The organism is Ruegeria sp. YKSD179, assembly GCF_059612885.1.
This window is the reverse complement of sequence record NZ_JBXWRL010000005.1, coordinates 1-57,181: the sequence shown is the minus strand read 5'-3', so window position 1 is coordinate 57,181 and position 57,181 is coordinate 1. Positions and strand designations below refer to the sequence as shown.

General features: G+C 51.6%; 53 protein-coding genes (1 of these 53 cut by a window edge). 27 read left to right on the top strand and 26 right to left on the bottom strand.

Annotated elements, in window-relative coordinates:
- The 3 genes from AC2FNE_RS04445 to AC2FNE_RS04435 all read left to right on the top strand — a co-directional run.
- On the top strand, positions 1-299 hold the 3' end of the coding sequence (locus AC2FNE_RS04445) for a GT-B fold glycosyltransferase domain-containing protein (RefSeq protein ID WP_496804856.1). It extends 697 nt beyond the left edge of the window; the window shows 299 of its 996 coding nt (coding positions 698-996); its start codon lies off the left edge, out of view; the stop codon is at positions 297-299.
- 72 nt (positions 300-371) lie between these two features.
- Positions 372-1,664: an O-acetylhomoserine aminocarboxypropyltransferase/cysteine synthase family protein gene (locus AC2FNE_RS04440; RefSeq protein WP_170475582.1), complete on the top strand. Its 1,293-nt coding sequence runs from the start codon at positions 372-374 to the stop codon at positions 1,662-1,664.
- A 4-nt stretch (positions 1,665-1,668) separates the two neighbouring features.
- Positions 1,669-2,373, top strand: a complete 705-nt coding sequence (locus tag AC2FNE_RS04435) for a GNAT family N-acetyltransferase (RefSeq protein WP_170475584.1) — start codon at positions 1,669-1,671, stop codon at positions 2,371-2,373.
- A 7-nt stretch (positions 2,374-2,380) separates the two neighbouring features.
- Here the strand turns inward: AC2FNE_RS04435 and AC2FNE_RS04430 are convergent, their stop codons facing one another.
- Positions 2,381-3,076, bottom strand: coding sequence for an SIMPL domain-containing protein (locus AC2FNE_RS04430; RefSeq protein WP_170475586.1), 696 nt, complete (start codon positions 3,074-3,076; stop codon positions 2,381-2,383).
- Positions 3,077-3,240: 164 nt separating this feature from the next.
- On the opposite strand from AC2FNE_RS04430, the gene AC2FNE_RS04425 reads away from it, so the two are divergent.
- Complete coding sequence (locus tag AC2FNE_RS04425; RefSeq protein WP_496804855.1) at positions 3,241-5,808, top strand: hypothetical protein; 2,568 nt, start codon at positions 3,241-3,243, stop codon at positions 5,806-5,808.
- Positions 5,809-6,207: 399 nt separating this feature from the next.
- On the opposite strand, the gene hppD is transcribed toward AC2FNE_RS04425, so the two are convergent.
- Positions 6,208-7,305: a 4-hydroxyphenylpyruvate dioxygenase gene (hppD, locus tag AC2FNE_RS04420; RefSeq protein ID WP_496804854.1), complete on the bottom strand. Its 1,098-nt coding sequence runs from the start codon at positions 7,303-7,305 to the stop codon at positions 6,208-6,210.
- A gap of 146 nt (positions 7,306-7,451) precedes the next feature.
- On the opposite strand from hppD, the gene AC2FNE_RS04415 reads away from it, so the two are divergent.
- Together AC2FNE_RS04415 and AC2FNE_RS04410 are read left to right on the top strand one after the other, a co-directional pair.
- On the top strand, positions 7,452-7,907 hold the full coding sequence (locus AC2FNE_RS04415) for an Lrp/AsnC family transcriptional regulator (RefSeq protein WP_170608285.1): 456 nt from the start codon (positions 7,452-7,454) through the stop codon (positions 7,905-7,907).
- 19 nt (positions 7,908-7,926) lie between these two features.
- Positions 7,927-9,810: a cation:proton antiporter domain-containing protein gene (locus AC2FNE_RS04410; protein ID WP_170475594.1), complete on the top strand. Its 1,884-nt coding sequence runs from the start codon at positions 7,927-7,929 to the stop codon at positions 9,808-9,810.
- Positions 9,811-9,843: 33 nt separating this feature from the next.
- Here the strand turns inward: AC2FNE_RS04410 and cobT are convergent, their stop codons facing one another.
- Positions 9,844-10,857 (bottom strand): nicotinate-nucleotide--dimethylbenzimidazole phosphoribosyltransferase, encoded by a 1,014-nt coding sequence (cobT, locus tag AC2FNE_RS04405; RefSeq protein ID WP_496804853.1) that lies wholly within the window; start codon positions 10,855-10,857, stop codon positions 9,844-9,846.
- 79 nt (positions 10,858-10,936) lie between these two features.
- Here cobT and cobS point away from each other — a divergent pair, with 79 nt between their 5' ends.
- Entirely contained in the window at positions 10,937-11,701 is a 765-nt protein-coding gene (gene cobS, locus AC2FNE_RS04400; protein WP_170608289.1) for an adenosylcobinamide-GDP ribazoletransferase, read from the top strand.
- On the opposite strand, the gene AC2FNE_RS04395 is transcribed toward cobS, so the two are convergent.
- From AC2FNE_RS04395 to AC2FNE_RS04370, 6 genes are all read right to left on the bottom strand, one after another.
- Complete coding sequence (locus AC2FNE_RS04395; RefSeq protein WP_170608291.1) at positions 11,698-12,459, bottom strand: potassium channel family protein; 762 nt, start codon at positions 12,457-12,459, stop codon at positions 11,698-11,700. The two genes, cobS and AC2FNE_RS04395, sit on opposite strands and share 4 nt — an antisense overlap.
- A gap of 118 nt (positions 12,460-12,577) precedes the next feature.
- Positions 12,578-13,087 (bottom strand): CarD family transcriptional regulator, encoded by a 510-nt coding sequence (locus AC2FNE_RS04390; RefSeq protein WP_170475602.1) that lies wholly within the window; start codon positions 13,085-13,087, stop codon positions 12,578-12,580.
- Positions 13,088-13,367: 280 nt separating this feature from the next.
- Positions 13,368-13,706, bottom strand: coding sequence for a ferredoxin FdxA (gene fdxA, locus AC2FNE_RS04385; protein WP_170608293.1), 339 nt, complete (start codon positions 13,704-13,706; stop codon positions 13,368-13,370).
- A gap of 73 nt (positions 13,707-13,779) precedes the next feature.
- Positions 13,780-14,145 carry an RNA-binding S4 domain-containing protein gene (locus tag AC2FNE_RS04380; RefSeq protein ID WP_496804852.1) on the bottom strand — a complete coding sequence of 122 codons (366 nt, stop codon included), beginning with the start codon at positions 14,143-14,145 and terminating at the stop codon, positions 13,780-13,782.
- Between the two features lie 6 nt (positions 14,146-14,151).
- Positions 14,152-16,986, bottom strand: a complete 2,835-nt coding sequence (locus tag AC2FNE_RS04375) for a helicase-related protein (protein ID WP_496804851.1) — start codon at positions 16,984-16,986, stop codon at positions 14,152-14,154.
- 21 nt (positions 16,987-17,007) lie between these two features.
- On the bottom strand, positions 17,008-17,616 hold the full coding sequence (locus AC2FNE_RS04370; RefSeq protein WP_496804850.1) for a tetratricopeptide repeat protein: 609 nt from the start codon (positions 17,614-17,616) through the stop codon (positions 17,008-17,010).
- Between the two features lie 30 nt (positions 17,617-17,646).
- Here AC2FNE_RS04370 and AC2FNE_RS04365 point away from each other — a divergent pair, with 30 nt between their 5' ends.
- From AC2FNE_RS04365 to AC2FNE_RS04355, 3 genes are all read left to right on the top strand, one after another.
- Positions 17,647-17,937 (top strand): SCP2 sterol-binding domain-containing protein, encoded by a 291-nt coding sequence (locus AC2FNE_RS04365; RefSeq protein WP_170475611.1) that lies wholly within the window; start codon positions 17,647-17,649, stop codon positions 17,935-17,937.
- Complete coding sequence (locus AC2FNE_RS04360; RefSeq protein ID WP_496804849.1) at positions 17,937-18,911, top strand: alpha/beta hydrolase; 975 nt, start codon at positions 17,937-17,939, stop codon at positions 18,909-18,911. The genes AC2FNE_RS04365 and AC2FNE_RS04360 overlap by 1 nt, the downstream gene beginning before the upstream one ends.
- Before the next feature lie 82 nt (positions 18,912-18,993).
- Positions 18,994-20,814, top strand: a complete 1,821-nt coding sequence (locus AC2FNE_RS04355) for a M3 family oligoendopeptidase (RefSeq protein WP_170608303.1) — start codon at positions 18,994-18,996, stop codon at positions 20,812-20,814.
- Between the two features lie 35 nt (positions 20,815-20,849).
- Here AC2FNE_RS04355 and AC2FNE_RS04350 read toward each other — a convergent pair whose 3' ends face one another.
- From AC2FNE_RS04350 to AC2FNE_RS04330, 5 genes are all read right to left on the bottom strand, one after another.
- Complete coding sequence (locus AC2FNE_RS04350; protein WP_496804848.1) at positions 20,850-21,746, bottom strand: DMT family transporter; 897 nt, start codon at positions 21,744-21,746, stop codon at positions 20,850-20,852.
- 11 nt (positions 21,747-21,757) lie between these two features.
- Positions 21,758-22,027 (bottom strand): DksA/TraR family C4-type zinc finger protein, encoded by a 270-nt coding sequence (locus AC2FNE_RS04345; protein WP_170475619.1) that lies wholly within the window; start codon positions 22,025-22,027, stop codon positions 21,758-21,760.
- A 65-nt stretch (positions 22,028-22,092) separates the two neighbouring features.
- Entirely contained in the window at positions 22,093-23,067 is a 975-nt protein-coding gene (locus AC2FNE_RS04340) for a Gfo/Idh/MocA family protein (protein ID WP_496804847.1), read from the bottom strand.
- Between the two features lie 163 nt (positions 23,068-23,230).
- The gene (rpoH, locus tag AC2FNE_RS04335) at positions 23,231-24,127 is read right to left on the bottom strand and encodes an RNA polymerase sigma factor RpoH (protein WP_170475623.1); all 897 of its coding nucleotides are present in this window, start codon (positions 24,125-24,127) and stop codon (positions 23,231-23,233) included.
- 147 nt (positions 24,128-24,274) lie between these two features.
- The gene (locus AC2FNE_RS04330; RefSeq protein WP_496804846.1) at positions 24,275-25,309 is read right to left on the bottom strand and encodes an RluA family pseudouridine synthase; all 1,035 of its coding nucleotides are present in this window, start codon (positions 25,307-25,309) and stop codon (positions 24,275-24,277) included.
- On the opposite strand from AC2FNE_RS04330, the gene AC2FNE_RS04325 reads away from it, so the two are divergent.
- A complete protein-coding gene (locus AC2FNE_RS04325) occupies positions 25,308-25,610 on the top strand; it encodes a DUF6476 family protein (RefSeq protein WP_170608311.1) in 303 nt (100 codons plus the stop codon). The two genes, AC2FNE_RS04330 and AC2FNE_RS04325, sit on opposite strands and share 2 nt — an antisense overlap.
- Before the next feature lie 21 nt (positions 25,611-25,631).
- On the opposite strand, the gene nagA is transcribed toward AC2FNE_RS04325, so the two are convergent.
- The 4 genes from nagA to AC2FNE_RS04305 are packed head-to-tail and all read right to left on the bottom strand — an operon-like array spanning position 25,632 to position 29,438.
- Positions 25,632-26,771, bottom strand: a complete 1,140-nt coding sequence (gene nagA, locus AC2FNE_RS04320) for an N-acetylglucosamine-6-phosphate deacetylase (RefSeq protein WP_170608312.1) — start codon at positions 26,769-26,771, stop codon at positions 25,632-25,634.
- Positions 26,768-27,796: an SIS domain-containing protein gene (locus tag AC2FNE_RS04315; protein ID WP_170608314.1), complete on the bottom strand. Its 1,029-nt coding sequence runs from the start codon at positions 27,794-27,796 to the stop codon at positions 26,768-26,770. The genes nagA and AC2FNE_RS04315 overlap by 4 nt, the downstream gene beginning before the upstream one ends.
- 12 nt (positions 27,797-27,808) lie before the next feature.
- Complete coding sequence (locus AC2FNE_RS04310) at positions 27,809-28,564, bottom strand: GntR family transcriptional regulator (RefSeq protein WP_170475633.1); 756 nt, start codon at positions 28,562-28,564, stop codon at positions 27,809-27,811.
- Positions 28,551-29,438, bottom strand: coding sequence for a glucosamine kinase nucleotide-binding domain-containing protein (locus AC2FNE_RS04305; RefSeq protein ID WP_496804845.1), 888 nt, complete (start codon positions 29,436-29,438; stop codon positions 28,551-28,553). Before AC2FNE_RS04305 ends, AC2FNE_RS04310 begins: the two co-directional genes overlap by 14 nt.
- A 157-nt stretch (positions 29,439-29,595) precedes the next feature.
- On the opposite strand from AC2FNE_RS04305, the gene AC2FNE_RS04300 reads away from it, so the two are divergent.
- The 7 genes from AC2FNE_RS04300 (at position 29,596) to AC2FNE_RS04270 (ending at position 38,045) form a co-directional block, all read left to right on the top strand.
- Positions 29,596-30,519 carry an N-acetylmuramic acid 6-phosphate etherase gene (locus AC2FNE_RS04300; protein ID WP_170608318.1) on the top strand — a complete coding sequence of 308 codons (924 nt, stop codon included), beginning with the start codon at positions 29,596-29,598 and terminating at the stop codon, positions 30,517-30,519.
- The gene (locus AC2FNE_RS04295; RefSeq protein ID WP_496804844.1) at positions 30,516-31,769 is read left to right on the top strand and encodes an ABC transporter substrate-binding protein; all 1,254 of its coding nucleotides are present in this window, start codon (positions 30,516-30,518) and stop codon (positions 31,767-31,769) included. Before AC2FNE_RS04300 ends, AC2FNE_RS04295 begins: the two co-directional genes overlap by 4 nt.
- A gap of 69 nt (positions 31,770-31,838) precedes the next feature.
- Complete coding sequence (locus AC2FNE_RS04290) at positions 31,839-32,753, top strand: carbohydrate ABC transporter permease (RefSeq protein ID WP_170475640.1); 915 nt, start codon at positions 31,839-31,841, stop codon at positions 32,751-32,753.
- An 11-nt stretch (positions 32,754-32,764) separates the two neighbouring features.
- Complete coding sequence (locus tag AC2FNE_RS04285; protein ID WP_170608321.1) at positions 32,765-33,604, top strand: carbohydrate ABC transporter permease; 840 nt, start codon at positions 32,765-32,767, stop codon at positions 33,602-33,604.
- Entirely contained in the window at positions 33,601-34,632 is a 1,032-nt protein-coding gene (locus AC2FNE_RS04280; RefSeq protein WP_496804843.1) for a Gfo/Idh/MocA family protein, read from the top strand. Before AC2FNE_RS04285 ends, AC2FNE_RS04280 begins: the two co-directional genes overlap by 4 nt.
- Positions 34,629-35,624, top strand: a complete 996-nt coding sequence (locus tag AC2FNE_RS04275) for an ABC transporter ATP-binding protein (protein ID WP_496804842.1) — start codon at positions 34,629-34,631, stop codon at positions 35,622-35,624. Before AC2FNE_RS04280 ends, AC2FNE_RS04275 begins: the two co-directional genes overlap by 4 nt.
- Positions 35,625-36,887: 1,263 nt before the next feature.
- On the top strand, positions 36,888-38,045 hold the full coding sequence (locus AC2FNE_RS04270) for a cation:proton antiporter (RefSeq protein WP_496804841.1): 1,158 nt from the start codon (positions 36,888-36,890) through the stop codon (positions 38,043-38,045).
- Positions 38,046-38,060: 15 nt separating this feature from the next.
- Here AC2FNE_RS04270 and AC2FNE_RS04265 read toward each other — a convergent pair whose 3' ends face one another.
- The gene (locus AC2FNE_RS04265; protein WP_170608327.1) at positions 38,061-38,468 is read right to left on the bottom strand and encodes a c-type cytochrome; all 408 of its coding nucleotides are present in this window, start codon (positions 38,466-38,468) and stop codon (positions 38,061-38,063) included.
- A gap of 135 nt (positions 38,469-38,603) precedes the next feature.
- Positions 38,604-40,229: a Na/Pi cotransporter family protein gene (locus tag AC2FNE_RS04260; RefSeq protein ID WP_170608329.1), complete on the bottom strand. Its 1,626-nt coding sequence runs from the start codon at positions 40,227-40,229 to the stop codon at positions 38,604-38,606.
- A gap of 470 nt (positions 40,230-40,699) precedes the next feature.
- Between AC2FNE_RS04260 and AC2FNE_RS04255 the strand changes: the two genes are divergently transcribed.
- Both AC2FNE_RS04255 and AC2FNE_RS04250 read left to right on the top strand, forming a co-directional pair.
- On the top strand, positions 40,700-41,920 hold the full coding sequence (locus AC2FNE_RS04255) for an APC family permease (protein ID WP_496804840.1): 1,221 nt from the start codon (positions 40,700-40,702) through the stop codon (positions 41,918-41,920).
- A gap of 44 nt (positions 41,921-41,964) precedes the next feature.
- Positions 41,965-43,581: an MFS transporter gene (locus AC2FNE_RS04250; protein ID WP_170608332.1), complete on the top strand. Its 1,617-nt coding sequence runs from the start codon at positions 41,965-41,967 to the stop codon at positions 43,579-43,581.
- On the opposite strand, the gene AC2FNE_RS04245 is transcribed toward AC2FNE_RS04250, so the two are convergent.
- A complete protein-coding gene (locus AC2FNE_RS04245) occupies positions 43,582-45,174 on the bottom strand; it encodes a trypsin-like peptidase domain-containing protein (RefSeq protein WP_496804839.1) in 1,593 nt (530 codons plus the stop codon).
- A 224-nt stretch (positions 45,175-45,398) separates the two neighbouring features.
- Complete coding sequence (locus AC2FNE_RS04240; protein ID WP_496804838.1) at positions 45,399-45,902, bottom strand: Hsp20/alpha crystallin family protein; 504 nt, start codon at positions 45,900-45,902, stop codon at positions 45,399-45,401.
- Positions 45,903-46,162: 260 nt separating this feature from the next.
- Between AC2FNE_RS04240 and AC2FNE_RS04235 the strand changes: the two genes are divergently transcribed.
- Positions 46,163-48,010 (top strand): adenylate/guanylate cyclase domain-containing protein, encoded by a 1,848-nt coding sequence (locus AC2FNE_RS04235; protein ID WP_496804837.1) that lies wholly within the window; start codon positions 46,163-46,165, stop codon positions 48,008-48,010.
- A 249-nt stretch (positions 48,011-48,259) separates the two neighbouring features.
- On the opposite strand, the gene AC2FNE_RS04230 is transcribed toward AC2FNE_RS04235, so the two are convergent.
- Complete coding sequence (locus AC2FNE_RS04230; RefSeq protein WP_496804836.1) at positions 48,260-48,967, bottom strand: metallophosphoesterase; 708 nt, start codon at positions 48,965-48,967, stop codon at positions 48,260-48,262.
- 133 nt (positions 48,968-49,100) lie between these two features.
- On the opposite strand from AC2FNE_RS04230, the gene AC2FNE_RS04225 reads away from it, so the two are divergent.
- The 5 genes from AC2FNE_RS04225 to AC2FNE_RS04205 all read left to right on the top strand — a co-directional run bounded on the left by AC2FNE_RS04225 (position 49,101) and on the right by AC2FNE_RS04205 (position 54,128).
- Complete coding sequence (locus AC2FNE_RS04225) at positions 49,101-50,396, top strand: extracellular solute-binding protein (RefSeq protein WP_170475666.1); 1,296 nt, start codon at positions 49,101-49,103, stop codon at positions 50,394-50,396.
- Positions 50,397-50,459: 63 nt separating this feature from the next.
- Entirely contained in the window at positions 50,460-51,341 is an 882-nt protein-coding gene (locus AC2FNE_RS04220) for a carbohydrate ABC transporter permease (RefSeq protein ID WP_170475668.1), read from the top strand.
- Positions 51,342-51,349: 8 nt separating this feature from the next.
- The gene (gene ugpE, locus AC2FNE_RS04215; RefSeq protein ID WP_170608342.1) at positions 51,350-52,261 is read left to right on the top strand and encodes a sn-glycerol-3-phosphate ABC transporter permease UgpE; all 912 of its coding nucleotides are present in this window, start codon (positions 51,350-51,352) and stop codon (positions 52,259-52,261) included.
- Entirely contained in the window at positions 52,258-53,307 is a 1,050-nt protein-coding gene (ugpC, locus tag AC2FNE_RS04210) for a sn-glycerol-3-phosphate ABC transporter ATP-binding protein UgpC (RefSeq protein WP_170475671.1), read from the top strand. Before ugpE ends, ugpC begins: the two co-directional genes overlap by 4 nt.
- Before the next feature lie 23 nt (positions 53,308-53,330).
- On the top strand, positions 53,331-54,128 hold the full coding sequence (locus tag AC2FNE_RS04205; RefSeq protein ID WP_170608344.1) for a glycerophosphodiester phosphodiesterase family protein: 798 nt from the start codon (positions 53,331-53,333) through the stop codon (positions 54,126-54,128).
- On the opposite strand, the gene AC2FNE_RS04200 is transcribed toward AC2FNE_RS04205, so the two are convergent.
- The gene (locus AC2FNE_RS04200) at positions 54,125-54,946 is read right to left on the bottom strand and encodes a carbohydrate ABC transporter permease (RefSeq protein ID WP_170608346.1); all 822 of its coding nucleotides are present in this window, start codon (positions 54,944-54,946) and stop codon (positions 54,125-54,127) included. The two genes, AC2FNE_RS04205 and AC2FNE_RS04200, sit on opposite strands and share 4 nt — an antisense overlap.
- Positions 54,947-55,162: 216 nt before the next feature.
- Between AC2FNE_RS04200 and AC2FNE_RS04195 the strand changes: the two genes are divergently transcribed.
- On the top strand, positions 55,163-55,420 hold the full coding sequence (locus AC2FNE_RS04195) for a hypothetical protein (protein WP_496804835.1): 258 nt from the start codon (positions 55,163-55,165) through the stop codon (positions 55,418-55,420).
- Between the two features lie 15 nt (positions 55,421-55,435).
- On the opposite strand, the gene AC2FNE_RS04190 is transcribed toward AC2FNE_RS04195, so the two are convergent.
- Positions 55,436-55,852: a VOC family protein gene (locus AC2FNE_RS04190; RefSeq protein WP_170608350.1), complete on the bottom strand. Its 417-nt coding sequence runs from the start codon at positions 55,850-55,852 to the stop codon at positions 55,436-55,438.
- Positions 55,853-56,110: 258 nt separating this feature from the next.
- Positions 56,111-56,797 carry a fumarylacetoacetate hydrolase family protein gene (locus AC2FNE_RS04185; protein ID WP_170608352.1) on the bottom strand — a complete coding sequence of 229 codons (687 nt, stop codon included), beginning with the start codon at positions 56,795-56,797 and terminating at the stop codon, positions 56,111-56,113.
- Positions 56,798-57,181: the final 384 nt, after the last annotated feature.

Sequence of the window (57,181 nt, the reverse complement as noted above, 5' to 3'; positions counted from 1 at the left end):
CCCTTGGTGGCAGCCGGGACAGTCTTCCCGATGGCCACCTGGATGGACCCGTCAGTTGCCACTACCGTTTATTCCCACTGCTGTACGCGCGTGAGAGCGATAATGTTATAGAAGTGCTCGAGAAAGCCAGCGCGCCGAACAAGGTCAAAAAAGTGCTCAAAACCTATGATCCAATTAAAAAACTGGTTTATCAGGGCAAGGGTAGAAAAATTCGCGAGATGTTTGATCGCGATAATCTGCCCCACCGCGAGCAAGTCATTCGCAAGACAATTAAGTCCAAGGGCTTATGGCAACGTTGAAGACAACGTTGTGTGCAAGTAGGCAATGTCCTAGAGATTTCAGCAACAAAGTTCCTAACAGGAGAATTCGATATGTCTGACGGCCCTCAATACGGTTTTGACACGCTGCAGATTCACGCAGGAGCCCGCCCCGACCCTGCAACCGGAGCGCGCCAGACGCCCATCTATCAGACAACAGCCTATGTTTTTCGCGATGCAGAACACGCGGCGGCACTGTTCAATCTTCAAGAAGTTGGCTTTATCTATTCTCGGCTGACTAACCCCACTGTCGCAGTTCTTCAGGAACGTATCGCCACGCTTGAAGGCGGCGTTGGCGCGGTTTGCTGTTCCTCTGGTCACGCAGCGCAGATCATGGCGTTGTTCCCTCTGATGGGACCAGGTTGCAACGTTGTCGCTTCGACGCGCCTGTACGGCGGCACGGTCACCCAATTCAGCCAGACGATCAAACGTTTTGGCTGGACCGCCAAATTCGTTGATACCGACGATTTGGATGCTGTTAAAGCTGCCATAGACGAAAACACCCGCGCGGTATTCTGCGAATCCATCGCCAACCCTGGTGGCTATGTCACTGATATCCGCGCAATGGCCGATATCGCGGACGAGGCAGGCATTCCACTGATTGTGGACAACACCTCTGCCACACCATTCCTTTGTCGCCCAATCGAGCACGGTGCAACGCTGGTCGTTCATTCAACAACGAAATACCTTACCGGAAACGGGACCGTAACGGGTGGCTGCATTGTGGATTCCGGGAAATTCGATTGGTCTGCGAATGACAAGTTCCCGTCGCTCAGCGAACCCGAGCAAGCTTATCATGGGTTGAAGTTTCACGAGACCTTTGGGCCTTTAGCATTCACATTTCACGGCATCGCAATCGGTCTGCGGGATTTGGGCATGACGATGAACCCTCAGGCTGCGCACTACACGCTGATGGGGATCGAAACCCTAAGCCTACGGATGGAACGGCACGTCGAAAACGCTCAGAAAATCGCGACCTGGTTGGAATCAGATGACCGGGTTGAATACGTCACCTATGCCGGACTGCCGTCATCTCCTTACTATGACCGAGTCAAAAAACATTATCGTCGCGGCGCGGGTGCGCTGTTCACCTTTGCGGTCAAAGGCGGTTATGACTCCTGTGTTAAATTGGTGAACGCGCTGGAAATATTTAGCCACGTGGCGAACTTGGGCGATGCGCGCTCGCTGATCATACACTCAGCTTCGACCACGCACCGCCAGCTCACTGCGGAACAGCAAGAAGCCGCCGGCGCTGGCCCAGGTGTGGTGCGTGTATCCATTGGAATCGAGGACGCGGACGATTTGATTGCCGATCTAGACCAAGCGCTGTCAAAAGCGTGCGCCTAAGGTGATGACCGAGCACGACAAAAACGAACTGGGCCAACCAGTTGGCAAACCGGTTACGGGTATTTTTCCGCGACCAACGCCGCCATATTCGCCAATGAAAGGTCGTTCATGTTCCGTCGTGCCGTTAGACATAAATCTTCATGCGCCCGGTCTCTATCGGGCGTTTGCACACGACACAAATGGGCGAAACTGGACCTACCTGCCATATGGCCCCTTCACGACGGAGATTGAGTTCACCGACTGGGCCAGTGCGAATTGCATGGATACGGATCCGATGTTTCACACGATTCTTGACGAAGGTGAAAACCCGGTTGGGATGGCATCCTACCTCAGAGTCCAACCATCGGCGGGAGTTATTGAAGTGGGCCACATACATTTTTCGCCATTGCTGCAACGCAAGCCCCAATCGACCGAAACAATGTACCTGATGATGCGACGGGTATTCGACGAGCTTGGCTATCGCAGGTACGAATGGAAATGCGATGCCCTCAATGCACCGTCACGGCGCGCAGCGGAGCGTCTGGGCTTCACTTTCGAGGGAATCTTTCGCCAGGCAACGCATTATAAAGGGCGCAATCGTGATACAGCTTGGTATTCGATTCTGGACATTGAATGGCCTCGAGTTCGGGCGGCCTTTGAGAATTGGCTGGCGCCCGACAATTTTGACAACTCGGGCCAGCAGTTGAAACCACTGATGGCCCGCGCCTGAAGCTGATCTATTCAGCGATCTCAAATTCCATTGTCACGTTCACCGAAACAGAGACTTCGCCACCCGCCACTGGAACGGTTGCTGCATCCATCATGCTCATCTCTCGCATTTGTGCAACGGGACGCAAACCCATGGCGTGATCGCTGATCGATACAACCGAGCCTAGCGTGACCCCGGCCGCCTGCGCTAGCTGATTGGCCTTGGCAGTTGCGTCTGACACGGCTTTGGCCCGCGCATCTGCCTCCATCGGTTTTGGTTCCTGGATGCTGAAGCTAAGCCCACCAAAGTCGTTTGCGCCATCTTTTATGACTGCGTCCATGATCTCGCCCAGGCCATCAAGATCGCGCACACGGATCACAACACGATTCGAGGCTGTAAAACCAGTTATCTCTGGGCGCTCCCCGCTTTGGCCGTTCCGTCCGCTCCAGACCGGGTTCAGGGACAAATCACGGGTCTGTATGTCGCGGGCCTCGAGCCCCATTTCTTCCAGCCGATTTAAAATCTGCGTTACTGCCGCAGAGGTCGCCGCCATAGCATTCGCGGCCTGTTCATCTTGGTTTGTCACGCCCAAAGTAATCGTGGCCATATCTGGTGCAGCAAGCACCGTTCCAGTGCCGTTGACAATAATGCGACGTTCTTCGGCGTAAGCTGGCATTGCCGCCACCGCAGCGGTCAATGCAGTTAGAAAAGCAAGCGTCTTCAAGGTTATCCCTCCTGTTGACTTGGATAACAAATGGGAATTCGCGGCAGCACACGGCAAGGGGGAATAACGGCTTTTTCTTTCCCTCGGCAGGTTCCTGCTCTAATCTCATGCGGTGGACGCCAAAGCGTTTGCATTGAAACAGTCACTTATGGTTCATCCGGATTATGAAACCTGCCTTTGCGCTGTCTTTTTCGGAACACGGAATTTCATTGCATCACCAATCGGATGACGAATGGTATTGCATTGGAACAGTGCCGTTGGATTCGCCTGACTTAAGCCAAAGGATACAGGCGCTACGGGAACAAGGATTCGCGCTGGCCAATCATTTGGGGTGCACTTTGGTGCTCCCGACTGATCAAGTTCGCTTTCTTTCTGTGGAAACGGACGGATTGGGTTCCAAAGCTGCAGAGCAAAAGATACAAACGATCCTTGCCGATGCGACGCCATATGACTTGTCCGAGTTGTCCTATGCCACGATCGAAAATGGCGAAGTAACTCAGGTCGCCGCAGTCGCGCGTCAGACACTGAACGAAGCCTATGAATTCGCAGTATCCCGTGGCTTTGTCCCTGAGTCGTTTTGCGTGGGTACGGCTAGTGAAGATGCATTCACGGGTCAGGCCTTCAAATGGGGCCTCGAAATGCGCGGCTCGTCTGACTCTTCGTCCGTAGAAGACTCTTGGGAAACCGTCGACGGTGTAGGAACAGATGCGCCAATCTTGCAGGATGAGCAAACAGTCGATACTGAGATCTCGGACCCAAAATCAGAATTGCCAGTTGATGATGAAATTCAAAATCTAACGACGGACTTCACTCGGCAAGCCACGGAAATTTTGGTTGAGGAAGATTTTCAGTCGACTGTCGAAGACACCGCAGATTCTGAGTTGGAAACACCAGCCGAGGACGACAATGTAGCGGCTACCGCAGAGCAAGTTGACCCGTTTGCGGGAACCGCTCTTTGGGACGAGACTCAATCTGCAATCGAGGAAACCAACGAACCGGAACCAGAGTTGACGGGTGAAATAACCGCGTCGAAACCAACTCCAACGGCGACCGAATCGGCGATGGAATCTTCGCCGAAGGAAATTGCCCCACCATCATTCGATACCGCTGCGGAAACGGAATCGGATGTTCAGGTCGAAGACAATTCTGAAACGGTAAACTCTGGCATCGTTCACCAAGTTCAGGAGACTTCTTTTGAAGACAATGAACGAGAACCATTTGCGGGCCATGACGAAAAGTCATTCGACGCATTAGCTGAAGACGGCAAAGAAACCGCCAACTCTGACGTTCTTGAAACACTGCCGGACCAACCGGATGCGAAGGTCGAAAAAACACCAATTCATGCGATTGCCGAGCCGGCAAGTCCGGCGGCCTTTCGATCTGCGCCACAGCCTGTTGGCAAATCAACCTCGGGAAGTTGGAGTTTAAGACAGTTAGCGATTCCTGCAATTGCCGCGTTAGTTTGCGTCGGAATGGCCGTTGGCGCTTGGTCAATCCTTGGCCCGGACCCCTCACCCAAGGAAACAGACACAGCGCAACAGCAGCTTGATGTTCAAGAATTAGATCAGACGCCTGAAGCGACACCCGAAGTTGCCGCAATCGTTCCAGAAAAGAGCCAACCAAATATTGAAGCGGAACCTCTGGCCGTTGCGCCTGATCCAGCGCCAGAGTCGAATGGCGAAGGCGAACTGTCCGCGACGGATGCAGCAATTCTTGAAGCATTGAAAATCGAACCTGAAATTGTCGAAGATATTGCCACAGGATCGGAACCCCGAAAGCTGTTCAAGGACTTCACCGGTTCAACACCTGCGATGCCTTCACAGTTGGCGCGACCTGTTCTGGACGAATTGGGCGACGTCTATCTGTCATCCATTGATCGTTCGGACCTTTCTCAGGATGCCATTGCTCTGCCCTCAGTCAACGGCCTTGATACCGACAAAGTGGTTCCATCAATAGCGCAGCCCCCAGATGCCGAAGAATCTTACGAACTAGACGAACGGGGATTAGTCACCGCCAGTCCCGAGGGTACACTTAATCCCGACGGGATAATGATCTATTTGGGTCAACCTTCGTCTGTTCCACCGGAGACACCAGCCCGCCCCGAAGGTGAACCGGCGGTCGACGAGATCGATGAACGTCTGGCCGGCTTTAAGCCTAAACTTCGGCCCGACAACTTGGTGGATCAGTTTGAACGGTCGCAATTGGGGGGAAGGTCGCGTGAAGAACTAGCGGTAGTGCGCCCCAAGTTGCGCCCCGAGTCTTTGGAAGTCGAACCGGAAATAGACTATACTCCGACTGCCTTGGCTGTGGTGCGTGTGCCGCGACCCAAATTGCGACCTACAAGAACCGCGCCCCAGGTGGCCAGCTCCCCTAACGCAGGAACTGCAACTTTAGGCTCCACCGCTAATGTCGCTGCCACGGACGCGGTTTCTGCAGATGATGAAGCTGGCTCGTTCCAACCAAGAACAGTTTCCCCTAAAATTCCAACCACAGCCTCTGTCGCACGACAGGCAACGATTGATAATGCGATTAACTTACGCAAACTAAACTTGATCGGCGTATACGGCACACCTGCAAACCGTCGCGCGCTCGTCCGGCTACCCAGTGGTCGATACAAAAAACTAAAGGTTGGTGATCGGATAGATGGCGGCAAGGTTGTCGCCATCGGCGACAGCGAATTGCGCTATCAAAAGCGCGGTCAGAATGTGACTTTGAAGATGCCTCGAGGGTGATGAAACCGGGCACAACAATACCTTTGCGCCGGCCATGAAGCAAATCGGACACGACATGATCTTCGCGCACATCCTAAACAACGTCCAAGAAATCTCAGCACGCGTGTTCACCTGTCTTGCCTGAGAGATACAATCAGCGCTTGATTTTCACCAGGATCGAGCCGCATCGCGTCTTAGCTAAGTCAATTGGATTTCGGTATTATGTGCGTCGAGTTGATCTTGTCATTGCGGCTAGCTTCCAAACCTAACCAAATAACCAGGCTTTGACGTAAACCCGCGCGAGTGATCGAAGTCGCGCGGGATAAAGGTCACAGAGCCGTTTTCAGCCAGCAGGGCAACGCGACCCTGAACACATAAAGGTTTACCAGTGGCGAATAGGCTATAGCAGAAGTGACAGTTTTAAGCCGCTGAAATCTCGCCTGATTCTATTTGCTCGCGTTCTATGGACTCGAACAGAGCTTTGAAATTTCCCTCGCCAAATCCGTCATCGCCCTTGCGTTGAATGAACTCGAAAAAGATCGGGCCGATCACCGTTTTTGAGAAAATCTGCAACAGAATCTTTGTCTCGCCACCGTCCAAAACACCTTCTCCGTCAATTAGGATTCCGTGCTTCTTCATGCGGTCTTTGGGCTCATCGTGGCCCGCCACCCTGTCGAATGACATGTCGTAGTACGCCTCGTTCGGCCCGGGCATGAATTTCAGACCCTTTTCGGCAATCGCATCAGTCGAGCTGTAAATGTCGTCACTACCCACAGCGATGTGCTGAATACCTTCGCCATTGTACTTTTTTAGGTATGAAACGATCTGCCCGGTTTCGCCGCGATCCTCGTTGATCGGAATACGGATTCGCCCACAAGGAGACGTCAGCGCACGGCTATACAGGCCAGTAAACTTTCCCTGAATGTCAAAAAACCGGATCTCACGGAAATTGAACAAATCACCGTAGAACTTAAACCACTTGTCCATATTTCCTTTGAATACGTTGTGGGTCAAATGATCGAGATAATAGAACCCATCACCACGCGGTTTAGACGGCTTCAACCACTCAAATTCTTTATTGTAAGGCGATGTTTCGTAATATTGATCGATGAAATAAATCAACGACCCTCCAATTCCCTTAATCGCCGGAACATCCATGGTTTTGTCGGCTTCATCATAGGGTTCGGCCCCCTTGGAGATGGCGTGCTCATACGCTTTTTTCGCATCAACAACGCGCCAGCCCATCGCCGGCGCACATGGGCCATGCTCTGAAACGAACTTGGCGGCAAGGCTTTCGGAGTCCGCATTCAGAATATAAGTCACGTCGCCCTGTTGCCATAACTCAACTTTGGGCCTTTCACGGTGATAACCTACGTATTCAAATCCCATCTTCGCAAACAAATCCCTCAGCTCTTGAGGGTTTGGGTGAGCGAATTCCACAAACTCAAAACCATCGGTTCCGGCAGGGTTTTCTTTACTGATGACAGATTTCGGGGCGTTGTGTGGGAAAGGGCCCATGGAGCGACTCCGTTTAAACAGGAAATTCTTTGCTGATTCAAAAATACTCCTTAATCGATGCTGTTTCTGCGCATAGTTTTCGTGTAAACTAAGATCACGCGCGTAAAACCCGCACCAATTGGTCGAATAACGGAGAATGTGCGCACATGCTGGATGCAACGGACACGCGCCTATTGTCGGCTTTGCAAAAGGATGCTCATCTGACAGCCCATCAACTCGGTGAGATGTTGAATCTGTCTGCCAGCCAAGCCGGTCGCCGTCGTCAAAGGCTTGAAGCAGAAGGTTTCATCACAGGATATTCCGCTAGGCTGGACCCGGTTAAGCTGGGCCTTCAAGTCCAAGGTTTTATTCAAGTTCATCTGGGAACGCATGGACCCGAGCAATCAGCTAGTTTTGCCCGCATGGTCAATTCTCGTCCTGAGATCAGCAGCGCCTGGACGATGACTGGCGAAGCGGATTACCTACTGCATGTGTATTGCGACGACCTGTCCGCTCTCAACAGCTTGCTTCACGAGGTGATACTGCCGCATCCTGCTGTTGCAAGGGTTCAAAGCCAGATTGTTATGGACCAACTCAAACGCGACGCGCCACTACCGACATGACGGATCGGAAAGGAAATAGATGAACGAATTCCTCTACCAGGCTTCGATCTATCTTGCAGCGGCCGTGATTGCGGTGCCCCTTTCAGCTCGGCTGGGGTTGGGATCGGTGTTGGGCTATTTGGCAGCCGGAATTGCGATTGGACCCATTCTCGGTTTAGTTGGGGCCGAAACGGAGAACCTGCAGCATGTCGCCGAGTTCGGCGTCGTTATGATGCTTTTCCTCATTGGTTTGGAGCTGGAACCTCGCGCTCTTTGGGACATGCGCGACAAATTGCTTGGGCTTGGTGGGCTTCAAGTCGGTCTTTCGACGATCGCAATCGCTGCGGTTGCGTTTTACGCGGGTCACCCATGGTCGGTTTCGCTGGCAGTTGGACTGACTCTGTCACTATCATCTACGGCTATCGTGTTACAAACCCTGTCAGAAAAGGGATTAATGCAAACGAATGGCGGGCGCGCGACATTCTCTGTACTGCTGACGCAAGACATCGCGGTGATCCCTATTCTTGCGTTTCTCCCGCTATTAGCGTTACCGGCAATTGCGCACATAAATAATGACGGATCAATTGACCGGGGTGGCGATGCGGCCCATGGGGCGGATGCGCACCACGCACTTTCGCTGGTAGACGGCCTGCCGGGTTGGGCAGTCACTTTGGTCACGATCGCGGCAATCGCCTTTGTCGTGCTCGCCGGAGTTTACTTAACTCGTCCGCTTTTCCGCTTTATCCACACTACCCGTTTGCGCGAAATGTATACAGCGCTTGCCCTTATGATTGTTGTCGGAATTTCTTTCCTGATGACTCTGGTCGGGCTATCCCCTGCGCTTGGAGCATTTCTGGCTGGTGTTGTTCTTGCTAGCTCCGAATTTCGGCACGAGATGGAGAGCGACCTTGAACCATTCAAGGGTCTTTTTCTTGGTTTATTTTTTATCACGGTCGGCGCGGGAATCGATTTGGGTTATTTCTTTAACGATCCGTTCGACCTGATTGGACTGGCGTTGTTGGTAATCCTTGCAAAAGGGATAATCTTGTTTGTCGTGGGCAAGGCCTTCAAACTGCGCGGACGGGACCACTGGCTGTTCACGCTGGGTCTTGCTCAGGCAGGCGAATTTGGTTTTGTCCTGCTCGCATTTTCGACTCAGCAGAATGTGATCCCGCCAAATTTGTCGCAAAAGCTGCTTATGATCATCGCGCTAACAATGCTGATTACACCGCTTTTGTTCATTCTTTATGACCAGATTACACGCTATACGACCGACGGCAGCCCCAAGGTGGAGCCTGACGAAATCGACGAAAAAGGTCCGGTGATTATTGCAGGCATCGGCCGTTTTGGCCAAATCGTTAACCGGCTTGTGCAAGCTAGCGGGTTCAAGACCGTTGTATTGGATCACGATATCGAAACTATTCAGCTCATGCGACGCTTTGGCGTTAAAGGCTTTTTAGGTGACCCCACTCGCCCCGAGCTATTGCGGGCTGCCGGAATCGAAAAGGCATCCGTACTGGTTGCCGCAATGGATGACCGCAAGCAAGTCACACGTCTCGTCGGGTATGCGCGGCGCCAGCGCCCCGATCTGCACATAATAGCCCGGGCTCGCGACCGCACACATGTCTATGAATTGTACCAGGCCGGCGCGAATGACATCGTTCGTGAGATGTTTGATGGTTCACTCCGCGCGGGTCGCTACGTGTTGGAAAATGTAGGCCTCAGCGAATACGAGGCGGCCCAAGCAGAACAGACGTTTTACCACCACGACCGCACTTCGGTACGCGAACTGGCTGAACTTTGGATACCCGGGATGCCGACAGCTGATAACAAAAAATATATTGACCGGGCCCAAGAGCTTGAAAAAGACCTTGAAACCGCGCTGTTGGAATTAGCTGAAGAGCACACGAGAGAGTCTGCCTGACCCAAGCGACGAGGCGTGGGTCAAACCAGAATATCAGCCGTCTGATACGCCTGCCTCGGCAAAAGTTGCCATTCCCGAGTGACAGGCAACGGCACATTTCAGAATATTGATTGCCAGCGCACCGCCGGAACCCTCACCTAGCCTCAGACCAAGGCTCAATAACGGGTCCTTTCCAAGTCTTTCAAGTAACTTTTTATGCGCACCTTCTGCACTCTGATGACCGGCGACAGTATGATCCAAAGCCGAAGGAGAAATCTGAGCAAGACAGGCCGCGGCCGCGGTACAGATAAACCCATCTAGGGCCACCGGAATTCGCAAAACACGCGCCGCAGCTATCGCCCCTGCCATAGCAGCGATCTCTCGCCCTCCGAGACACCGAAGGATATCCAGCCCATCTACAGCCATGTTGTGCAGAGCCACGCCCTCAGCTACGACCCGGGTTTTGTTAGCAAGTCCCGCATCGTCGACCCCAGTACCTCGCCCAGTCCAGTCCGCTGCTTCACCGCCATAAAGCGCGTGCGCGATGGCAGCTGCTGGCGTCGTATTTCCAATCCCCATTTCGCCAACGACCAGTAGGTCGGACTGCGGATCGACTGCTTCCCAACCTGTGCGCAATGCCGCTAACAATTCGTCCTCGCTCATTGCCGGACCCTGTGTGAAATCTTTGGTCGGTCGATCCAGTTCCAGTGCGTGAACGTCCATCTTGGCACCTGCTGCTTTGGCCAACTGATTGATTGCGGCGCCACCGTGCTCGAAGTTCATGACCATCTGAACGGTCACTTCTGGTGGAAATGCCGAAACACCCTGTGCCGTTACCCCGTGATTACCGGCAAAGACGATAACCTGAGGCGAAGAAATTTGTGGCGCGGCATCACCTCGCCAACTGGCGTACCAGATTGCTAAATCCTCTAGCCGCCCCAATGCTCCGGGTGGTTTGGTCAATTGTCCGTTTCGGTCTTGTGCGGCTTTGCTCGCGTCAGTATCCGCTCCGGGTGCACGGATCAGAGTATCGCGCAAGCTGTTCAGGTTGTTGAGTTCAGGCAGCATTCAAAGCCTCGTTGCATCAGAGTCGTCATGCGTGTTTAACCAATGCTGGCAAAGCAACAAGACCCGGAAAGGCCCGGCAGTGCACAAAAACGACACCTCTGCAATTTCTGCGTGGGATATTGCTCTGACTTTGGTCCTATTGACGCGCTTGCCTGTCCCAAAATTGCAGGATCAACTTTTTGCTAGGCAAGCCAAGGCTGTATGGGCGTTTCCGCTGGCGGGGCTGATAGTGGGAGCGTTGGCCTGCGCAGTGGGATGGGTCGCTTTGCAGATTGGCCTGTCACCGTTGATAAGTGCCACGCTCTGTGTAGCGGCAATGATCACCGTCACCGGCGCGATGCATGAAGATGGGTTAGCCGATACGATCGACGGGCTTTGGGGTGGCTACACGGTCGATCGGCGTCTCGAAATCATGAAGGACAGTCACATTGGCACCTACGGGGTCCTAGGTCTGATTTTTTCGCAGCTTTTGAGGGTTCTCGCGATTGGGATTTTGCTAGAAGCGGATTGGTTGAGTGGTGTGCTGGTCGCAAGCCTGTTCTCTAGGGCTATGATGCCTTGTGTGATGAGAATTCTGCCAAATGCCCGTAAAACGGGCCTCAGCCGATCTGTCGGCAGCCCTCCATCTTCCAGCGTTTTGATTGGTCTCGGGATTGCCCTGACGTTTTCCCTACTCACTTTGGGAAGCAGTGCAACTATTCCAATGCTTTGTGCGGTTGGAACGTCAGCAGTCGTGGCCGCTACTGCCAAGGCACGTATCAAAGGTCAAACTGGGGACATTTTGGGCGCGGTTCAATCTGTGTCCGAAATCGCCATATTGTTAGCGCTGGCCGCGATGATCTAGGCCGCGCCACCCGTTTTAATCCGAACGGTTTCACCGCAGTGCTTGCAGTGAACGGCGTCTGGGTCATGCCGGTACAGGCCGCAGCTGGGGCACTTATGCCGCACCTTCTGCGGCATGAAAATTGCTTGCGCCAGCCTCACGAACAAGGCCACACCGACCACCATTATGAAAACGGAAAACAGCTTACCTGCGGGGGTCGATAGCGTGACGTCTCCAAACCCCGTGGTCGTCAGGGTCGCCATCGTAAAATACAGCGCATCGATATACGGCGTTTGACTTGTATCAGGGATAAAAAACACGAGCACAGCGGTTGAGGTCGCAAAGACAAAGACCATAAGGTTGACAGCCGCAATAACTGCATCCTCGTGCGTGCGGAAAAAAGTGCTATCCCGACGCAAGTCTCGCAAAAGCTGGTAAGAGTGAATCAAGCGAAGGGCGCGAAGAATACGCAAAAATGCGAGGTTTCCGGTTAGGAACGGATCCAGCATCAGCGAAACAATTACAATCAAATCCGCCAACGTGTAGATTTTTGTCATGAGCTTCCAGCGGTCTTTGGCTATCCAAAGACGGGCAAGGAAATCCAGAAGAATGACGATACCAATAATCCGGCTTGCAGTGGTCAGACCAAGGCCATGTGGAACATCTGCAGTCGATACAAAAAAGACGATCGAGGCTAAATCAAAAACGATCAGGAAATAACGAAACCAGACGGAAACCGGTCCTCTTCCGATATACAGCGCTTTGATCGTCTTTTTCATTCGGTCCAAAATCCCGTCTCTTTGACGAAAAGCTAACCATAAAGCGTTGACAGACCAAGCGACTGAAAACAAAAAAGCCGCCCTGAAACAGGACGGCTATTTTTTTAAGTGGTTTGAATCAGGCCGCGCGGGACATAAGAACTTCGTCTACTTGCTTGGCCGCAGACATCTCATCCGCGCCAGATACCGCCGCGACTTCACGCGTTAGCCGCTCTAATGCAGCTTCATATAGCTGACGTTCAGAGTAACTTTGCTCACGCTGATCATCGGTGCGATGTAGGTCACGAACCACCTCGGCAATCGAGATCAGGTCGCCCGAATTGATCTTTTGTTCGTATTCCTGAGCCCGGCGTGACCACATGGCCCTTTTAACTTTGGCTTTGCCTTTCAAAGTTTTCATTGCCTGACTAATCACATCCGGCGAGCTGAGCGAACGAAGACCCGACTCTGTCACTTTGTTTGTCGGCACACGAAGCGTCATCTTATCTTTCTCAAAAGAGATAACAAACAACTCGAGCGTAAAGCCGGCGACATCTTGTTCTTCGATCGAAATGATCTGACCCACGCCATGGGCGGGGTAGACAACATAGTCATTCGGACGGAACTCAAGTTTTTTTGACTTAGACATGCGCGTTTTTCCTTGTTTGCGATCGGGACACAAACCAAAAAATAGCCACAGTCGGGGCGCGATTAGGCCCCGGCAAACGGCTATTGTTTCACTGATTCAGAACTCCAAAGCGAGCATACTTTCGGAGCACATCCCAATCTCTGTCATCATTTGATCAGATTATATCACAAAAATGCGACACCCAAAAGACCAATAGCCAGCGGCGCCGATTTTTCGCTTATAAAGCAGATTGGTAACTTGGCTTTAGGTTAAACTTCGCTGCCGCATACTGGCGAATCAGTCAGCCGCCTTCACCCGGTGCTTCGGAGAAATATTTCTCCATCTTACCCTCTTCGCCGTCGCGCTCTTCCGCATCGGGCAACGGGTCTTTCTTTGTAACGATGACCGGCCATTGTTCCGAAAATTTCCGATTGAACTCGACCCACTGCTCCATCCCCGGCTCAGTGTCAGGGCGGATCGCGTCGGCGGGGCATTCCGGTTCGCAGACGCCACAATCGATGCACTCGTCCGGGTGAATAACTAATGCGTTCTCGCCTTCGTAAAAACAGTCCACCGGGCAAACCTCGACACAGTCGGTGTATTTACAGGCTATGCAGTTTTCAGTGACGACGTATGTCATGGCTGGAATTCCCGTTTGCGGTTTGGGCGACTAGCTAATTCAGTCTGCCGTTGTCTTCAAGATATGATCAACCTTACAGACGTCGAGAAAGATCAATCACCCGCCGTTCCTTCTTGGTTGGACGACCTTTTCCTTCAAACCTCGGATTTTTGAGCTTCTTGTCCTGTTTTTCAGTTAGATCGGAGTACAGTGTTTGCGCCTCAGGGGCCGGACCCCGCCTTTCGCCCAGCGCCTCAATACGCACAACACGAACCATACTACTTTGTGAAAATGTCAAAACGTCGCCGGGTGCAACAGCAAAAGCCGGCTTTACAACCTTATTTCCATTGACCCGAACCTGGGCGCCGCTGACCTGTTTGGCAGCCAAGCTACGAGTTTTGAAAAACCGCGCTTGCCACAGCCATTTATCAATCCGCAGTTTGGCCACATGCTCGGCCATCGGTAGCTAGTTACCGTCTTTCAAACCCATCAGCGCTGCTGCAAAGGGGTTATCCGGATCAATAGCCTTTTCCTTTTTTGGTGGTCGGGAGGAGAAAGTTTTAGCGCCTTGGGGCTTACCACCCTTCTTGCCTTGAGGTTTGCCTCGGCCTTCCTGCGGTTTGCCGCGCAATTTTCCTTTGCCCTGCCCCTGCCGCTGATCACGGCGAGGAGCACGGTTGTTCGCTTGGCGTTGACGACCCCAAGTGAACGTAAAGAAAACTTCGACATCGAGTTCGTCCGTTGCGGGTTCCGTTGCCTGCTTGGTATCCGTCATTTCCGTTGAAGCTTCAGTGCTCTCAATGGTTTCGGATGGCGTTTCGTCAGGCTCGATGGGTTCCTGCGAAACTGACTCGGGCGAAGGCACTTCTTCGACACCTAGATCCTCTGGTGTTGCAGACGCAGAAACCTCAACTTCGACTGGCCTGACCTTTTCGCGTTCGCCACGTTCTGCTTTGTAACCAAGGCCCTGCATCAAATCAGCGAACTGTTCCAGAGTCATTCCAGTGATTGACAGCATGTCTGGCTTTGCTTCGAACCCACCACGGCTGTCCTCAGAGCGCAGCATATCCGCCAAACGCTCCAGCATGTCGATGCGGATAGAACGATCCCCTGCATTTCTGTAACCGCACATAGTTGCGTAACCTTCGGGCGCGTCCTTCGCGACCGGAACAGTCACCAGACCTGGTGGAGGTGCTTCTGGGAACTCTTGCAGCCCGCTAGACAGCGCCCAAAGAACCAGACGCAGGCGTGTTGGCGCAGGTTTTAGCAGCAAAGGCATGAAAATTGTGAACTGCCCAAAGCGGATACCGTGCTTGCGTAGCGCCCCCCTCGCGTCTTGATCCAGATCTTTGACTTCTTGTGCGACACCCGCGCGAGGCAAAACGCCCATCGCTTCTACAATGCGAAAGGCGAAACCTTTGGCTAGGCCAGTCAACTCTTCGTCACGTGACAGGTTCAAAAGCGGTTCGAAAAGCGCCGCTACTTTTCGGTCGATAAAGTGCTGCAAACGTCGCTGAACTTTCTGCTGAACATCCGGTCCGGCGGCCTCATCTACAAATACTTCAACGATTGGTTTTAGTGGCTCGGCACCTGCAACCAATTTGCCAACGGCATATTCGCCCCACATCAGGCCGCCCTGATCAGTAAAATCAATCTCGGTATCGGGTGCATTGTAGAAGCGATCAGCACGTAAATGGAATTGCGGCGCCAGAGCTTGCAAAGAGGCTGATTTCAGTGCTTTCGCCTCGGTTCCTTGAGCGCTTTTGTCCGGAATAAACCGGAAGCCTTCCAAACGACCTACGAATTCGCCTTCGACGGTCACTTCACCGTTGTCATTTACTTCGGCCAAAAGGGCCTCCTTCTGCTTGAGCCGGCGCAACAAAACAGAAGTGCGCCGGTCCACAAATCTCTGAGTCAAACGATCATGGAGAGCGTCCGACAGCCTGTCTTCTACAGTGCGCGTTTCCTCGCGCCAATGCGATTCGTCACGCACCCAACCGTTTCGTTGCGCAACATATGTCCAGGTGCGAATATATGCCAACCTTTTGGATAAAGCATCAATGTCACCATCCGGTTGATCAATACGTCGAACCTGCCGGGCCAGAAAGTCATCCGGAATACTGCCGCGTTCGTGCAAATGGCTATAGATAACTTCAAGCAGGCTGGCATGTTCCGCATGGCTGATGCCCCGAAAGTCGGGGATTCGGCACACGTCCCACAACAATTTGACTGATGCTCCATCACTTGCCCGGGCCAACACCTCAGTGACCTGCGACAGCGACTTAAGCACATTCAGATCGTCGGCGGGTCGCGCTTTGGTCAGGTGCTCGCCACTTGGATTGACTTCCAGCGAGTCTATCAGCGAACCGACTGAGCCAAAACGCAAAGCTGCGTTCCGCCAGTTCAACTTTTTCATCGGTGTAAAACGGCTGTCCATGATCGCCTGCGCGACACCGTCTTCCAGCGCAGGTGCCTCTCCTGTCACACCAAACGTTCCATCGGACATTCCACGTCCAGCGCGGCCAGCAATCTGTGCAAGCTCATTCGGGGCCAAAGGTCGCATGCGTTGACCGTCAAATTTGGTCAAAGATGAGAACGCCACATGGTTCACATCCAGATTCAAGCCCATTCCAATAGCGTCGGTCGCTACCAAGTAATCAACTTCGCCGTTCTGATAGAGTTCAACCTGTGCGTTTCGCGTACGGGGGCTGAGCGCACCCATAACAACAGCAGCTCCGCCCTTTTGGCGACGCAACAATTCCGCGATGGCATAGACGTTTTCCACTGAGAACCCGACAATCGCGCTGCGCGGAGGTAACCGACTGATTTTCTTTGACCCGGAATAGACAAGTTGCGACATCCGCTCGCGCCGAACAAATTGCGCCTCTGGCACCAATGACGCTATTGGGCCGCGCATCGTGTCAGACCCTAGGAAAAGCGTCTCGTTCGTACCCCGAGACCTCAGTAGGCGGTCGGTAAAAACATGACCGCGTTCCGGGTCAGCGCAAAGCTGAATTTCGTCGATTGCCACAAAATCCGCACCCATCCCCTCCGGCATAGCTTCAACAGTGCAGACCCAATATTGCGCACGCGGTGGTACAATACGTTCTTCTCCGGTGACTAAAGCCACGACAGAGGGACCGCGAACGGCGACAATCTTATCGTAAATTTCGCGTGCAAGCAGACGCAAAGGCAGACCAATCACACCGGTCCGGTGCCCCAGCATACGTTCGATCGCATAATGAGTTTTGCCTGTGTTCGTCGGGCCAAGAACTGCCACGATTCGGGATGACCCGCTCACCTTTGCCCCCTGCCCCGGACCTTAAAGTGCCTTGCCGTCAATCAGTGGCTTCAGCCGATTCACGGCACTGGTTACTTCTTCGTGATGGGGATGTATAGCCAACGCGCGTAAATATACTTCGTAGGCCTGTTCCGGCTGTTCGAGAACCTCGAATATCAGACCTAGACCATAGATCGCGTCGTAATTATTGGGATTCAGTGTAAGCGCGTATTCCAGATCGGCGGCGGCCATACCGAAGCGTTCAATGCCAAAAAGCGCGGACGCTCTGACATGCCAACCCTCCGCAAATTCGGGTGCGTGATCCGTAAGAGCCGTCAGGTGCTCTAATGCGGCTTCAACGTCACCATCATCCAGTGCCTCGCGGCCGCGCTCCAGCAACAGATCGGCCGAGGCCGACCCGGATTGAGACCAAAGAGCCTGTAATTGTCGATCCAGCCCGACCGCCTGCTCCGGAGTGGCCTGCGCTAACTGCGCAAGCAAGGACGATTCATCGCGCAGATCAACTTGCTGGGCCAAAGACATGGTGGAATACGTGACTATCGCAGCAATTGCCGCAACGATACCTTTGAGATTGGTGATTGCAATGCCCATAACAATGGTCAGTGTAGCGTTGCCGTCGGGGATGTCCATTCACGGCGCACAAACAAAATGAGGAACACCATGAGCGACACTTTGGAAAAAGCCGCAGCAGCATTGAATGAGAAGCTGTCAGGCGGTGAATTTGACGCTTCCGCTAAATTTGCTATCGCCGACTTGGGCGCTATTATTTTGGATGCAGACGGCGCACGGGTCAGCGATGAAGACGCTGATGTGACCCTTAGTGCAGATGCAGATACCTTCGAGCAAATCCTCAGTGGAGAGATGAATCCCACTGGAGCATTTATGTCAGGCAAGCTGAGCGTGGACGGAGACATGGGAATTGCTATGAAACTTGCGTCGGTGTTAGCTTGATGAGCTTGTCGCCGGCCCCTTTTTTTGAAGACGTGGCCGGCGAGCCTGCCGGTGGTAAAGCGCATTGGCTGCAAACTCCAGACGGGATAAGGCTGCGCGTCGGCCACTGGCTTCCCGAAAATTCTCCAAACGGTACGGTGATGATGTTTCCCGGCCGAACAGAATATACTGAAAAGTACAGCAGTACGGCTGGTGATTTCATTGGTCGAGGATTTGCTTTCGCGGCAATAGATTGGCGCGGTCAGGGTCTTTCTGATCGATTGTTGGACGACCCTCGTGTCGGACATGTGGATAACTTTCGTGATTATCAGCAAGATGTTCAGTCAATGCTGGAGCTTGCTTTTGAACTCAAACTGCCAAAACCATGGTTCGTAGTCGGGCATTCTATGGGTGGCGCAATTGCGCTGCGGACCATTCTGGATAACAACAACTTTTCCGCCTGCGCATTTACCGGGCCGATGTGGGGTATCTTTTTTACTCCGCTCATGAAACCCCTTAGCCGATTGACGGCCTATTGGGGACCTAGGGTCGGCCTTGGTGAAAAGACGCCACCGACGACATCGCTTGAAAGCTACGTCATTTCGCAACCTTTCGAAGGCAATGTGCTGACCCGCGATCCGGTGATGTATGAGATGATGCAGGACCAACTAAAGGCGCATCCCGAGCTGGCCTTGGGTGCTCCGTCGACCATCTGGTTGCGTGAAGCTCTGGACGAATGCGTCTGGCTGATGGAACAGTCAGCTCCGGACACCCCGTGCCTGACATTTCTTGGCAGTCACGAGCAGATCGTAGACCGCAAAGCAATCCGAGCGCGCATGGCAAACTGGCCCAACGGGACATTGGTCGAAATACCTGATGGTGAGCATGAGGTATTGATGGAAGCGCCTGATGTCCGAGGCCCCATTCTGGACCAAATTGCGGCGCATTTTGTGGCATCTTGCCAGGGGCTGAAACCAGAGCCTGCGCTATCCTGATGATCACGGAAATATCAGGCCGCTTGTGATCTAAGCAACCTACGCTTAGATGTTGGCAAATCACATTATTTCGAGGTGTTCTATGCGCGACCTTCCCTTTCCCGTACGTGACGCAAATGCCGTCGGCGGCGCTGACAATCTGGGCAATCTGCCGGAATGGGATCTGACTGATCTGTATAGCTCGGAGGAAGCACCGGAGCTGTCGCGTGATTTAACATGGCTCGAAGCCGAGTGCACCGCGTTCGCCCGAGATTATGATGGTAAACTGGCTAATCTGGATGCCGAGGGCCTGCTGACTTGTGTGCAACGCAATGAAAGGATCAGCGCAATTTCCGGTCGAATAATGTCGTTTGCTGGTTTGCGTTACTACCAGCTAACGACGGATGCCGATCGCGCTAAATTCCTTTCGGACATGCAGGAAAAGGTTACTATTTTTACGACTTCACTCGTGTTTTTTACATTGGAAATCAACCGTATAGACGATGAAGTTCTAAAGAAGATGTTCGCGACCAATGCTCAACTTGCACGTTATGAGCCTGTGTTCCGCCGCATCCGCGCAATGAAACCTTACCAATTGTCGGATGAGTTAGAGAAGTTTCTGCACGATCTGGGAGTCGTCGGCGACGCTTGGGAACGGCTGTTTGACGAAACTATCGCTGGGCTTTTGTTTACTGTCGATGGACAAGAGTTAAATATCGAAGGCACACTCAATCTGTTAACCGAACAGGACAGAACAAAAAGAGAAGCGGCTGCGCGCGAACTCGCCCAAGTCTTTCAAAGTAATATCAAGACCTTTGCACGCGTTCATAACACGCAGGCCAAAGAAAAAGAGATCGTTGACCGTTGGCGCAAAATGCCGACTGCGCAGACCGGTCGTCACCTTTCGAACGATGTTGAACCCGAAGTTGTCGAAGCTCTACGTGAAGCAGTCGTCGCCTCGTACCCCAAGCTCAGCCATCGGTATTATGAACTGAAGCGAAAATGGCTCGGGCTGGACGTGATGCAGGTATGGGACCGTAACGCGCCCCTTCCGATGGAAGATACTCGCACCATTGGTTGGGAAGAAGCTGAAAAAACCGTTATGGATGCCTATTCATCGTTCGACCCCCGCATGGCTGAGATAGCTACACCATTTTTTTCGAAAGGTTGGATCGACGCCGCTGTGAAACCAGGTAAGGCTCCGGGGGCATTCGCTCACCCAACAGTCACCGACGTTCATCCTTACGTTATGCTCAACTATCTGGGCAAACCTCGCGATGTGATGACTCTGGCGCACGAACTCGGCCACGGAGTGCATCAGGTTCTCGCCTCCGACCAAGGTGAGATGCTATCGTCCACCCCATTGACGCTGGCCGAAACGGCTTCTGTTTTTGGTGAGATGCTGACCTTCCGCAAAATGTTGGATCAAGCTGAAACGGCAGATCAACGTAAAATACTTTTGGCGGGAAAGGTTGAGGACATGATTAACACCGTTGTCCGCCAGATCGCCTTTTACGACTTTGAATGCAAACTACACGCCGCCCGACGAGAGGGCGAGTTGACCCCTGACGATATCAACGCCCTTTGGATGAGCGTTCAGGCCGAAAGCCTTGGTCCTGCATTCGAATTTATGGATGGATACGAGACGTTTTGGGCATATATCCCGCACTTCGTACATTCTCCTTTCTATGTCTATGCCTACGCGTTCGGCGATGGGTTGGTGAATGCTTTGTATTCGGTCTACGAAAGCGGCGCAGACGGGTTCGAGGACAAGTACTTCGAAATGTTGCGCGCTGGTGGATCGAAACATCACAAAGAACTGCTCGAACCATTTGGTCTGGATGCCACTGACCCTCGGTTCTGGGAGAAAGGCCTTTCTATGATTTCGGGCTTTATCGACGAACTTGAAGCAATGGAATCGTAGATTGGATTGGGGCGGCGCGATAAACGCTGCCTCAGTCACTCGTCCGATTTATCTTTTGTTGTCAGGAAGATCGCAAAGACAATCAATCCAGCGCCTACGACGGCGGGGACAGTAATTGAAGCGCCAAGAAATACTGCAGAATTAATGAATGTAAAAATGACCGAAGCTGCAAACAGCAAACTTGCTGTCAGCGTCGATTGGCGTGCAGCAGCTTCGTACCACAAATAGTAAGCAAGCGCGGTTGGAAAAACACCGAGCAAAACCAGAAATACCAGATCCTTGGCCGTGGGAACCTGCATCGTTACAAAAGAAAGCGGAGTCAAAAGGACGGCAGAACACAAAAAGATGCCAAACAGAAAATTTAACCTTTCCTCGGTGGACTGAGAGGACTGCATTGCGCGACTGCTGGAAATCAAGAAAACTGCCCAACTTATTCCCGCTCCGATCTCCATGAGGTCACCGACCAAAGGTTCGCCACCACCCCGAAAGTCCTGATAAACGGTCAAAGACACGCCAAAAATGGCCAAGACCGTGGCTAAGATTTCAATTCGTCCAACTGTTGTTTTGGCAAAAAAGAATAAGAAAACTAACACAAAGAACGGAGCGGTGTTCTCTAAAACCATCGCATTCGCCGCGCCGGTATGTTCGAGCCCAACGTGAAATAAAATGTAATTTACGACGATTGCAACGACAGCCAATAGGAAATTTCGATCAGAAAACCCTATATTTATTGGCGATCGCATGATCCGTAAAATGAGCAGAATGGCAAAAGCCGCGATGAACAACCGCAAAACGGCAATCTGCATTCCATTCAAATCTGCCGTCAAATAGCGAACAATAACGCTGTGGGTGCCGCAAAGAAAAGCCGCCGCAAAACCCAGAAACAATCCGCTTTGCCGCCACAAGAGGGAGTGATCAGAAGTCTCTTTCAATACCCAGCCCGCTACCTTAGTTGGCTGTCCTTTGATCCTCGACGGTTGATTCCGCCCCGCGATTTGAATACCCCGTCACGTTCCTTTTGACATTCGAGGCAAAGTTTAACGCCCGGCAACGCAAGACGTCGTTTTTCTGGGATCGGCTCATCGCAGTCCGCACAGTGCGACAGGCTTTCCCCAACGGGTCGCTTCTGCGCTTGCATTCTAGCTAACTCATCCGAAATCGAAGCTTCAATTTGTTCGCTTACCGCGCCGTCGCGCGCCCAGCCACCAGCCATTGTTCGCCTCCAGAAAGGGTAAGTAACAACTTAGGCTGCCCACCGCGGAGATGGCAAGAGGTTGCTCAGAGTTGCCTAGCGACCTCAAAAACCTGGTCAATCACAACCTGCGTGCCGCGAGCAAACTCCAGAGAACATGGGTAGCCTACCCCATCCCTTACCGAGCGACCAAACGCTTCGACCTGCAGTTTGTAGTGGTCGTCGCCGGGAAAGCGGAATACCTGCAATTCGAGTCCGTGGCGGTGCAGTTCCACTCGCGCTTCGCCAAAAACACGTGCATTGAAGGGGGCAGTCAGGCGAATAACACCTTTGTCACCATGAAACTCCATGGCCTGATTTGGATGCATGCGCGTTGAAACATATGTGGAGTACGTAAAGCCCGGGAAACGGGCATTAATCTCGGTAAATGTATCGACGCCATTCTCCCAGCGTATGGAAGATCGAATTTCGTCAGGTTCTTGACCGGTTACATAACGGGCGCTGCCGATGACATAAACACCTATGTCACGCAATCCACCGCCACCGGTTTCCGGGCGATTTCTGATGTTGCCTGTGTCAGCGCGATTATCGTATGCGAAAACCCCTGAGATATGGCCAAGTTTTCCAATCTCTCCTTCGGAAACCAGTTTTCGCACCAGTTGCCATTGCGGATGATGGACGATCATGTATGCCTCGGCCGCCAGCAATCCGGTTTGATCTCGCTTGGCAATTAGTTGGTCGAATTCCTGCGTCCGCATTGTCATTGGCTTTTCACACAAGACATGCTTGCCTGCCTCCATGGCCTTAAGGCTCCATTCGACATGCAAGTGATTTGGTAATGGGATATAAACCGCTTCTATTTCGGGGTCCGCAAGTAACGCTTCATAGCTATCATAAACCGTCAAATTCGAGCAAAAATTCTGAAACGGCTTTGCTTTGGCCGGGTCCGATGTGGCCAGCCCCATAAGCTGAGCACCATCGGCAGCATGAATTGCGGGTGCCATAAACTGACGAGCGAATTTTGAGGCTCCGAGCACCCCCCATTTAACAGGCTGTTCCATGAATACCCTCCTTCTGCGGCTATGTCGCTAAATGTTAGCGCTAGCGTTTCTTTATTCGTATGGCAATCACTGAGTAACCGTTAACTAAATTTTCCTGCCGTAAACTCGAAAAAACCGGCCCGATTAATATCGGACCGGCTTTCAATGGATTTCAAGCGAAACCTCAGACTTTGCTGAGCATTCCCTTTTCACGAGCCAGCTCACGCATCTTTTTCTGAAGCTTTTCAAAAGCCCTGACCTCGATCTGACGGATGCGCTCGCGGCTGACATTGTACTGAGTGCTCAACTCTTCAAGTGTAACCGGCTGATCCATCAGGCGACGCTGAGTCAGAATGTCCTTTTCCCGGTCATTCAGAACATCCAGTGCCGCAGTCAGCAATTCACGGCGGGCTTCAAGCTCGTCCCGCGCTTCGTAATCGCCCGCCTGATCGGCATCTTCGTCCTCCAGCCAGTCTTGCCATTGCATGCTGCCCTCGCCCTCGGACCCAACTGTCGCGTTCAGCGAGGCATCACCACCAGACATGCGGCGATTCATGCTTATGACTTCTTCTTCGGTAACTCCTAAATCGTTCGCAATTTGGGTGACGTTCTCGGGACGTAGATCACCCTCTTCCAACGCGCCGATACGCGCTTTGGCTTTGCGAAGGTTAAAGAACAGCTTTTTCTGTGCCGAAGTTGTCCCTAGCTTAACCAGAGACCAGGATCTAAGGATGTACTCTTGGATCGAGGCCCGAATCCACCACATGGCATAGGTCGCCAGGCGGAAACCTTTCTCTGGGTCAAAGCGTTTAACCGCCTGCATCAAGCCAACGTTGGCCTCGGAAATCACCTCAGCCTGCGGAAGGCCATAGCCGCGATAACCCATGGCTATTTTAGCCGCCAAACGCAGGTGCGACGTAACCATTTTGTGCGCCGCTTCCGTGTCTTGTTCTTCAACCCATCGCTTGGCCAGCATGTATTCTTCCTCTGGCTCCAACAAGGGAAATTTGCGGATTTCCTGCATATAGCGGTTCAGACCACCTTCGGGGGTCGGCGCGGGAAGGTTTGAGTAATTTGCCATTTATTTCTGCCCCTTGGACAAATGTTTAAGCCCTTAACATGGGATATGGGCACCAGACCCATGACATTCAAGAGGAACTGGTAACAGTATGCGATTAACCTTTGATAAAGAAAAGCTGAGATCGCCTATATCACGCGTCTTTGCGAATTATGACGATTGCTGACGCAGCGCGTCCAACAATGACTGCATATCCTCAGGTAAATCTGCCTCAAAACGTAAAATTCCTCCGCTAACCGGATGTTCAAATCCCAATACGGCAGCATGAAGGGCTTGGCGCGGAAAGTCGCTGATTGCCTGAGTTGTTGCTTCATCAAAGGCCCGAGTCGCCAGTTTCCGCTTGCCCCCGTAAACCGGATCACCAATCAGGCTGTGGCCTGCGTGAGCCATATGCACCCGAATTTGGTGCGTTCGCCCTGTTTCAAGCCAGCATTCAACAAAAGACAATACACTAGGTGACCCAAACGTCTCGACCACTCTGGCACGTGTCACTGCGTGTTTGCCACCATGAAACAAGACAGCCTGTTTTTGCCGGTCGGTTTTGTGCCGAGCCAATTGAGTAGTTAACCGCATTATGTTGCCGGGTTCAAAACTCACACCTTTTACGCCTCTCAGACGTGGGTCGTTGGCGTCTGGCACGCCATAGCAGACTGCGCGATAATAGCGTTCGACAGTGTGTGCGTGAAACTGTGCCGCCAATCCATGGTGAGCGGCATCTGATTTAGCAACAACCAGCAAGCCGCTGGTATCTTTGTCTATTCTGTGAACGATACCTGGCCTTTTGACTCCACCAACACCTGACAAATCTTCTCCGCAATGGTGCAGCAGCGCGTTAACGAGAGTCCCATTCGAAGATCCGGGGGCCGGGTGCACAACCATCCCAGCCGGTTTGTTGACTACGATCAGATCGTTATCCTCAAACACGACTTCTAATGGTATGTCCTCGGGCTCTATATGGCTCTCCTCAGCCTCAGAAACTGCGACCGAGACAATTGAACCTTCAGCCACTTTAGATTTGGGGTCGTCGATTACCTTTCCGTTAACCGATACAGCACCCTCTTGGATCAACCTTGCTAACCGGGTGCGCGAGAGGTTTTCACCATCTGGTACATCCCGGGAAAGCGCCTTATCAAGGCGGGGCGGCGGCGTGGCCGCGATATGAAACTCTATCAGGCGGGTGCCCATGTCTGTCCCTTCCGACCCTCTTGAACCCCAGGAAACACCTCAGCTGCGAACGCTGCGACGCATGGTCATGTTGTTGACTGCGGTTATGATTGGCGGCGTTTTATTGACATTCGCGTTGATTGTCATCCGCTTGTCGGACAGAACCCCCACCCTGCCCGACCAAATAGAATTACCTGATGGCGCCCGGGCTGAGGCACTTACAATCGGCAGTAACTGGTATGTCATTGTAACGAATGACAACCGTATCCTAATTTTTGACAAAACGACGGGGAATTTGCGTCAGGAAATTCCAATGCAATAGCTATATGCGCTGGAAGACCGGTCACTGGTCAGCCAAAATTGGCCGAGCACCGGATAAATCAGAGGAAATTCTAATTGCACGTGTCAGTGACTTGGTTTGGAATCGATCACTGTCCGCAAGAAACCGTGCAGGAACAGTGGTAGCCGCAGAAAGCGCCTGTACCAGCGGCAAACCTACCTGCTCGGTCAGAACCCTTAACGCAGTTGTCAGATCAAGGTCTGCTCCGGCCAAAGTACCATCTGACAGCGTTAGCCTGCCGCTTTCTCGCTGAATAAGCCGACCTTCCAGCTGGAATTCAGTAAGTTTCGTTCCAGCGACCGCCATTGCGTCACTAACAAGGAATATCTGCCCCGGCCCGCGCTTGGCCAACCATGCGGCGCGCATTGTTTCGGGGTGAACGTGGACGCCATCCGCAATCAAACCCGCAAAGATACCACCGTTTGACAGGACCGCGCCGACCAAACCCGGCTCGCGACTGCCCAGTTGGCTCATGGCGTTGAAAAGATGCGTTGCACATCTCGCGCCAGCGCCCGCAAAACTAATGCAAGTATCAAATGGTGCATCGGTATGCCCCAATGAGACCACAACTCCGGCCTGCGACAAAACTCTGACCTGATCCGGTGTCGTGCTTTCTGGCGCCAAAGTCACCATCAGCGTAGGCAATTGCTCAGCAGCATCAAGGATCAAATCAAGGTCCGCGGGCAACATTGGCCGGATCAGGGCGGCATCGTGGGCCCCTTTTCGGCGTTGGGACAGATGCGGTCCCTCTAGATGAAGCCCCACAACTCCAGGCACGCCCTCTTTACAGGCTTGGATCGCCGCATCAACTGCGGCCCGCGTCTTTTCTGGCGTATCGGTTATTAAGGTTGGCAATATTGACGTCGCACCCAAATCCCGGTGCGCTGAGGCTATGATAGCCAAAGACTCGACCGAAGGATCATCATTGAACATTACCCCACCACCGCCATTGACCTGTAGGTCAACGTATCCTGGACTTAGGATATCACCCGCCAGATCTTCTACGCGGTCCTCCGCGGACAGTTCGGTTTCCGGAAACATCTCATCCCAGATCCCGTTTCGGAATCGAACAGCGTACCCGAATAACAGGGTTTCGCCGTCAAAAATCTGACCTCCGGCAAAAGTTATCGAGTCCGGTCTCATACCGTTTCTGTCACTTTTCGCAGGTGGCGTGGTGCATCAGGGTTTATTCCACGTTCAGTAGCAACCTTTTCGACCATTCCGTAGAAAGAAGCGATTGTTGGTATCGGGTCTGTGATCCAGTGCGACGTTCGCACATGCGGCAAAACTGAAGCCCGCTTTACCTGGCTGGTTGTGGCAAAAACCTGCGCGCCCTTTTCAGCCAACGTATCTGCGACCTCTGCCAGATTGGCCTCCGCCGCATCGCCCGAGGCTAGTGCTAAAACCGGAAAACCCTGATCAACGATAGATACCGGTCCGTGCAGAACCTCCGCGGACGAATAGCTTTCTGCGTGAATTTGGCAGGTTTCCTTAAATTTCAGTGCAGCTTCGTTTGAAATCGCCAACGACGTACCGCGCCCAAGCGTAAACAGAGATCGGTCGCTCACGGCGGTTGCCGCAACGCTCCAGTCACAAGCAATAGCAGCAGACAGGTCTTCCGGCAGCCCACGTATGGCCCGCAACAAATCTTCGTCCCGTTTGACCTGCGCCAGCAACCACAATCCGGCAACCAGCGAAGTAACGAAAGTTTTGGTGGCCGCCACGCTTAATTCGGGTCCTGCAAAGATCGGTAACGTTGCCTTCGAGACTTGTGACAGTGCCGATCCAGTCTCGTTGGTGATTGCCACCGAATAAGCACCGCCTTCTGTCATAGATCGCGTCAGCTTAACGATATCCGGGCTTTGTCCGGATTGTGACACCGCGATACAAACCGCATCCTCGCAGCGCATATCAACACCATAGATCGATTTGACCGAGGGTCCGACTGACGCCATAGGCAACCCAAGCAACAACTCGGCAGCGTATTTGAGGTAGCTGCAGGCATGATCCGAAGATCCGCGCGCCACCGAGATCAGAAAGCGTGGATTTCGGTCTTGGATTTCACTTGCGGTTCGAGAGACAAGTTCCGCACCTTCGGTTAATAGTCTTTCAACGGCGACGGGTATCTCATTGATTTCCCGCCTCATTTGCGTCGTTTCTTTGTACATGGCCCCAGGCTTTCAGTTTGACAGTCGCAGCTCTGCCACGAAGTCGTAGGCATCACCGTGGTAGATTGAACGTGTGAGTTCGGCCACACGCCCGCTTTCCAGATACGAAGTTCTTTGGATACGAAGCCCGGCTGTTCCTTCGGCGACATCCAAAAGTTCAGCCTCCGGAGCTTCTAGGTTGATTGCAGAGATCTTTTGAATTGCCCTGACTGGCCGAAACCCTGTTTTTTCCAGAACTGCATAAAGCGAGCCGGTAACCTCAGTTGGGTTGGGTAAAATGTCCAACGGCAATGCCGCACGTTCCAACGCCATCGGGCGGCCACCCGCTTCGCGCAGGCGATGAATTCGGGCGACCTGCTCATTCGCAGATAGACCCAACGCCATCATCTCTTCCGGGGACGGCAGAAAAATTCCTCTCTCGAGCCAAGTTGACGTCGTCTTTAGGCCCCGTCGTTCCATATCTTCGGTAAACGAAGTCAAATGCGATAACGATTGCTCAACTCTCGCCACGGGTTCACGCACAAATGAACCCGATCCCTGACGTTGTTCAATTGCGCCTTTTCGCACCAATTCTTGAATGGCCTTGCGGACGGTGACTCTGGAAAGATCCGTCAGTTCTGCAATTTCTCTTTCAGGCGGCAACGAGCTGTTGGGCGGTAAAATCCCTTCTTCAATTCCTTTCTCAAGCCTTTGACGCAATTGCACATAACGCGGGCCGGAATTTTGGCCCAGCCACCCCTCCGGGCGCAGGAAATCAGCGATGTTCACTTTCGATCTCCTCCAGAAACTCGCGAGCCAAAGCAATCGCACCCGAAAGTGGATCGCCTTCAGGTTCGACTAGTTCAGATTGCATTATGGTGGGCAGATAAGGTCCAAACCGTGGCCCAATTCCGCCGGTAAGGCAGATCGGCATCCCGGCAACCCAACCCATTTTGGTCAAACGCCCTGCTAAATGATCGGCCCCATCCTGCAGAATTTTTTTGGCCAGCTCATCCCCCTGATCCGAGAATTCTGTAACCACAGGGGCAAGCGATCCAAGTTCATACGGCGTCATTTTTGCCGCAACCTGCACAATCTCCGCAGGCCCGCCAAAACGGGACAAAAGCTGGGTCGCCATACCTGATGATCCATTTAGCCCATCTACGCATTCCAGCGTCTCGGACAAAGCGCGGCGCCCGACCCATTGCGCAGACGCCTGATCGCCGAGAACCGGCCCCCAACCGCCAGAGAACCGCCGACCACCAGACAGCTGCGACGCAAGAAACGAGCCTGTGCCGCAATGCGCAACGAACCCCTCGCCCTCACCCAACGCACCGCGCAATGCCGCAGCGCGATCATCTTCTATCTTAATTCGATCAAATGGAAGCGCCTGTGCAAGCTTCCTTGCAATCGCCTCTCCAGTTATCCCAGCCAAACCCATGTAAGTTGGCGCCCTAGTTAGGGTGCTCACCTCATGGCCGGATTCCGCGGCCAACACTTGCAAACCACCCAACAACTCGGCGCAAGCCGCCTCAAAATTGGTCGATACGTTGGCCGCGCCCACCTCAACCCTGCTGATGACTTCACCTTCAATCGCAGCAAGGCGGCAACGCGTCCCCCCTCCATCGACAGCTAAAATAAGAGTGTTGATAGGCTGTGTCATAACAAGACCTATATAATACCTTTCTCAATAATAGAAGTCCTAATTGCAACCAAATTCGGTATTTTTGGCAAAATAACGCAAACTTCTCCGAAATAAACAAAATGGTAGACTAATGGTATCTAAAAGGTATGATGTACGAAGCCAAAGGGGGAATCACGTGACCAAGCCAGTGACAGAGCAACTGCACCAGCACGCAAAAGGTTTGGACACTCGACCACTGATCGAGGTCGCTGAACTCCTCGCCAATAGCCAAGCAGAAGCCGCGCGATCGCCCCTGGAATCCTTGGGGCCAATTTGCAATGGCGCGAGAGCAATGGCAAAAACTATCCGCTCAGGTGGAATTCTACGGTACCTGGCCGCCGGCTCGTCCGGGCAAATGGCGGCGTCAGACGCGCTGGAACTTGGTGGGACATTTTCCATCCCGTCAAAACAAATTCGGATCCATATGGCCGGCGGTCTGCCGACAAGTCCGGAAATGCCTGGCGACGTCGAGGATGCCGCCGACTCGCTTAGCCAAGAACTGAAGAACCTTTCAAATGCCGACACTGTGATCATGGTTTCGGCCAGCGGCACCACGCCTTATACTATTGAGGCGGCAAAAATTGCTCGTACAGCTGGCGCGACAATAATTGGCATTGCTAACAATCCGGACACGCCATTGCTGCGAATGGCGGATCACGCCATTTTACTTTCCACCCCACCCGAGTTGATCTCGGGTTCGACGCGCATGGGCGCGGGAACCGCGCAGAAGATTGCCTTGAACATGCTGTCCACCCTGATGGCCGTGGAACTTGGTCATATTCAAGACGGCATGATGATCAACCTGCGCGCAGACAATGACAAGCTACGCGATCGAGCAAACGGGATTGTGTGCCAACTGACTGGCGTGACGCCAGACAGCGCCAATTCCGCACTTATGGCGGCTGACGGCAATCTCAAAAACGCTATCCTTTTGGCCGCCGGTGCCGATTCAGTAAAAATCACGCAAAAGTTGTTAGACGAATCCGGCGGCCACCTGCGCCCCGCATTTGAGCGACTGACCAAAGCCAACGAAACAACCAACCTGGGAGTAAACAAATGAAACGCAAAATTCTAAGCCTTGCCATGATGAGCACTGCACTTGTTGCAAGTGCCGCCTATGCTCAGGAAGCTACGCTAACGATTGAAAGCTGGCGAAACGATGACCTTGCCTTGTGGCAAGAAAAGATCATTCCGGCATTCGAGGCTGAAAATCCCGGAATAAAGTTGGTGTTTTCGCCGTTTGCACCCACAGAATACGATGCCGCTCTGAATGCCAAGCTAGAGGCCGGCTCTGCCGGAGACATCATTACTTGCCGCCCATTTGACCGATCGCTCGGCTTGTATGAAGGAGGGCATTTGTCCGATCTGTCAGACCTGTCAGCGATGTCGAATTTTTCAGACGTGGCAAAGGCAGCTTGGCAAACCGATGACGGATCTGCCACATTTTGCGTTCCTATGGCATCGGTGATTCATGGTTTCATTTACAACAAGGATGCCTTCAACGAGTTGGGAATTGAAGAGCCAACAACCGAAGCCGAGTTCTTTGCAGCGCTAGAGAAAATTAAGGAGGACGGCACTTATATCCCGATGGCCATGGGCACAAATGACCAATGGGAGGCGGCAACCATGGGATACAACAATATCGGCCCAAACTATTGGAATGGTGAGGAAGGACGTTTGGCGTTGATCGAAGGAACTCAGAAGCTGACTGATCCACAATGGGTTGAGCCATATGCGACGCTGGCAAAATGGAAGGACTATCTCGGCGATGGTTTCGAGGCACAAACTTATCCTGACAGCCAGAACCTGTTCACTCTCGGCCGTGCTGCCATCTACCCGGCGGGCAGTTGGGAAATATCCGGCTTCAACACGCAGGCTGATTTCGAAATGGGCGCTTTCAAGCCCCCGGTCCAGAACGCTGGCGACACATGCTATATTTCAGACCATACGGATATCGGCATAGGCATGAACGCAGCCGCAGAAAACGCCGAAGCCGCCAGGACGTTTTTGGCTTGGGTCGCTTCTCCTGAATTCGCGAAAATTTTTGGTAACGCTTTGCCAGGTTTCTTCCCTCTGTCCAATGAAACGGTAGAGCTGGAAGATCCGCTTGCAAAGGAATTCGTAAGTTGGCGCGGCGATTGCGAAACAACCATTCGATCCACTTATCAAATTCTATCACGCGGCGAGCCAAATCTCGAGCTTGAGACATGGAACGCATCCGCCAACGTCATAAGAGGCGCAGAGACGCCTACCGACGCTGGTCAACGCCTGCAGGATGGACTGGCTAGCTGGTATGCACCGCATCAGTAAAGCCTGACAACTGAACCTACCGGACGCGGCACTTGGTTTCGCGTCCGGACCCCTCTCCCGGAGTTCCTCATGCAGACGCGCCGCACTAGATGGCATATCGCCGTTTTCCTTGCACCTGCCGTGCTGGTTTACACCGCGGTGATGATCTTTCCTTTGTTCAACACGTTACGCCTTGCGCTGTTTACAGAGGTAGATCAAAGCCGTGTTTACGTCGGCTTTCAGAACTTCCGAACTCTGTTTTTCGATCCGCTTTGGTCCGAACAATTCTGGAACGCACTAGGCAACAATTTCTGGTTCTTCTTGATCCATATGCTCGTTCAGAACCCAATTGGGGTCGCACTTGCAGCGCTGTTGTCTCACCCCAGATTGCGCTTTGCTGCGTTATACAGATCGGCAATTTTCATCCCGACCATTCTAAGTTTTGTGATTGTCGGTTTCGCTTGGAAACTTATCTTGTCGCCCCTTTGGGGCATCGCTCCATCGATGCTGGATGCAATCGGGCTGAAATCACTTTTCGCCCCATGGCTTGGCAAAGAAGAATATGCCCTGACAACGCTTGCACTGGTATCGGTATGGCAATTCGTCGGCATTCCGATGATGCTGATATACGCCGCATTGCTTTCGATCCCTGAAGAAATCTTAGAGGCCGGCGAGATCGACGGTATTACCGGAGCATCCGCATTCTGGAAAATAAAACTACCGCTGATTCTCCCGTCAATAGGTATAATCTCGATTTTAACTTTCGTGGGTAACTTCAATGCGTTCGACTTGATTTACGTCTCACAGGGCGCGCTTGCGGGGCCAGACTTCTCAACCGATATTCTGGGAACTTTCATGTATCGGACATTTTTCGGATTTCAGCTCCAGCTAGGGGATCCTCACATGGGATCGGCCATTGCCGGGGCTATGTTCGCGATCATCCTTGTTGGTGTCTGCATCTACCTGTTCGGCATACAGACCCGGATGCGCCGGTATCAGTTGTAAGGGTCTGAAAAATGAATAAAGCACGCTCAAACCCGCTGAACAACGTTGCCATGCACAGCGCCTTAATTCTGTATACTCTAATCGCGCTGTTCCCTGTTTTTGTGATCATTATCAATAGCTTCAAATCGCGTCGGGCTATCTTTCGAGAGCCGTTGGCCCTGCCGGACGCCGAAAGCTTTTCGATGATTGGTTATCAAACTGTGATGAAGCAGGGTGACTTTTTCCTCTACTTTCAAAACTCGCTGATTGTAACAGTGGTATCGCTTGCGTTCATCCTGCTATTCGGTGCTATGGCCGCATTCGCGCTCAGTGAATATCGGTTCAAAGGCAACACGCTTATGGGTCTTTATCTGGCCCTTGGTATCATGATCCCGATCCGCATCGGCACGGTCGCAATTCTTGAACTGATGGTGGCAACAGGCCTGGTTAACACTCTGTGGGCGTTGATCCTTGTGTATACCGCACAAGGCCTGCCTCTGGCTGTATTCATCCTTTCGGAATTCATGCGGCAAGTCTCGGACGATCTGAAGAATGCAGGCCGCGTAGATGGCCTGTCGGAATACACGATCTTTTTCCGACTGGTTCTGCCGTTGGTTCGTCCTGCAATGGCCACCGTTGCCGTGTTCAACATGATCCCAATTTGGAATGACCTTTGGTTCCCGCTGATCCTTGCGCCGGCGGAAGAGACCAAGACCCTCACCCTCGGCAGCCAAGTCTTTATCGGCCAGTTCGTTACTGATTGGAACGCGGTTCTCTCGGCGCTTAGCATGGCGATCCTACCTGTTTTAGTCCTTTACGTTATCTTCTCACGCCAACTGATCCGCGGAATAACATCAGGAGCAGTCAAATGACCCGAGCCTTAATCGCAGGTCTCGGCAACATGGGACGCAGTCATGCTCTGGCCCTGCACAAACACCCCGACGCCGAAATTGTAGGGCTGGTCAATCGGTCCGACATTGAATTGCCGACAGATCTACTCAAATATCCACGGTTTAAATCTTTCGAAGAAGGGCTTGATACAAAACCAGATTTAGTCATTGTGGCCACCTATTCTGATAGTCATGCTGAGTATGCTTGTGCCGCAATGGAAGCCGGGGCGCACGTTTTCGTAGAAAAACCTCTGGCCACCACTGTTGCCGATGCTCGGCGGGTAGTCGACAAGGCCGTCGAAACGGATCGTAAACTTGTCGTTGGCTATATCTTGCGCCATCACCCGTCATGGATGCGATTGATCGCCGAAGCCCGAAATCTTGGCGGACCTTACGTATTCCGCCTGAACCTGAATCAACAAAGTAGTGGCGACGAGTGGGAAACCCACAAAGCGTTGATGCGGACCACCTCTCCCATCGTTGATTGCGGTGTGCATTACGTCGACGTGATGTGCCAGATTACCGACTCCGATCCGGTGCGCGTACATGGCATGGGATTACGTCTAAGCGATGAAATCGATCCGGAAATGTACAACTACGGCCAGTTTCAAGTCGTTTTTGAGGATGGTTCCGTCGGCTGGTACGAGGCCGGATGGGGGCCGATGATGTCTGAGACGGCATTTTTCGTTAAGGATATCGTTTCACCAAATGGTTCCGTTTCGATCACCGATGGCAACAAAGGGGCGTCATCAGATATCGATGGGCACACAAAAGTCGGTGGGATCTTGATTCATCGTCCAGACGGGGATCGGCAGATCGATATGCCCGACGAACCTGGTCACCAAGAGCTTTGCGACGCTGAACAGGCCTATATGCTTCACGCTATTGCCCAAGACATCGACCTAACCCGCCACATGAACGACGCGGTTCAATCGCTGGCCATTTGTCTGGCCGCCGATGAAAGCATCCGCACTGGCCGACCCATTTCGCTGAAAGAGATAGACCAATGACCGCCCTGACGCTGAAGAATGTGAACAAATCCTTTGGCACCGTTGAAGTTCTTAAGGACATCAATATCGAAGTGGACGAAGGAGAATTCGTGGTATTTGTCGGACCTTCAGGTTGCGGCAAGTCCACCTTGCTGCGCGTGATTGCGGGGCTTGAGGATGTAACCTCGGGTGAAGTTCGCATCGACGGCGAAATTATGAACCTTACGCCACCATCAAAGCGTGGCATAGCAATGGTTTTTCAAAGCTATGCACTCTACCCCCATCTGAATGTGCGCAAGAATATGTCGCTGGCGCTGAAACAGGAGGGTCAAAGCAAAAAGGTCATCGAAGAACGTGTAGCAAAAGCCAGCAAGTTGTTGAATCTTGAGCCCTATTTGGACCGTTATCCATCCGAGCTGTCGGGTGGACAACGTCAGCGCGTTGCCATCGGACGCGCCATCGTCCGCGAGCCTAAGCTGTTTCTGTTTGATGAGCCGTTGTCCAATCTGGACGCTGCGTTGCGAATGAATACCCGGTTGGAAATCGCAAACCTTCATCAACAACTTGATGCATCGATGATCTATGTGACTCATGATCAGACCGAGGCCATGACCTTGGCTGATAAAATCGTCGTGTTGCGAGACGGGCGCGTCGAACAAGTCGGTAACCCGATGGAGCTTTACAACAACCCCGCCAACCAGTTTGTCGCTGGTTTTCTAGGTTCTCCGTCCATGAATTTCTTCCCCGCCGACCTTATCGGCGACAACGCGGAGCTTACTACGGGAATAAGACCTGAGGATTTGTATTTGGCTGACGAAGGTCCAATTTCCGCGCGCGTCACACATGTCGAGCATTTGGGAGGCGACACAAACGTGGTTGCTATGATGCAGGATCACCAGATCACCGCGCGGTTATTCGGTCAGCATAAAGTAGCTGCGGGGCAACCAGTCCGGTTCGGATATAATCCAGACCGAACATATAGCTTTGACCAAAAAGGTGCCCGTGTCGCTTGAGTCCAACTTTGTGGGCGATATGATCGGACTTTGAGATTTGGGATACAAACGAGGCATTCTGAAGCCCTTCTTTCGCATAAATTTCTTCAACTCAAAAAAACACCCATTTGTGACTTTTATTATTTTTTTCAATATTTTAATTGGCCTTTCCTTAATCATAAACTAACAAAAATTAAACGTAAATTCTATACTAATACTGAAAAAGAGATGAATATTTGATCAGGACAAATCGCGAAACTTCCGGTGTAAAATTGCCGTCGAGGTCGACGCAAGACGATGCCGATAGCACCCGCAAAACTCCATTGGTTCCGACTGGGAAATCGGCTTTTGCGAAAACCGTTGCAAGTCAAAACAATCAATCAACAATGAAAGAAAGGAATGTTTAAACGTGCTTTCAGCTTGCTTATCGGCCTTACATTTTGAGCGTTTCCAGTTGAGGCAGAAGACATCCAGCCACATGATGGTCAGCGGTCCATAGAAAGTAATCTGCTCTCTCAGACCGGATGTTCAGATTCGTTACTTTAGATTGCACAAGCAAAAGGAGTTTTGATCCGCATAACACACACCAAGCCCTTTGACGCCAGTGATCGCGAAGGGGTTGCATTCGATTTTGAACGTACTGAAAAAAATACTTGGACAGCGTCCCGAGATCGGGCTGAGCCAAATCACAAAGGGGAAGCCCGAATGGAAACGCAGGTGCACCTACACGTCGATTCGTAAAAGAAAATAACAGAACATGCGCAGATGGTTGTTACTGCAACGGGCTCACGCGGCGAAGACTTGGGAATGACGGCCTCAGGATGTGAGGTATCGTGGGAAATTATTTCGGAATGGGTATCGCACTGAACTTGGCTGGGTTATTGCGTAATCTGACCATTTTGTTGATGATACTGCACCGTTCGCGATCAGTGCTATAAAACAGATCACAAAACTTCTTTCAGAATTTTTAAACAAACCAGGAATGTCCTGTCAGCATACTTAAGGCGGGAGTCTCAGAGCGTCATATTTGTTGAAGGCGTCAACAAAAGTCTGAAGAGGCGTGTATTGGACTTTATCAAAGGGCGAACTTTCACCTCCGCACCCTGAAAAACTGTTGCCTACTAGGTCTTACTGAAATCTTCCGAGGTATTACCTCTACACCCTTTTTGTGCCCTTCAGTCTTGAACAGGACCCTGGATATTTCACCGGTTCCTACCAAGCACCGTTGCATGTAGAATAATTCTCACTAGCACTTTGTATATCGCTTATCGCACTTGGTCCTGGATGAATATTTCCGGTTTTCTGATAACACTAGGTGTTCTTTTTCTTGCCGGATTGGCGGCGGATCAGATCGGCAGGGTCACGCATCTTCCTCGGGTTACAACCTTGCTGTTTATTGGCTTGATCGCGGGGAATGCAGGCTTGGGATTGATCCCGACCGACGTTGCAATGTGGTTTGATGAAGTATCCATTGTAGCGCTAACGATGGTGGCGTTTCTTCTTGGCGGATCGCTGACAAAGAAGAACCTGATACAGCACGGGCGAGCTATTCTGGCGATTTCGATTTCTATCGTGGTAGCGACCCTCTTAGTCGTAACGATCGGTTTGACAGCAATTGGGTTGGCGCCGGGGCTGGCATTGGTTTTGGCCGCGATAGCAACCGCTACCGCGCCCGCTGCTATGACGGACGTGATCAAACAGTCCGGAATTTCGAATGGTTTCACTGAAACACTCAAGGGTATAGTTGCAATTGACGATGCTTGGGGACTGATCGTTTTCAGCGTTGTTCTGGTTCTGGCTGGTCACGCTAATGGCTGGACCGAGGTAACACTTGATGCACTGTGGGATCTAGGAGGCGCATTTATTCTGGGAATCGCATTGGGCGTTCCATCGGCCTATCTTACTGGTCGACTAAAGCCCGGTGAACCGATGCAGGCCGAGGCTGTGGGAATCGTTTTTCTTTCTGCTGGCCTCGCGCTTTGGCTGGAAGTTTCGTTTCTGATAACCGGAATGGTTGCGGGGTCAGTTGTCAGTAATCTGGCGCGTCACCATGACCGCCCTTTTCATGAGATTGAACATATTCAGTGGCCGTTTATGATTCTGTTCTTTCTTTTGGCAGGCGCGACGTTGGACATTGAAGCCCTCGGCCTAATGGGCTGGGCCGGCGCCATGTTCCTGGCCTCAAGAACAATTGCGCGCCTTGTCGGGGGCTATTGCGGAGCGCGCTTGGGCGGTTTGCCACATAGAGAAGCCTTTTGGTATGGCCCTGCCCTGTTGCCACAAGCTGGTGTGGCTGTTGGAATGGCCTTGGTTGCCGGGGAACAATTTCCAAATTGGGCCGCGTCCATCATGGCCTTTACTCTGGCAAGTACGGTCGTATTTGAAGTTTTGGGTCCTCCGCTGACTTTGATGTCAATCAGACGTGCCGCTGAAAGATATTAGAACGCCCGTCAACTTCTAATCAGCCTGTATTGTTTCCAAGTACATAAGCAAACTTGCGAGCGGCAGTCCCGCCATCATTTTCTGACCACTCGGCAAAGTTATCGCTGTTTGTTGATCAGTTTCGAAAACGGCGCCAAAGATCGGCATTTCACCGCCATGAGCAAGTACCATCGATCTTCCATCTACTTGGCGAGCTACAAGTTCTGTTGGGAAAACACCATCGTTCTGAGCCGCCAGCTTGGTCAGATCGGGTGTGCGAATAGCCAGCATTTCCGCCATCGGCCCGTCCCCAGTTGCTTCAAGTCCATGACATTGCCAGCAATAGGTTCGATACAGATCATTTCCTTCCTGAACGCTCACTTCCTGAGCCAAGGCACTTCCAGCAGCCAAAAGTGTTATCAATATCCCGCGAAAAACTGGCATCTCTTCCTCCTCCGCCCCAACTTTGCTCAATATTACATTACGCAGCAAAACCGGGACAGTTCTTTGACTTCGCTCATATTGTCTGCCCAAAAATAAGGAAATCAACGTGATGAGGTTGGCAAATCATCTGTGCAATCAGTCCATATCGACATCAAATTGCGCCTCGTCTGAGCTTTCCGATGCTAGGCTGTCGCTTTTCGACTTGCCCTCGAGCAAATTCAAATGCTTTCGGATACGCCAAAGGTGATACGAAACTCGATGTAGCCACCTAAGGGCATCAAGCCGCGACCAGACCACTTCGTCAGGCAAATTGTTTGTCGCCGCATCGGATATTAGCAAGTCTCGACGCAGTTTTCGTTGTTGCCGCAAGAAGCGCCGCACCCGGTTCAGTGTGTTTTCGCATTTTTCAGGATCGTCAATCTCCAAGTATCTATCTGTCGCTGCAACAACTACCAATGCGAGACGCTTCAGCCGTGGATCCCGGGGCAACTCGCGAATCCTCTCTTCTTGGCCGCATCGATACAGCAACCGGTCAAGGTGATCGAGAATATGATACATACCCTTGATACTGGATATCTGCTCCTGGGACTTGCTGGATAATTCTATTTTGTCCAAATACGCACGCGTTTCCAACAAAGCTGTCTCGATGTCGGTCCGCCCATAATCGATATCGGTTGATCGCATGACGCCCATGACCGATCGAAGATGCGCAGTGGCGGCCGTCACAATACGATCCACAGCGACCTTTGCCGCGTCCGCTGCTGCCTCGGGCATATCCAAAATTAGAGGATCCAGAGAATTCGTGAGAACTGCACCCCGGTAAGGTATCAAAGCCTCTATTAACCTGGCAAATGGTCGGGCAAAAGGCAGGATCAGCAAAACACCAAGAGAATTAAAGAAGGTGTGAAACGCGACGAGTGCCGTCAAAGAACTCTCGGGGTTTGACCAATTTGAAACGACCGCAGCAAACGGTCCCAACAGACAAAACGCCATTATACCTGTCATCAAGTTGTAAATCACATGGGCAAACCCAGTTCGTCGCGCCATCGTTCCACCGCCTAGCGTGGCCAGAACTGCGGTGAATGTGGTTCCAACATCCATTCCGATGACCAGAGCCGCGGCTTGGGGAAAATTCACTGCACCGGCGCTAAGCGCAGCCAAGGCCGTTGCCACGCCTGCGCTGGAAGACTGGGTAACAACTGTGATCAGGATTCCTATCAGAACAAGTTTCAGTCGCCCAAGCAGGCTATCTGAGGGAAAGTCGGCAGGAGTCACCACGCCACGAAATGCATCTAAGCCGGACTTTAATTGCTCGATCCCAACGAAAATCAGACTGAAACCAGCCAATACCAGCCCAAAGCTGGAGATCGACTTTTTCGAGGAAAGTGCAAGCAGTGCCCCGACAAAGACAACGGGCAACATGACTTGCCCAAGGTCCAATTTGAACCCTAACAGGGCGACCAACCAGCCAGTCATGGTCGTTCCGATATTTGCCCCAAATATGATCCCTAGCGCTTGCGGAAAAGTAAGCAGACCAGAGGCAACAAATCCGACTGCTGCAACTGTCGTTGCGCTGGACGATTGAATCGCAGCCGTGGTGACCGCGCCGGTGACTGCGCCAGTAAACGGCGTCGATGTAAATCTGCCTAATATGTCCCGCAGACGGGCTCCGGCCAAAGCCTTAAGCCCGTCTGTCATTAGCAGCATTCCGACAAGGAAGAGGCCGATGCCGCCTAATGCTGGTAAAATATCCAAAAGCATAACAAACAAATAACCACAATCAGTTTGGCGCCGCCAAATACCTCGCTTTCGTTGTTGTCCGATAACGAGAGCTTGCGACGCCTTGGATTAAACCTCGCAAAACCGGCGGGGCGCTTTGGTTGACATAGATCAAAGCGCATTTCACATTCGTATTGTGAGATGCGTGTGTTTCAAATTGATCTTCGTTTACCACCCTGTCCCCAAGCAAAATAAACGGTGAACGGATATTTGAAAACGTGGAAGTTCCACATAGGGGGTTCGACCGAAAAGGTAGCGAACCCCTTTTTGGCTGGCAAAAGATCTAATCTGACGTATCGTGTAGGACAGGTATCACTCGACATAAATCTGGTCGGAGAAATAACCGATGCAAAAATCAACGCAGGATACAATTGAATCAGCGTCGTTTGTGCAGTCTCATCGGCAATGCTTTGGCTGCATGAACAAAAAAGAATGCGCTATGAGCAAGTTCCATGGGCACAGTTGATTCATCGTCACCGAAGCTAAGAAGGTCTCTGACGACTCCATTGCTGACCCTATATGGTCTTGGTGTCACTGTCGGGGCGGGCATTTATGTGCTTGTGGGTGCGACGGCAGATGTCGCCGGCCCATTTGCAGCCTTCTCTTTTCTTATCGCAGCACTTGTTGTTTCGTTGACCGCATTATCCTACGCCGAACTTGCAACGCGATATCCCGTGAGTGCGGGTGAAGCGGCCTATGTCGAGGCTGGGTTCCAACGAAATTGGATGGCCGTACTCGTTGGTCTTTCAGTCGCTGCATCCGGTGTCATATCTGCATCTGCCGTAGCGATTGGCGCTGCTTCATACCTTCACGCATTAACAGGTCTTGGGACCGCTTTTCTTACTATTTCGGTTGTATTGGTAATGGGGCTTATAGCTCTTTGGGGCATTACTGAATCGGTTTTCGTCGCTGCAGTAATAACGATTGTAGAAATTACAGGCCTCCTTTTTGTAATTGGCTGGGGCATGTCCATTCAGGAACCGCAAGGATATGCAATCTCCGAAATGATACCTGGGCTTGGACTAGACACCTGGCGTGGGATCTTTGCGGCTTCGCTTTTGGCGTTTTTCGCATTCGTCGGGTTTGAAGATATTGCCAACGTCGCAGAAGAGGTGAAAGAACCGAAGCGTACGATCCCAAAAGCCATCTTATTGACGCTCGTTCTTGCGACTGCACTGTATTTGGGAACATCGGTGACTGTCCTGCTTGTGGTTCCGATAGAATTCCTGTCGACGTCTTCCGCCCCTCTTGCATTGGTATTTTCGAATGCGCCAGAGGCCATCAGGCAGGGCTTCGCAGCAGTTGCAATCGTGGCTACTGTCAACGGTGTCTTGATCCAAATGATCATGGCTTCGAGAGTAATATATGGCCTTGCCGACCGGGGTCATCTGCCGAAAATTCTGGCTACGGTGCCTCAAATCACTCAGACACCAGTTGTTGCAACAGTGTTAGTAGTCGGAACGATCTTGTTTCTGACTCAAACTCTTCCAATTGCTACGCTGGCAGAACGTACCTCTCAGATCGTGCTGGGTGTCTTCGTATTGGTAAATCTTTCACTAATCCTTCTGAAGACGAGGCCCGATGCCGCTGGGTTACACTTCCGAGTTCCTTTGTTCGTACCCATTCTTGGCGTAGTAACCAGCGCACTGCTGTTCGCGGCAGGTTTTCTATAAATATCAAAAGGTAAAGGGCCATAATTGACGTGCACCGCTGACATATGAATAGGGAACAGACTTCCATAGGCGCACAGTTGTCGGCTTGGTGGCACAGAACTTTTGTTGATCTGGCACAACAACTGCAATGGTCGTACCTGCCGCCGCTAATGGTATATTTTGCAGCCGGAGTTTCCGGTTTGACATCGGTGGTCGGGGCTTTTTTTTTAAAAGATTACCTCGATTTATCAGCAGCTTTTGTGGCAGGGTTAGCGTTTTGGGCTGGGCTCCCGTGGATACTAAAAATGCCGTTGGGGCACATCGTTGACCTGTTTTGGCGTTGGAAGTCCCTTCTGATCCTGTTTGGTGCATCTCTGATTACGCTATCCTTGCTTACAATGTACGGGCTAGTATCGGCACCCGGTCGAATGGCCGACGTTATGCCGCTGGAAGACTGGTACGTGATTGCGCTTCTCTTGGCCCCATCAGGCTATGCCATTCAGGATGTCGTCGCCGATGCAATGACGGTCGAGGCAGTGCCTAAAGTGGACAACAACGGCCACCCCTTTACGCCTGAAGAAACACGCGCGCAGCATACAACGATGCAAACCTTGGGCCGAGTTTCAATCATTTCCGGGTTTGCAGCAGTTGCGGCGGTCAACATATGGATCTTTTCCGGAACCGAAGATCTGCAACAGACCGAACGTCTCGCTTTATACGGTCAAGTCTATCTGATTGCGCTGGTCATACCAATGCTGTCCGTTAGCGGAGTTGTGTTTCACACTTTTATCCAGCGTAAGCGCGTTCGTCAGGGGCACCCGCCGCATGCCCCGGAAGAAGCAACCGAGGTCAAGTGGCCGATTTTGCTGGGCGGCCTTGCGTTTGTTGTGCTCAGCATCGTGCTGGGAACCGCGAATTTCGAGTTTGCGCAAGAGACCATTTTTGCAGTGTCGCTAACGGTTATCCTTTACCTTATGTCTCGCCTACTTAAGGAGCTGGATCCAAAACAAGCACAAGCCTTGATCGGAACCGCAATTATCATTTTTGTTTTCCGGGCGGTTCCTTTGCCGGGTCCTGGTCTGACCTGGTTCGAAATCGATGAGCTTGGTTTTGACGAGCAATTCCTGGCTGTACTCGCTTTGTTGACGTCTCTGCTTGCATTACTCGGACTGATAATTCTTAGACCCTATATGGCCAACCGCTCAATCGCACAGGTTGTGTTTATGTTGACGATCGCCGCAGGCGTCCTCGCTCTGCCAAATCTTGCTTTGTACTACGGGGTGCACGAATGGACTGCCGCGCGCACCGGAGGAATAGTCGATGCAAGATTTATCGCCATTCTAGACACCGCAGTAGAGTCACCGTTAGGACAAATAGCGATGGTTCCAATGTTGGCTTGGATTGCGCGAAACGCTCCTCCACAACTCAAAGCAACCTTTTTCGCGGTGATGGCATCTTTCACCAACATGGCCCTGTCTGCGAGCAGCCTCAGTACCAAGTACCTGAATCAAAATTTCATTGTCACACGCGCGGTTACCAACCCTGATACGGGCGTCGTGACGTCGACTGCTGACTACAGCCAACTGGGGCACTTGCTGATCGCGGTGGCAACAATCTCTGTTGTGGTTCCGCTTACCGTTATTTTCCTCGTGCAGAAGTCACGCTTTCAAACCAGTGAATAATTACTGGTTTAAAGAATCCCTCAGTAGTGTTTTTAGGTGTGAAACTGGAACACCAATGTTTGACCCGCCAAACTCTGGCAAAATCGCAGCGTTTATTGCGACTACCTCTCCTTTTCTGTTTAACGCAGGCCCACCACTTCCACCGGTTGTGGTTTCTGCATCGTATACGACAGAGCCCGGGTTAGTTTGAGCAACGATTCCCCGACTGGCGAGAGGTTGAATCTGGCTTTGCGCAGAAAGCCGAGCGGCTATCTTCCAGAAGTCGACAGAACCATCCTTCTCAAGCGTTTCTAGAAAATCCGGACCGGCCTGCGCGATCAACGCCCTGAGGCCGGTCGGATATCCCAACAGGAAAACTTCTTCGCCAGCTCGGGGCTGGTCATTTGCAAGTGGCAGACCTAGCCCTTCAACCCGGTCCGGGTCGACTGACAAAAGCGCCAGATCGGCCGTTTCGCTGAACTGGTTTAATTTAGCCTCGATTGACTCAGCCTGACCGGGCAGATAGGCCACCAGCCTCAACATTTCTGCTTCCAGACCAGCGCCTTTGAGAGCCTTCGCCCTATCGCCAGAAGTCCACGGCAACGCGACATGGCGGTTGGTCGCCAGTAATGGAACACCCTCAATCAAAAACCCTGTACCTGTGAATTGAAATTCCGCAGGCTCACCAGTTGCATCCGGTTCTATCCAAGGCTGTCCAAACGGGGTTTGCAGCTTTTCTCCGTTTGGGCCCAATACATGCCGCAAAAGTTTACCGCTTTCTAAATGACGCAGGCCATATGCACCCTGAACAAAGGCGACAGATCGCGTCGAGGCGTCAATAATCCGTGTCGGCGCCCCTGCCCTCTGTTCAAGTGTTCCAAGACGTTGCTCGGTTGCGATAGCTTGGTTTTCAAACGCACTCCTCAAAGCGCTCAAATCTTCAGGGGTTATCGCGTCCTCCCGCGTTTGCGCAAGCATAACAGCAACCGCTTCGATTTTGCGGGATTCCTGTTGAATACTTTCCGCAAGTTTTCTGTCGTTTTGATAAAGCAGAAATACCAAACCTGCGATAAGAAGCAGTGAGGCGAGGACAGTAATCCGGAACAAAACAGTAGTCTGTGACGCAAGCCGACGACCACTTTCTCGCAATGCGCCAGACACCCTTTTTGCGAAAGGTCGGCGGCTCGTTCGAGCGTAGGCATAAGCGTCACTTAGAATGTCTTCCACTGTATGGCGCGCGGGAAACTTATGATTGCACACCCTGTACCGAGAAATCGGCCCATGTTCGCCAAACTCGATCATGTCGCCATGTCCAAGGGCAGTCGACGAGACTTTTTGCCCATTGACCCATAAATTGCGTCCGGACAGCGCAGTCAGCGTATACACGCCGTTTAACCATTGAAGTGTCGCGAAATCTTCATCATGGGGCGGCACGTCACTCTTCTGCCGAAGACCCAAGGCACGGCTCTCATCGACAGACACTGTCAGAGCGTTATCAACCAGCCAGATTACATTGCCGCGCGAAGGACCAGTCAAGCTCTCAAGAAATGCACGTACGTCACCTTCAAAGGCATCCGACGGTGATGTCGTATCACTCGCGCCCGGTTCCTGCATTATCGACCCCCGTTCAAAGGTGACCTGAACACTTTAGCACGCGAAATCTAAAAACCTATCGCTGCCAAAAAACAGCGATTTTTGAATGCCGCAAGATTTTCCGTGACGCCTCCAAACCATCACCTGAAACAGTTTACACAGCGCTGCCCGCTTTACCCCCTTCGACCCGATAGACCGAAGGGGCGATGAAAGAAAAACTGAGTATTTTGTGGAACTAACGCGGATCACTTAGAGGAAACCGTGATCTTTCGGCTTGGATCCCGTGGTTCGGTTTTTGGCATTTTGATATGTAAAACACCCTTGTCGAATTCCGCGGTGATCTTTTCGATATCGACCGTTTCCGGCAACGTCATCGCCCGAACAAAGCTGCCATAGCTTCGTTCGCTTACATACAGATTGCTATTGTCGTCATATTCGATCTTTTTTTGACCGCGCAGCGTAAGTCGGCGATCCTTGATTTCTATGTCGACATCGTCTTCGCCTAATCCGGGCAGTTCGGCCGTCAAAACAATTTCCGCATCCGTCTCGTTTATGTCGACCGCTGGAGAAATAGCGCCAGTCATATCGAGTGACGGGAAGCCCGTCCGCTGCGCCGCCGTATCCATTGGCTGGAACGTAGTAGGTCCAACAAAAAACCGTGACATCATCGTCTCCATTTCGCGGCGGAAATGATCAGTGAAGGGGTGCATTCCAGTGGTAAGTTGCGGGGTCTTCTTTTCTTCGAGCATTCCAAAAACCTCCTAATATTGCGAGATCAGCTTGCCAGCTAAGTGTGCCGAAAAATGCACTGGCAGGCTTTGATCTTGCTCAAACTATCTGGAACTTGAGTGGCTACATTGTTTTCGGGTGTTTTCGTTCATTGGTACACGGCATGTGCCGGGGTTTCCGATAGGCTCCCAAGCAGACATGCGAAACTTTAACTAATTCAACAAATTGTATATAGTTTATTGAAGAAAGCTTTAATGCAGGCTCGTTCACAGGACGTGTCATGGGGGGCTTGAAAACAAAATCTGATGCATCGAATGGTGGCGAATGGCATGCCTCCATGTCCGTTGCGCTGGCGCTTGGATTGGGCTTCTTTGTTCTTACTTCTGTTGCCGGAGTTCTAGGTGTCGGCTTGATCGTTGGCTATAGAAACACCTCAGAGCTGTTAACACAAAAGGCGGAACTGATTATTGGTGCTCAACGTCAGCAGGTTGAGCGATATCTGACCGCGGCTTCCGACCAAGTTGACTTTATTGCAAGTCGGATTGCCTCCGACGAAGTCGAACCTGATGGTTCTGAGGAATTCGTCAGCCTGTTGCTAGGTGCTGTTTCGGCTACTCCCCAGATTTTGCGTCTTCAGTTTATAGACCGAGATCAAATCTTGACCGGAGTCGAACGCGTACAGGACGAGACTGTGCCGATCTTTTTGAAGCTCGGCGATGATGTGGACCTGCTGAACTTAGTAAATAGTGCAATCGAGACAGGAAAATCCCGCTGGGGTGACATACTCTGGAGAGAAGAATACGGTCAGGCTGTTTTGAATTATCAAAAACCAGTTGTTCGGCAAGGAAAAATAGTCGGCGTCCTTTCAGCTTGGGTTTCCATTGTGAAGCTTTCCGAATTTTTGGCTGACCAAGAAGTGGAGTTCGGCGCAAATGTTTTTATGCTGTATGGAAGAAATTCCGTTCTGGCGCATCCACTTATGGCGTTTGGTTATTCTGGTTTGAACCGCTCGGCGCCTCTTCCGCAGCAAGACCGGTTTTCAGATCCTATCGTCTCGGCTATGTGGCAGCCGAATGATCGCTTTAGCGTCGCAAAGTACTTTCTGACCGGCACAAACACGCGCTTTGTTGCCTACGCAGAGTGGGAATACGTCATTTTCTTTGATGAGTTGTCGAGCTATGGCGCACAACCGCTGACCGTAGCCACATATTTTGAAGCCCACGATATCATCGCAGAAGCAGCCAGATTGAAGTGGGCCATTATCTTTTGCCTCGTCATGGCAGTGCTTTCGGCTGGAATGGCAGCCCTAATCGGTCAAAAGATTGCGCAACCCGTCCGGCGGTTGTCTGACAGTGCCAAGCGAGTTCATGACCTGGATATTTCCAACATCGCTGAAATCGAAGGGTCATTCTTCCGAGAATTGGACGAGGCAGCACGTTCCTACAACTTTATGCTCGACGGGTTGCGCTGGTTTGAACTTTATGTACCCAAACGACTGGTGCGCCAATTGATGCGCCATCATACCGGTAAGCAAATAAATTCATCGCATCGCGATGTCGTAATAATGTTCACGGATATCGTTGAATTTACAACTCTGTCTGAGCATCTCACGGCGCCTCAGGTTGCGCTATTTTTGAACGAACACTTTGCCGGGCTGGCCGATTGTATTCAAAGAAACGGCGGTACCATCGACAAGTTCATCGGAGATTCTGTGATGGCAATCTGGGGCGCATTGGAACATCAGGATGACGCAGCGGATTTGGCATGCCAAGCGGCGATTGAGATTGCTCGGTGGATCAAGGATTTCAACATTAGCAAACGAACAGAGGCAGGGTTGTTGCACCCCGTCAGGTTACGAATTGGGATTCACATTGGTCGGGTCGTTGTAGGGAATATAGGCAGCGAAGGCAGGCTCAGCTACACGGTTGTCGGAGATGCAGTAAATGTTGCGCAAAGGCTCGAAGAAGCTGGTAGAAGTTTGGGAAACTCGGAATCCGAAGTAAATGTTCTCACCTCCAGTTCCGTCCGAAGCGCTTTGGTCAAACCGCTTGAGTTCGAGCGCATCGGCGCGCACAAACTTCGCGGGAGAGAGGAGCTGGTTGAAATATATTCTCTTAACGTGAATTAGTTAAAACCCAAAGATTTGTGCCAGGTAATCAACTGAGATTTCAGGCACCGAATGTCCAGTTTCAAAAATTACCTGCCCCGAAAACATAATTTTCTTCATCAGTGAAAGTAGTTACGTGTTGAACTTCTTCTATTCTTAGCCGCAATTAATAGAACTCTGGGCGAGCGAGCGCATCCGGAATTATACAGACGTTTAACTAGTTATTTTCCGTAATTTCCCGATGCAAAACCGATGTGTCAAAAACTGTATTCACCTGCCAGAGAGATTGGAACGCGATGCTCGGTATGTGGACGCAATACGATCGCCAACAAGCTCAACTGACAATGTCGGCAAGTCTCTATTTGGTTGCGCAAGTGACATCGCTGGAATTCCATTCCATGTCGTCGCAAGGTTGCGGTGAATGTGCCCGAAGAAAATCTGAGCGATGTTGGCAGGTTCCAGGACATCTGCCAACTCTCTATAATTTCTTAATTTAATCGGATCCAGGATCGGATCGCCGATGTCACATGGTGGGTGATGCATTACTATTATTATTGGGCGTTCGCCCGCCTTGCTGACTTCAGCTTCAATCCAGGTCAGGCGTTCGGGGCACATAAACCCGCTGTCATTACCTGGGTCGAGTGTGTCAAGGAACAAACATCGATATTGACCGAAGTCCACGGCTGAATGAATAAACGGGCTTTCGATTTCAAACTCTTCCAGCATAACCGACCGGTTGTCGTGGTTACCGGGTATAAGAATTGAAGGAAACGGCAATGACTGCAGGCGGGTTTTAAGCCAGCGATAGGTCGACCGGGTGCCGTCGTCACTTATGTCGCCTCCGATCACGCAAAACTCGGCGTCTGGCCAGTTCTCGCCAGCGAAATTTAGTCCGGCGTCGACAATCCTTACATGAGTTGAAAAATCATCAACGTCAGTTTCCCGTAGGTGAAGGTCCGTTACAAACAGAAACCGCATGATTTTCTTAACCTCGCTAGCTCTAACCGCTGCACTGCAGCAGGTATAATGCTGGACTCTGCCCGATGTTTCACAAAAACTGCAAATATCGCGCATAAGAACGCGGAAGGAATACACATTTGGGAGTTCAATGATGAAGAAGCTTACTTTTGCCGCTTCCGCGGCAGCCCTTTTTTTCACTGTGCCAGCCCTCGCGCAGACTGAAATTGAATGGTGGCACGCCCACGGCGGGCAGTTGGGCGAAACTGTGAATGCGATCGCAAACAAATTTAACGAATCGCAGTCCGAGATTGTTTTGACCCCGGTGTACAAAGGCGGGTACGAAGACACACTAACAGCGACAATTGCGGCATTCCGCGCTGGTGAACAGCCGAACATCGTCCAAGTATTTGACGCAGGTGCTGCTACGATCATCGGTGCTGAAGGAGCGGTAATACCAGCCGAAGACTTAATCCAACAGGCGGGTATAGACTTTGATGCAAACGACTACATATCCGGCGTCCGGTATTTCTATGCTGACTCGGATGGTAAGATGGTCGGCATGCCTTTCAATTCTTCGACGCCAATTCTATATTATAATGTTGCCGCTCTTGAGAAAGCTGGTGTTGAGCCACCAAAAACCTGGGAAGAATTCGAGGCTATCGCGCCAAAAATCGTAGAGGCAGGTTACATCCCGCTTGCGCAGTCGCACAGCCCATGGATTTTCACCGAAAACTTCCATTCACGTCACAACATTCCATTTGCGACCAACAACAATGGTTTTGATGGATCCGATGGCACCAAGATTCTAGTGAACAACGACGCCATCAAGATGCACTTCTCGAAAGTTAAAGAGTGGTTGGATGGCGGTTGGTATGGCTATTACGGCGCCGGTTGGGGCGATAACCAAACTCCGTTCGAGAACCAGGAAGTCGCCATGTGGCTCGGCTCGTCCGGCTCGTTTGGCGGTCTTCTGAACTCGGCTGATTTTGAATTCTCGGCAACCTATCTTCCATATTGGGAGTCGGTTACGGCCAATCCGACACAGACCTTCATTGGTGGCGCAGCACTTTTCGCACTCTCGGGTCATTCGGACGAAGAAAACAAAGCTTCTGCAGAGTTCTTCAAGTTCCTGTCGTCGACAGACATTCAGCAGTTCTGGCACACTGAAACCGGTTATGTGCCGATAACAACCGCTGCGTACGAAGCGACAAAGGCATCCGGTTATTACCAGGAGAAACCACAGGCTGAAGTTGGCATCCTGCAACTTTCACTGCCCGGCGGTGATAATTCAAAGGGTTATCGAATGGGTTTCTACGTTCAAATTCGTGACGTCATGAACCGCGAGTATGGTCGCATCTTTGCAGGTGAAACCGACGTCGAGTCGGCATTTGCCGTGATCGAAGAAGAAGGCAACCAGCTGCTCGAACGCTTCTCGAAGACGAACTGATTTTACAACGGTGGGGGCGGTTCTCGCCCCTGCCCCATATCGCGCTCAAGGGGAAGGGTCGCCGTGGAAAAATCCCAGTTTAGAAACCCTTGGTTTCCGTATCTTTTGCTCTTGCCGCAAATGGGGATCATTGCGGTCTTTTTTCTTTGGCCTGCTGCCGAAGCAATAAGATCATCCTTTTTTTTGGAAGACCCGTTTTTTGGTAACGCGACATTCGTCGGTCTCGACAACTATCGGGTTGCTTTGACAGGTTCTGACTACCAGCGCACGGCCTGGTTCACGGCAGTATTTACAGTCATCGTATCGCTGATGTCCCTTGCACTTGGACTAATGCTCGCCGTCTCTGCCGACCGAGTCTTGCGAGGAAAATCCACATACAAGACCTTGTTGATGTGGGTATACGCAATTGCGCCTCCCGTTGCTGGGTTGATAGGCGTCATGCTATTCGACCAGCACATTGGCCCGCTCGTCGAGTTCGTAGCCCTCTTTGGTTGGGAAATGCGCGTAGGAGTCAATTACTGGGACACAGGAATCGCGATGATCATTGTGTCTACCTGGAAGCAAGTACCTTACTGTTTCATTTTCTTTCTGTCGGGGCTCCAGTCTATCCCAACTTCCGTAAAAGAGGCCGCCCGTGTTGATTGCAGGTCCGAGACGCGTCGTTTCTGGACCATCACTTTTCCGCTTCTTGCGCCGACCACTTTCTTCTTACTGATCTTGAATATTACCTACGCAATGTTTGAGACCTTCGGCACCATCGACTTGATCGTAAAGGATCAGCCTGGCAACTCTCCGGTGACGCTTGTGTACAAGGTCTATCGTGACGGGTTTCGAGGCAATGATCTCGGGGGTTCCTCCGCGCAATCCGTAATTCTGATGCTCATCGTGCTTGCGTTGACGATCGCCCAATTCCGATTGATCGAACGCCGCGTGCATTACAATTGAGGTGAAACATGACAACAACCGAGCTTGAACAGTCAGCCTCTGTTCCGCATGCAAAACCGGCACCATCGCGAAAAACTTTCGGTGGAGTGCGTATCTACGACCATGTAGTTTTGTGGTTCGGCGTGTTTTTGATGATGGCGCCACTGGTCGTGGCATTCACCACGTCAAGTTTCGACCACGTGCTGATTCACCGCCAAGGTATGCAGCTCGGTTGGGGAGACCAATTTGCGCAAACGTACTCAACTGTTCTGAACCAACAAGGTGGCTTCACCGGAGAAGTTACCGGATGGCTAATGACGCAAAACAGTTTCATCCTCGGAATTGGGTTCGCCGTTGGCAAAATTGTCATTTCGATGCTTGCTGCTTACGCCATCGTTTATTTCAGATTCCCATTTGCCAACCTAGCCTTCTGGATCATTTTCTTAACGCTTCTACTCCCTTTGGAAGTCAGAATTCTGCCATCCTACGAAGTGGTCCAGCAGCTTGGTTTGTTGAATACTTATACAGGGTTGATCCTTCCGCTTATTGCCTCTGCGACCGGTACGTTTTTTTTCCGGCAGTTTTTCAAATCAGTTCCTAATGAATTGCTTGAAGCGGCGCGGATCGACGGAGCAAATGCCTGGCGTTTTCTGATCGACATCCTCGTACCATTGTCCAGGACAATGATGGCGGCAATCTTCATCATCATGTTCGTGGTTGGCTGGAACCAGTACCTTTGGCCAACTCTTATGACGACGGATGAAACTTATTTCACACTCGTTCGAGGCATCAAACAAGTCATGCAGAACATGATTGGCGCCGACATTCCGAAATACAACGAAGCCCTTGCTATGGCGATGTTAGCGATGATCCCACCTGTTGCGGTCATCCTGATATTCCAAAGGATGTTCATCAAGGGCCTGGTGGAGCAGGAAAAATGACGACCCTCAAAATAAAAAACGTCAAAAAAGTTTATCCCAACGGCGCCGATGCGGTCAAAGGCGTATCTGTTGATGTTGAGGACGGAGAACTTGTGGTTTTTGTCGGGCCGTCCGGATGTGGGAAGTCGACACTGCTGCGAATGGTTGCCGGATTGGAAAGCGTAACCGAAGGTGAAATCGAACTTGCCGGACGAATTGTCAACGAACTCGAACCCGCAGACCGAAATATCGCGATGGTTTTCCAGAACTACGCTCTTTACCCTCACATGTCGGTGCGCAAGAACCTTGCTTACGGTCTGAAAAACCGAAAGACACCACAGGCCGAAATTGACACCCGAGTGTCAGAGGCCGCCGAATTGCTGCAGATCGCGGAGTTCCTAGATCGTAAACCAAGCCAGCTATCAGGTGGACAGAGACAACGCGTTGCAATGGGGCGAGCAATCGTTCGCCATCCTGCCATCTTTCTTTTTGACGAGCCTTTGTCCAATCTGGATGCCAAGCTGAGAAATCAGATGCGACTCGAGATAAAAAAGCTTCAACGCCGTCTCAAGACTGCTGCAATCTATGTCACTCACGATCAAGTCGAAGCGATGACTTTGGCGGATAGGATTGTTGTACTAAATGCCGGGCAAATCGAACAAATCGGCACCCCTGCAGAAATATACAGCAACCCGGCCACGACTTTCGTTGCCAGCTTCATCGGGGCTCCGCCCATGAACATGCTCGAAGCAACGACAACCGGAGAGTCACTGGAAATTGACGGGCAGTCGATACCCTATTCAGTCAAGCACTCGGGCAGAGTGCAGATGGGTCTTCGGCCTGAGCGCATCAAGATCGTGAATGGCGAGGCTGGCTTTGGTTTTGATGTCACAGTTTTAGAAGATTTAGGCGCGACGCGGCTTGTTCACGGTCACATTGGCGGTCAGGAAATCACGTTGGCCCAAGACGCAGACCTACCTGCTCCTTCGGGCCACATAAAAATCGGTTTTCAACCCGATGACGTGCTTCTATTCGACGAGGCCACTGGTCAACGTATCCTGACATGAACGCAAAAAATCGGTTCCGAGAAATGTTTCGGAACAGCAAGAACAATGTTTTGATCTCAGTCCATCGGGGTCTGTGGGGTCCCTTGCCGGAAAATTCGCTGGCAGCGATCCACAAGGCGACGCCATACGGTATCGTCGAGATAGATCTTCAGCTTTCATCTGACGGTGAGCCCGTCGTCTTTCATGACGATACCCTTGATAGAATGACCGATCATACGGGCCGCGTTTCCGAATTCACTGCAAAAGACATCTCGCGAATTAGACTGCGCGAAGGTTCCGGAGGAAGCTCGAAACAGGTCACCAGCGAAACTGTGCCCCTTTTCTCGGAGCTGCTCTCTGATCTGCCCCAAGGTGCCTTTTTTGACGTTGACGTAAAAAATCCCAGTGAAACTGCAGCAGTCGCACAGTATCTGGAGCAAAAATCGAGCACCCTTAGCGGCTCGATCAAAATAGACACGTCGACCAAAGACGAAATTTCAAACCTGCTCGCGCTCGAAGAGAAAAGCGGTCTCATGGGCATGGCCAAGGTTAATCTATCGACCGCAGACCTCTGTCATATTGCAGATTTACGAAACGCCGGCATAGCCTGCGCTGAGTTGTGGTTCGACGACATTGATAAGCTTGCAGAGGCCTGCCGAGTTGCCGGTGATCAAATGAAGATTTCGACCTACACTCTGGATCCTGTTCACTGCTGCGGATTAAGTGACACGCTTGCAAAATCCAGTCCGGATCAGGTCTGGGGAAAATTAATTGAAGCGGGCGTTGGCGTTATAATGACTGACCAAGCTCGACAACTTTCTGACTATCTCAATACACTTTAGCTTCGTATGGCCGTCAATTGGGTCATCAGGCGAAGAAACCCAAGAACAAGTAGCAATGGAGGCAGCATCGAAACCGATGCAACAACTAATCCGGGACCGGATCCGGTTACAACCAAGTTTAATCCGCGCATCAAGGGATAGATATGATCGTCCACCGAAATGATAAGTGGCCACAGATACTGATTCCAACCGAACACAAATGAAATTAGAAAAACCGCGCCGATTGGCGCTTTCGACAATGGAACCAGAAAATCCCGCAATATGCGTATGGCACCAGCGCCGTCCATCAAAGCGGCTTCAAAAATTTCTTCTGGGATCAGTTTTAAGTGCTGTCGAAAAACCAGAGTCGCAAGAGCCAACGGCAACACTGGTAAAATCGCACCGGGCCACGTGTCGATTAAACCCAAGTCAGCGGCGACATCAAAGGTGCTTAGAATTCTTGCCTCTACCGGGAACAACAAGGTCGCAACCGTTATCCAAAAGCAAATTTTGGGTATACGACCAGGGAAACGGGTCATTGCGTAGGCTGCAAGAAATGCCACAACCGTTGTTACCGTAGCAATTCCCAAGGCCAAAAACATGCTTGAGCTAAGCATCCACGAAAAATCGGCCGCCTTTGTGTTTGCCGCCAAATCGCGGAAGAATGCCAAGTTCTCCAGGTATCCATCCATTGACGTGACAGCATCCTGACCTCGAGCAGACAACCCCCCTGTTTTGCCAGCGTTCCAGAATACCAAACCCAAGGGTGCAGACATAACAATTGTAAATGAGACCAGTAAAATATGGTCGAGTACAGTTCCGAAGTGCTTTCTGCGCATGTTCATAATAACTTTGGTGCCAACACTTACTTTGCGCCGCTCAACAATCTACCATGAGACCGATTACACAAGACAGGTGCAGGTTTGTGATTTTTCTTCTTTTCTTGTCAGAGATGTCTTTGTGCAAAATGTTTTCCGCTTTGAACTTGGCTAGTGCATCCTGCAACCGTTGTGCAATGTTGTGGATAAATCAAACTGTCTGAACGGAATAACCGAATGAACCAACAGTTGCTGATAAAATCACTAGAGCTACTAAGGAACGGTCATTTCAAGGCGGGCTACCAAATGGAGCAGGCGCATGAGATCTGCCAGGATTACGAGGGTGAGCCGACATTTGACTGGATTCACGCACTGGTTCATCGGATCGAGGGTGACGATGGCAATGCAGAGTATTGGTACCGACGCGCCGGAAAGTATAGACACCCGGGTTCCGTGGCCGACGAATGGCAGACTATTTGGGACGAAGTTTCGTAATCATCAGAGAGAAAATCATCCGACTTGTTGATGAACCTCGATGACGTTTCCTTCTGGATCTAGAAAGAAAACTTGGTGCCATTCTTTTGCAAAGGTTGTGCCGTAGTCAGAATACGGAATCCCCTCTTGTTCGAGGGTTTCAAGTACCGCTGAAATATCATCGGTACGGAACGCAATATGTCCACAGTCTACTGGATTGATCACCTGCCCATTCTTGAAGGCGACATCAAGCTGGCGTTCTGCAAGGTGCATTTGCACTGCACCATCTGAGGCAAATTTGATCTTGCCATCATACCCGGTCTCACCTGTCGCTTGAGTGCGCGGAAAATTCTCCTGAGGGATATCTTCGAGACCCAGCAACCTCGTGTAAAAGTCATGCATTTGGTCCACATCTTTCGAGACAAAGTTGATATGATGAAATTCAAGCTTCATTGGAGGACGCCGATCACTATGTCTTATGCCAACCAGAAAAGTAACGGGAAAACTGCTCAACTGCCATACGGCAGACGCTAGTTATTGTGTCGCACTAACCCAAATGCTGGACGACTGCCTGCCTTGGGGACTTTGTCTTTATTGAAACAATTTGCGCGCGCAACCGCTTTCGGAGACTGTAACGCTGGCGAGCCTCGTTCACGACTAAACTGTGCAAAATCCAATCTTGCAGCCTTACTTTTAGTCACCAACCCACGATCATACAATCTTGACATCAAAGGTTCCCAAATTGGCGGCAGCGACTTCGATCACATCTCCCTTTCGAACCGATCCAACGCCAGACGGCGTTCCAGTGAGGATAACGTCACCCGCTGCCAACTCGAAATATTCACTTAGGTACGAGATAATCTCGGGAACTTTCCAAATCATTTGACTGACATCCCCCACTTGTTGAAGCTTTCCGTTCAGCGACAGGGTAATAGCACCATCAGCGATCAATCCGACGCTAGATACCGGATGAATTGGCCCAACCGGAGCAGATCGTTCAAAGGCCTTACCGACCTCCCATGGACGACCAAGCTCTTTTTGCCGTCTTTGCAAGTCCCGCCGAGTCATATCAACAGCCAGCGCATACCCAAAAATATGGCGTGCAGCCTCTTCGACCGCGATGTTGACGCCGCCGGACTTCAGCATGACTGCAAGTTCGACTTCGTAGTGCACGTCGTCTGACATAGACGGGTACGGAAACTCACCCGAAGGGTCCAAATTGTCCGGATTTTTTTGAAAAAAGAATGGTGGTTCACGATCGGCGTCGTGACCCATTTCGACAGCGTGGGCTGCGTAATTTCTGCCGACGCAGTATACTCGACGCACTGGAAAAACAGCCGTCGATCCCAATACAGGAAGGGAAACTTGAGGGTGAGGTGGAAAAGAGTATTCGGGCATCTATGCTTTCCAGCAAACAATTGAAAACCGTTTTGTTAATTCGAGTGACTGTTTGGCTAAGCCGAAAAGTATCCTGATGTGCTCCATTTAGTACAGATGATTTGCTTTTTGAAAACGGTGTCCCAACCATAGTTTCGTTCACTCCCACGCGGATAACTTGCGCCATCGTCGAGAGTCAGGAAGCACAAAACGTATTCCCACGCCGAACGCCCAACGCCCGCTGATCCGAACGTTAGATCAAATTTCCCGCCATTGACTGAAAACTGGAAACAATACTAGGCAGCCGACTCATAAAACTCGATCCACAATCGTATCGAGGCCAGTTTGATCATGGCCATGAAGTTGCGTGACGTTTTCTCGTACCGGGTTGCGATACGTCGGAAT

What these genes read in the sequence shown, in the direction of transcription:
- AC2FNE_RS04200 (WP_170608346.1), bottom strand. Translation starts at nt 54,946, where the DNA reads ATGCGCAGAAAGCACTTCGGAACTGTACTCGACCATATTTTACTGGTC.
- AC2FNE_RS04230 (WP_496804836.1), bottom strand. Translation starts at nt 48,967, where the DNA reads ATGCGGTTTCTGTTTGTAACGGACCTTCACCTACGGGAAACTGACGTT.
- ugpE (WP_170608342.1), top strand. Translation starts at nt 51,350, where the DNA reads ATGACAACAACCGAGCTTGAACAGTCAGCCTCTGTTCCGCATGCAAAA.
- AC2FNE_RS04225 (WP_170475666.1), top strand. Translation starts at nt 49,101, where the DNA reads ATGAAGAAGCTTACTTTTGCCGCTTCCGCGGCAGCCCTTTTTTTCACT.
- AC2FNE_RS04380 (WP_496804852.1), bottom strand. Translation starts at nt 14,145, where the DNA reads ATGGCCGAGCATGTGGCCAAACTGCGGATTGATAAATGGCTGTGGCAA.
- AC2FNE_RS04235 (WP_496804837.1), top strand. Translation starts at nt 46,163, where the DNA reads ATGGGGGGCTTGAAAACAAAATCTGATGCATCGAATGGTGGCGAATGG.
- AC2FNE_RS04360 (WP_496804849.1), top strand. Translation starts at nt 17,937, where the DNA reads ATGAGCTTGTCGCCGGCCCCTTTTTTTGAAGACGTGGCCGGCGAGCCT.
- AC2FNE_RS04265 (WP_170608327.1), bottom strand. Translation starts at nt 38,468, where the DNA reads ATGCCAGTTTTTCGCGGGATATTGATAACACTTTTGGCTGCTGGAAGT.
- AC2FNE_RS04205 (WP_170608344.1), top strand. Translation starts at nt 53,331, where the DNA reads ATGTTTCGGAACAGCAAGAACAATGTTTTGATCTCAGTCCATCGGGGT.
- AC2FNE_RS04240 (WP_496804838.1), bottom strand. Translation starts at nt 45,902, where the DNA reads ATGCTCGAAGAAAAGAAGACCCCGCAACTTACCACTGGAATGCACCCC.
- AC2FNE_RS04355 (WP_170608303.1), top strand. Translation starts at nt 18,994, where the DNA reads ATGCGCGACCTTCCCTTTCCCGTACGTGACGCAAATGCCGTCGGCGGC.
- AC2FNE_RS04255 (WP_496804840.1), top strand. Translation starts at nt 40,700, where the DNA reads ATGGGCACAGTTGATTCATCGTCACCGAAGCTAAGAAGGTCTCTGACG.
- AC2FNE_RS04270 (WP_496804841.1), top strand. Translation starts at nt 36,888, where the DNA reads ATGAATATTTCCGGTTTTCTGATAACACTAGGTGTTCTTTTTCTTGCC.
- AC2FNE_RS04415 (WP_170608285.1), top strand. Translation starts at nt 7,452, where the DNA reads ATGCTGGATGCAACGGACACGCGCCTATTGTCGGCTTTGCAAAAGGAT.
- rpoH (WP_170475623.1), bottom strand. Translation starts at nt 24,127, where the DNA reads ATGGCAAATTACTCAAACCTTCCCGCGCCGACCCCCGAAGGTGGTCTG.
- AC2FNE_RS04285 (WP_170608321.1), top strand. Translation starts at nt 32,765, where the DNA reads ATGAATAAAGCACGCTCAAACCCGCTGAACAACGTTGCCATGCACAGC.
- AC2FNE_RS04330 (WP_496804846.1), bottom strand. Translation starts at nt 25,309, where the DNA reads ATGGGCACCCGCCTGATAGAGTTTCATATCGCGGCCACGCCGCCGCCC.
- AC2FNE_RS04195 (WP_496804835.1), top strand. Translation starts at nt 55,163, where the DNA reads ATGAACCAACAGTTGCTGATAAAATCACTAGAGCTACTAAGGAACGGT.
- AC2FNE_RS04275 (WP_496804842.1), top strand. Translation starts at nt 34,629, where the DNA reads ATGACCGCCCTGACGCTGAAGAATGTGAACAAATCCTTTGGCACCGTT.
- fdxA (WP_170608293.1), bottom strand. Translation starts at nt 13,706, where the DNA reads ATGACATACGTCGTCACTGAAAACTGCATAGCCTGTAAATACACCGAC.
- AC2FNE_RS04280 (WP_496804843.1), top strand. Translation starts at nt 33,601, where the DNA reads ATGACCCGAGCCTTAATCGCAGGTCTCGGCAACATGGGACGCAGTCAT.
- AC2FNE_RS04425 (WP_496804855.1), top strand. Translation starts at nt 3,241, where the DNA reads ATGAAACCTGCCTTTGCGCTGTCTTTTTCGGAACACGGAATTTCATTG.
- ugpC (WP_170475671.1), top strand. Translation starts at nt 52,258, where the DNA reads ATGACGACCCTCAAAATAAAAAACGTCAAAAAAGTTTATCCCAACGGC.
- cobT (WP_496804853.1), bottom strand. Translation starts at nt 10,857, where the DNA reads ATGCTGCCTGAACTCAACAACCTGAACAGCTTGCGCGATACTCTGATC.
- AC2FNE_RS04295 (WP_496804844.1), top strand. Translation starts at nt 30,516, where the DNA reads ATGAAACGCAAAATTCTAAGCCTTGCCATGATGAGCACTGCACTTGTT.
- AC2FNE_RS04315 (WP_170608314.1), bottom strand. Translation starts at nt 27,796, where the DNA reads ATGTACAAAGAAACGACGCAAATGAGGCGGGAAATCAATGAGATACCC.
- AC2FNE_RS04395 (WP_170608291.1), bottom strand. Translation starts at nt 12,459, where the DNA reads ATGAAAAAGACGATCAAAGCGCTGTATATCGGAAGAGGACCGGTTTCC.
- AC2FNE_RS04440 (WP_170475582.1), top strand. Translation starts at nt 372, where the DNA reads ATGTCTGACGGCCCTCAATACGGTTTTGACACGCTGCAGATTCACGCA.
- AC2FNE_RS04365 (WP_170475611.1), top strand. Translation starts at nt 17,647, where the DNA reads ATGAGCGACACTTTGGAAAAAGCCGCAGCAGCATTGAATGAGAAGCTG.
- AC2FNE_RS04185 (WP_170608352.1), bottom strand. Translation starts at nt 56,797, where the DNA reads ATGCCCGAATACTCTTTTCCACCTCACCCTCAAGTTTCCCTTCCTGTA.
- AC2FNE_RS04325 (WP_170608311.1), top strand. Translation starts at nt 25,308, where the DNA reads ATGTCTGTCCCTTCCGACCCTCTTGAACCCCAGGAAACACCTCAGCTG.
- AC2FNE_RS04290 (WP_170475640.1), top strand. Translation starts at nt 31,839, where the DNA reads ATGCAGACGCGCCGCACTAGATGGCATATCGCCGTTTTCCTTGCACCT.
- AC2FNE_RS04250 (WP_170608332.1), top strand. Translation starts at nt 41,965, where the DNA reads ATGAATAGGGAACAGACTTCCATAGGCGCACAGTTGTCGGCTTGGTGG.
- AC2FNE_RS04390 (WP_170475602.1), bottom strand. Translation starts at nt 13,087, where the DNA reads ATGTCTAAGTCAAAAAAACTTGAGTTCCGTCCGAATGACTATGTTGTC.
- AC2FNE_RS04260 (WP_170608329.1), bottom strand. Translation starts at nt 40,229, where the DNA reads ATGCTTTTGGATATTTTACCAGCATTAGGCGGCATCGGCCTCTTCCTT.
- AC2FNE_RS04340 (WP_496804847.1), bottom strand. Translation starts at nt 23,067, where the DNA reads ATGGAACAGCCTGTTAAATGGGGGGTGCTCGGAGCCTCAAAATTCGCT.
- hppD (WP_496804854.1), bottom strand. Translation starts at nt 7,305, where the DNA reads ATGGGCCCTTTCCCACACAACGCCCCGAAATCTGTCATCAGTAAAGAA.
- AC2FNE_RS04190 (WP_170608350.1), bottom strand. Translation starts at nt 55,852, where the DNA reads ATGAAGCTTGAATTTCATCATATCAACTTTGTCTCGAAAGATGTGGAC.
- AC2FNE_RS04435 (WP_170475584.1), top strand. Translation starts at nt 1,669, where the DNA reads ATGACCGAGCACGACAAAAACGAACTGGGCCAACCAGTTGGCAAACCG.
- AC2FNE_RS04245 (WP_496804839.1), bottom strand. Translation starts at nt 45,174, where the DNA reads ATGCAGGAACCGGGCGCGAGTGATACGACATCACCGTCGGATGCCTTT.
- AC2FNE_RS04345 (WP_170475619.1), bottom strand. Translation starts at nt 22,027, where the DNA reads ATGGCTGGTGGCTGGGCGCGCGACGGCGCGGTAAGCGAACAAATTGAA.
- AC2FNE_RS04370 (WP_496804850.1), bottom strand. Translation starts at nt 17,616, where the DNA reads ATGGACATCCCCGACGGCAACGCTACACTGACCATTGTTATGGGCATT.
- AC2FNE_RS04305 (WP_496804845.1), bottom strand. Translation starts at nt 29,438, where the DNA reads ATGACACAGCCTATCAACACTCTTATTTTAGCTGTCGATGGAGGGGGG.
- AC2FNE_RS04410 (WP_170475594.1), top strand. Translation starts at nt 7,927, where the DNA reads ATGAACGAATTCCTCTACCAGGCTTCGATCTATCTTGCAGCGGCCGTG.
- nagA (WP_170608312.1), bottom strand. Translation starts at nt 26,771, where the DNA reads ATGAGACCGGACTCGATAACTTTTGCCGGAGGTCAGATTTTTGACGGC.